General features: G+C 39.2%; 52 protein-coding genes (1 of these 52 cut by a window edge). 27 read left to right on the top strand and 25 right to left on the bottom strand.

Annotated features, from left to right (window positions below; all coding sequences use genetic code 11):
• Positions 1-202 precede the first annotated feature (202 nt).
• Complete coding sequence (locus ACT53H_RS15780; RefSeq protein ID WP_174758565.1) at positions 203-844, bottom strand: peroxiredoxin; 642 nt, start codon at positions 842-844, stop codon at positions 203-205.
• Positions 845-1,249: 405 nt separating this feature from the next.
• Between ACT53H_RS15780 and secA the strand changes: the two genes are divergently transcribed.
• Positions 1,250-3,967 (top strand): preprotein translocase subunit SecA, encoded by a 2,718-nt coding sequence (gene secA / locus ACT53H_RS15785; protein ID WP_174732471.1) that lies wholly within the window; start codon positions 1,250-1,252, stop codon positions 3,965-3,967.
• A 132-nt stretch (positions 3,968-4,099) separates the two neighbouring features.
• The gene (locus ACT53H_RS15790) at positions 4,100-4,543 is read left to right on the top strand and encodes a hypothetical protein (RefSeq protein ID WP_004789183.1); all 444 of its coding nucleotides are present in this window, start codon (positions 4,100-4,102) and stop codon (positions 4,541-4,543) included.
• 67 nt (positions 4,544-4,610) lie between these two features.
• On the opposite strand, the gene ACT53H_RS15795 is transcribed toward ACT53H_RS15790, so the two are convergent.
• Together ACT53H_RS15795 and trhA are read right to left on the bottom strand one after the other, a co-directional pair.
• On the bottom strand, positions 4,611-5,921 hold the full coding sequence (locus ACT53H_RS15795) for an MFS transporter (RefSeq protein ID WP_004789185.1): 1,311 nt from the start codon (positions 5,919-5,921) through the stop codon (positions 4,611-4,613).
• A 134-nt stretch (positions 5,922-6,055) separates the two neighbouring features.
• Positions 6,056-6,697 (bottom strand): PAQR family membrane homeostasis protein TrhA, encoded by a 642-nt coding sequence (gene trhA, locus ACT53H_RS15800; RefSeq protein ID WP_151964317.1) that lies wholly within the window; start codon positions 6,695-6,697, stop codon positions 6,056-6,058.
• Positions 6,698-6,824: 127 nt separating this feature from the next.
• Here trhA and ACT53H_RS15805 point away from each other — a divergent pair, with 127 nt between their 5' ends.
• On the top strand, positions 6,825-8,036 hold the full coding sequence (locus ACT53H_RS15805) for a class I SAM-dependent methyltransferase (protein WP_174759284.1): 1,212 nt from the start codon (positions 6,825-6,827) through the stop codon (positions 8,034-8,036).
• A 12-nt stretch (positions 8,037-8,048) separates the two neighbouring features.
• Positions 8,049-8,468: a GNAT family N-acetyltransferase gene (locus ACT53H_RS15810; protein ID WP_174759283.1), complete on the top strand. Its 420-nt coding sequence runs from the start codon at positions 8,049-8,051 to the stop codon at positions 8,466-8,468.
• Positions 8,469-8,497: 29 nt separating this feature from the next.
• On the opposite strand, the gene ACT53H_RS15815 is transcribed toward ACT53H_RS15810, so the two are convergent.
• From ACT53H_RS15815 to ACT53H_RS15835, 5 genes are all read right to left on the bottom strand, one after another.
• On the bottom strand, positions 8,498-9,358 hold the full coding sequence (locus tag ACT53H_RS15815; RefSeq protein WP_174759282.1) for a patatin-like phospholipase family protein: 861 nt from the start codon (positions 9,356-9,358) through the stop codon (positions 8,498-8,500).
• A 15-nt stretch (positions 9,359-9,373) separates the two neighbouring features.
• Positions 9,374-9,628 (bottom strand): hypothetical protein, encoded by a 255-nt coding sequence (locus ACT53H_RS15820; protein ID WP_004789195.1) that lies wholly within the window; start codon positions 9,626-9,628, stop codon positions 9,374-9,376.
• Positions 9,629-9,792: 164 nt separating this feature from the next.
• Positions 9,793-11,928, bottom strand: coding sequence for a 3-hydroxyacyl-CoA dehydrogenase NAD-binding domain-containing protein (locus ACT53H_RS15825; RefSeq protein ID WP_476009633.1), 2,136 nt, complete (start codon positions 11,926-11,928; stop codon positions 9,793-9,795).
• A gap of 18 nt (positions 11,929-11,946) precedes the next feature.
• Positions 11,947-13,152, bottom strand: a complete 1,206-nt coding sequence (locus ACT53H_RS15830; protein WP_476009634.1) for an acetyl-CoA C-acetyltransferase — start codon at positions 13,150-13,152, stop codon at positions 11,947-11,949.
• Positions 13,153-13,323: 171 nt separating this feature from the next.
• Complete coding sequence (locus ACT53H_RS15835) at positions 13,324-14,334, bottom strand: AraC family transcriptional regulator (protein ID WP_004789200.1); 1,011 nt, start codon at positions 14,332-14,334, stop codon at positions 13,324-13,326.
• Positions 14,335-14,544: 210 nt separating this feature from the next.
• Between ACT53H_RS15835 and ACT53H_RS15840 the strand changes: the two genes are divergently transcribed.
• The 6 genes from ACT53H_RS15840 (at position 14,545) to ACT53H_RS15865 (ending at position 22,353) form a co-directional block, all read left to right on the top strand.
• Positions 14,545-15,663, top strand: a complete 1,119-nt coding sequence (locus tag ACT53H_RS15840; protein WP_004789201.1) for a CaiB/BaiF CoA transferase family protein — start codon at positions 14,545-14,547, stop codon at positions 15,661-15,663.
• 155 nt (positions 15,664-15,818) lie between these two features.
• Positions 15,819-17,051: a carbohydrate porin gene (locus ACT53H_RS15845; protein ID WP_476009695.1), complete on the top strand. Its 1,233-nt coding sequence runs from the start codon at positions 15,819-15,821 to the stop codon at positions 17,049-17,051.
• 174 nt (positions 17,052-17,225) lie between these two features.
• Complete coding sequence (locus tag ACT53H_RS15850; protein ID WP_476009635.1) at positions 17,226-19,631, top strand: glucose/quinate/shikimate family membrane-bound PQQ-dependent dehydrogenase; 2,406 nt, start codon at positions 17,226-17,228, stop codon at positions 19,629-19,631.
• Positions 19,632-19,796: 165 nt separating this feature from the next.
• Complete coding sequence (locus ACT53H_RS15855; RefSeq protein WP_476009636.1) at positions 19,797-21,440, top strand: nitrite/sulfite reductase; 1,644 nt, start codon at positions 19,797-19,799, stop codon at positions 21,438-21,440.
• On the top strand, positions 21,433-21,918 hold the full coding sequence (locus tag ACT53H_RS15860; RefSeq protein WP_476009637.1) for a DUF934 domain-containing protein: 486 nt from the start codon (positions 21,433-21,435) through the stop codon (positions 21,916-21,918). The genes ACT53H_RS15855 and ACT53H_RS15860 overlap by 8 nt, the downstream gene beginning before the upstream one ends.
• An 81-nt stretch (positions 21,919-21,999) precedes the next feature.
• On the top strand, positions 22,000-22,353 hold the full coding sequence (locus ACT53H_RS15865; protein ID WP_002116446.1) for a DMT family transporter: 354 nt from the start codon (positions 22,000-22,002) through the stop codon (positions 22,351-22,353).
• Between the two features lie 49 nt (positions 22,354-22,402).
• Here the strand turns inward: ACT53H_RS15865 and ACT53H_RS15870 are convergent, their stop codons facing one another.
• The 3 genes from ACT53H_RS15870 to ACT53H_RS15880 form a co-directional block, all read right to left on the bottom strand.
• Entirely contained in the window at positions 22,403-22,846 is a 444-nt protein-coding gene (locus tag ACT53H_RS15870) for a VOC family protein (protein ID WP_476009638.1), read from the bottom strand.
• Between the two features lie 130 nt (positions 22,847-22,976).
• Positions 22,977-24,152, bottom strand: coding sequence for a thiolase family protein (locus tag ACT53H_RS15875; RefSeq protein ID WP_476009639.1), 1,176 nt, complete (start codon positions 24,150-24,152; stop codon positions 22,977-22,979).
• 108 nt (positions 24,153-24,260) lie between these two features.
• On the bottom strand, positions 24,261-24,776 hold the full coding sequence (locus ACT53H_RS15880; RefSeq protein WP_476009640.1) for a GspH/FimT family pseudopilin: 516 nt from the start codon (positions 24,774-24,776) through the stop codon (positions 24,261-24,263).
• A gap of 379 nt (positions 24,777-25,155) precedes the next feature.
• On the opposite strand from ACT53H_RS15880, the gene omp38 reads away from it, so the two are divergent.
• Positions 25,156-26,214 carry an outer membrane protein Omp38 gene (gene omp38 / locus ACT53H_RS15885; RefSeq protein ID WP_238612556.1) on the top strand — a complete coding sequence of 353 codons (1,059 nt, stop codon included), beginning with the start codon at positions 25,156-25,158 and terminating at the stop codon, positions 26,212-26,214.
• Positions 26,215-26,339: 125 nt separating this feature from the next.
• Here the strand turns inward: omp38 and ACT53H_RS15890 are convergent, their stop codons facing one another.
• From ACT53H_RS15890 to ACT53H_RS15910, 5 genes are all read right to left on the bottom strand, one after another.
• Complete coding sequence (locus tag ACT53H_RS15890) at positions 26,340-26,498, bottom strand: hypothetical protein (protein ID WP_174758661.1); 159 nt, start codon at positions 26,496-26,498, stop codon at positions 26,340-26,342.
• A gap of 3 nt (positions 26,499-26,501) precedes the next feature.
• The gene (locus ACT53H_RS15895; RefSeq protein ID WP_476009641.1) at positions 26,502-27,707 is read right to left on the bottom strand and encodes an RtcB family protein; all 1,206 of its coding nucleotides are present in this window, start codon (positions 27,705-27,707) and stop codon (positions 26,502-26,504) included.
• Between the two features lie 266 nt (positions 27,708-27,973).
• Entirely contained in the window at positions 27,974-29,434 is a 1,461-nt protein-coding gene (locus ACT53H_RS15900) for an amino acid permease (RefSeq protein ID WP_004789223.1), read from the bottom strand.
• 21 nt (positions 29,435-29,455) lie between these two features.
• A complete protein-coding gene (locus ACT53H_RS15905; protein ID WP_476009642.1) occupies positions 29,456-30,469 on the bottom strand; it encodes a methyltransferase in 1,014 nt (337 codons plus the stop codon).
• Positions 30,470-30,532: 63 nt separating this feature from the next.
• Entirely contained in the window at positions 30,533-31,891 is a 1,359-nt protein-coding gene (locus ACT53H_RS15910; protein WP_049838089.1) for a uracil-xanthine permease family protein, read from the bottom strand.
• 176 nt (positions 31,892-32,067) lie between these two features.
• On the opposite strand from ACT53H_RS15910, the gene typA reads away from it, so the two are divergent.
• The 3 genes from typA (at position 32,068) to ACT53H_RS15925 (ending at position 35,082) form a co-directional block, all read left to right on the top strand.
• Positions 32,068-33,897: a translational GTPase TypA gene (typA, locus tag ACT53H_RS15915; protein WP_004789229.1), complete on the top strand. Its 1,830-nt coding sequence runs from the start codon at positions 32,068-32,070 to the stop codon at positions 33,895-33,897.
• Between the two features lie 258 nt (positions 33,898-34,155).
• Positions 34,156-34,587: a large conductance mechanosensitive channel protein MscL gene (gene mscL / locus ACT53H_RS15920; protein ID WP_107881246.1), complete on the top strand. Its 432-nt coding sequence runs from the start codon at positions 34,156-34,158 to the stop codon at positions 34,585-34,587.
• A gap of 141 nt (positions 34,588-34,728) precedes the next feature.
• A complete protein-coding gene (locus tag ACT53H_RS15925; protein WP_107881245.1) occupies positions 34,729-35,082 on the top strand; it encodes a gamma-glutamylcyclotransferase family protein in 354 nt (117 codons plus the stop codon).
• Between the two features lie 10 nt (positions 35,083-35,092).
• Here ACT53H_RS15925 and ACT53H_RS15930 read toward each other — a convergent pair whose 3' ends face one another.
• Positions 35,093-35,383, bottom strand: coding sequence for a peptidylprolyl isomerase (locus tag ACT53H_RS15930; protein ID WP_107881244.1), 291 nt, complete (start codon positions 35,381-35,383; stop codon positions 35,093-35,095).
• A 19-nt stretch (positions 35,384-35,402) separates the two neighbouring features.
• Positions 35,403-36,227, bottom strand: coding sequence for a bifunctional DNA-formamidopyrimidine glycosylase/DNA-(apurinic or apyrimidinic site) lyase (gene mutM, locus ACT53H_RS15935; protein ID WP_032056688.1), 825 nt, complete (start codon positions 36,225-36,227; stop codon positions 35,403-35,405).
• Between the two features lie 75 nt (positions 36,228-36,302).
• Between mutM and ACT53H_RS15940 the strand changes: the two genes are divergently transcribed.
• From ACT53H_RS15940 to ACT53H_RS15955, 4 genes are all read left to right on the top strand, one after another.
• A complete protein-coding gene (locus ACT53H_RS15940) occupies positions 36,303-36,869 on the top strand; it encodes a DNA-3-methyladenine glycosylase (protein WP_296528529.1) in 567 nt (188 codons plus the stop codon).
• A 134-nt stretch (positions 36,870-37,003) separates the two neighbouring features.
• Positions 37,004-39,175, top strand: coding sequence for a TonB-dependent receptor family protein (locus ACT53H_RS15945; RefSeq protein ID WP_476009643.1), 2,172 nt, complete (start codon positions 37,004-37,006; stop codon positions 39,173-39,175).
• A gap of 9 nt (positions 39,176-39,184) precedes the next feature.
• Complete coding sequence (locus tag ACT53H_RS15950; RefSeq protein WP_013196898.1) at positions 39,185-40,294, top strand: NADH:flavin oxidoreductase/NADH oxidase; 1,110 nt, start codon at positions 39,185-39,187, stop codon at positions 40,292-40,294.
• Positions 40,295-40,350: 56 nt separating this feature from the next.
• Positions 40,351-41,274: an AEC family transporter gene (locus tag ACT53H_RS15955; protein ID WP_476009644.1), complete on the top strand. Its 924-nt coding sequence runs from the start codon at positions 40,351-40,353 to the stop codon at positions 41,272-41,274.
• 28 nt (positions 41,275-41,302) lie between these two features.
• Here the strand turns inward: ACT53H_RS15955 and ACT53H_RS15960 are convergent, their stop codons facing one another.
• The 3 genes from ACT53H_RS15960 to ygfZ all read right to left on the bottom strand — a co-directional run bounded on the left by ACT53H_RS15960 (position 41,303) and on the right by ygfZ (position 43,891).
• Positions 41,303-42,127 carry a tetratricopeptide repeat protein gene (locus tag ACT53H_RS15960; protein WP_476009645.1) on the bottom strand — a complete coding sequence of 275 codons (825 nt, stop codon included), beginning with the start codon at positions 42,125-42,127 and terminating at the stop codon, positions 41,303-41,305.
• A 184-nt stretch (positions 42,128-42,311) separates the two neighbouring features.
• Complete coding sequence (locus tag ACT53H_RS15965) at positions 42,312-43,022, bottom strand: DsbC family protein (protein ID WP_005309781.1); 711 nt, start codon at positions 43,020-43,022, stop codon at positions 42,312-42,314.
• Between the two features lie 146 nt (positions 43,023-43,168).
• Entirely contained in the window at positions 43,169-43,891 is a 723-nt protein-coding gene (ygfZ, locus tag ACT53H_RS15970) for a CAF17-like 4Fe-4S cluster assembly/insertion protein YgfZ (RefSeq protein ID WP_476009646.1), read from the bottom strand.
• A 212-nt stretch (positions 43,892-44,103) separates the two neighbouring features.
• On the opposite strand from ygfZ, the gene ACT53H_RS15975 reads away from it, so the two are divergent.
• From ACT53H_RS15975 to ACT53H_RS15990, 4 genes are all read left to right on the top strand, one after another.
• Positions 44,104-44,556: an SRPBCC family protein gene (locus tag ACT53H_RS15975; protein WP_476009647.1), complete on the top strand. Its 453-nt coding sequence runs from the start codon at positions 44,104-44,106 to the stop codon at positions 44,554-44,556.
• Between the two features lie 107 nt (positions 44,557-44,663).
• Positions 44,664-45,020 carry a DUF488 domain-containing protein gene (locus ACT53H_RS15980; RefSeq protein ID WP_476009648.1) on the top strand — a complete coding sequence of 119 codons (357 nt, stop codon included), beginning with the start codon at positions 44,664-44,666 and terminating at the stop codon, positions 45,018-45,020.
• Positions 45,021-45,111: 91 nt separating this feature from the next.
• The gene (locus ACT53H_RS15985) at positions 45,112-45,456 is read left to right on the top strand and encodes a zinc ribbon domain-containing protein YjdM (protein WP_016137144.1); all 345 of its coding nucleotides are present in this window, start codon (positions 45,112-45,114) and stop codon (positions 45,454-45,456) included.
• Positions 45,457-45,667: 211 nt separating this feature from the next.
• Positions 45,668-46,009 carry a YegP family protein gene (locus ACT53H_RS15990; protein WP_009389333.1) on the top strand — a complete coding sequence of 114 codons (342 nt, stop codon included), beginning with the start codon at positions 45,668-45,670 and terminating at the stop codon, positions 46,007-46,009.
• Positions 46,010-46,247: 238 nt separating this feature from the next.
• On the opposite strand, the gene ACT53H_RS15995 is transcribed toward ACT53H_RS15990, so the two are convergent.
• The 4 genes from ACT53H_RS15995 to ACT53H_RS16010 form a co-directional block, all read right to left on the bottom strand.
• Entirely contained in the window at positions 46,248-47,963 is a 1,716-nt protein-coding gene (locus tag ACT53H_RS15995; protein ID WP_476009649.1) for a proline--tRNA ligase, read from the bottom strand.
• A 58-nt stretch (positions 47,964-48,021) separates the two neighbouring features.
• On the bottom strand, positions 48,022-51,120 hold the full coding sequence (locus ACT53H_RS16000; RefSeq protein ID WP_476009650.1) for an efflux RND transporter permease subunit: 3,099 nt from the start codon (positions 51,118-51,120) through the stop codon (positions 48,022-48,024).
• A gap of 15 nt (positions 51,121-51,135) precedes the next feature.
• Complete coding sequence (locus ACT53H_RS16005) at positions 51,136-52,245, bottom strand: efflux RND transporter periplasmic adaptor subunit (protein ID WP_476009696.1); 1,110 nt, start codon at positions 52,243-52,245, stop codon at positions 51,136-51,138.
• A 68-nt stretch (positions 52,246-52,313) separates the two neighbouring features.
• Complete coding sequence (locus tag ACT53H_RS16010) at positions 52,314-52,949, bottom strand: hypothetical protein (protein WP_476009651.1); 636 nt, start codon at positions 52,947-52,949, stop codon at positions 52,314-52,316.
• A gap of 285 nt (positions 52,950-53,234) precedes the next feature.
• Between ACT53H_RS16010 and pilG the strand changes: the two genes are divergently transcribed.
• From pilG to ACT53H_RS16035, 5 genes are all read left to right on the top strand, one after another.
• Positions 53,235-53,618, top strand: coding sequence for a twitching motility response regulator PilG (gene pilG / locus ACT53H_RS16015; protein ID WP_000389061.1), 384 nt, complete (start codon positions 53,235-53,237; stop codon positions 53,616-53,618).
• A 23-nt stretch (positions 53,619-53,641) separates the two neighbouring features.
• On the top strand, positions 53,642-54,004 hold the full coding sequence (locus ACT53H_RS16020; RefSeq protein ID WP_004789266.1) for a response regulator: 363 nt from the start codon (positions 53,642-53,644) through the stop codon (positions 54,002-54,004).
• A gap of 59 nt (positions 54,005-54,063) precedes the next feature.
• Complete coding sequence (locus tag ACT53H_RS16025; protein ID WP_005309806.1) at positions 54,064-54,600, top strand: chemotaxis protein CheW; 537 nt, start codon at positions 54,064-54,066, stop codon at positions 54,598-54,600.
• A gap of 43 nt (positions 54,601-54,643) precedes the next feature.
• Entirely contained in the window at positions 54,644-56,725 is a 2,082-nt protein-coding gene (locus ACT53H_RS16030; protein WP_004789270.1) for a methyl-accepting chemotaxis protein, read from the top strand.
• A gap of 148 nt (positions 56,726-56,873) precedes the next feature.
• Positions 56,874-57,671: the beginning of an Hpt domain-containing protein gene (locus ACT53H_RS16035; RefSeq protein ID WP_476009652.1), read on the top strand. Its footprint extends 3,705 nt past the window's final position; 798 of the gene's 4,503 nt are visible here — the first part of the coding sequence; it begins with the start codon at positions 56,874-56,876; its stop codon lies off the right edge, out of view.

Consider the following 57,671-nt stretch of genomic DNA (forward strand, 5'->3'; position numbering starts at 1 on the left):
GAAACCTTCTGATTCTTGCCTACGCACTTCGTTTGTCTTGTAGAGAACTTTTCAGATGTTTGCCTACGCACTTCGTTTGTCTTGTAGGGAATTTTTAAGATGTGTGCCTACGCGCTTCGCTTGTCTTGTAGGGAGTCTTTCAGATGCCTGCCTACGCGCGCTTCGCTTGTCTTGCGCTTCGATTAAAGCCTTTTAAAAGGCTTTAATCTTGCTCAGGCTGTGGTGTGAGGCGTAAATAAGGTTTAACAGTCTTATAGCCTTTAGGGAAGCGTTGCTTAATTTCCTCTTCATCTTTAAGTGAGGGGACAATAACGACATCTTCACCTTGCTGCCAATTCGCAGGCGTAGCGACTTTATGTTTATCCGTTAATTGTAATGAATCAACGACACGTAAGACTTCATTGAAATTTCGACCTGTTGAAGCAGGGTAGGTAATAATTAAGCGAACTTTTTTGTTTGGATCAATAATCACTAAAGAACGCACTGTGAGTGTTTCACTGGCATTAGGATGGATGAAATCATAAAGCTCAGAGACTTTACGATCTTTATCCGCAATGATTGGAAAATTTACAGTTGTGTTTTGTGTTTCATTAATATCGTTGATCCAGCCCTTATGAGATTCTACATCGTCTACTGACAAAGCAATGGCTTTAACATTACGCTTCGTAAATTCATCTTTTAATTTTGCTGTGTAACCTAACTCTGTTGTACATACTGGCGTATAGTCGGCTGGATGTGAAAATAAGATTCCCCAACTATCCCCTAAAAAATCATAAAAATTAATTGTGCCTTCGCTCGATTCTTGTTGAAAATCGGGGGCAGTGTCTCCTAATCGTAGTGTCATAATATTTCCTCAATTGCTCATAATTTGTTATTCGATTGAATGAATATGCAGCATTTACTTTATGATTAAAATTATTGTTTTTGTATTTTATTATGAATTTTTTGTATAAGTGTAAATATATATGACTAAAACTCATTATTTTAAGTGCTTAATCAATGTAACTTTAAGGTAAATTTGCTAAATTAGATTTCTCGGAAGTTATGCTTAATAGATGAGCGTTAATGGTGCGTTTTAAGTGCCAAATACATGAAGGGGGACTAGATGAGTGAAATACCATTCATCTAACTATCAGATTTTTTTTAGGGGTTTTGTGCAAACCCCTTGTACTTCAAATTTCTGGCACCATAATAAACGACTGAGAAAAAGTTTATTCATTTGACCAAGCAAGATTTAGAGAGTTTATCCATGTTGGCAAGTCTGATCGGAGGTATCTTCGGTACAAAAAATGAGCGCGAACTCAAGCGAATGCGCAAAATTGTTGAGCAAATCAATGCGCTCGAGCCGACGATATCAGCTTTAAGCGATGCAGACTTATCTGCAAAAACTCCAGAATTCAAACAACGTTATAATAATGGCGAAAGTTTAGATAAATTACTTCCAGAAGCATTTGCAGTTTGTCGTGAAGCGGCCAAGCGTGTAATGGGCATGCGTCACTATGACGTTCAGCTTATTGGTGGTATTACCTTACATGAAGGCAAAATTGCCGAAATGCGTACCGGTGAAGGTAAAACCCTTATGGGTACTTTGGCGTGTTATTTAAACGCATTAAGTGGTGAAGGCGTTCATGTCATTACAGTGAACGATTATTTGGCACAGCGTGACGCTGAGTTAAACCGCCCATTATTTGAGTTTTTAGGTTTATCTATTGGTACGATCTATTCAATGCAAGGTCCGTCTGAAAAAGCGGAAGCTTATCTTGCTGATATTACCTATGGTACCAATAACGAATTCGGTTTTGACTACTTACGTGACAACATGGTGTTTTCTTTAGCAGAAAAGAAACAACGTGGTTTGCACTATGCAATTATCGATGAAGTTGACTCAATCTTGATTGATGAAGCACGTACACCATTAATTATTTCTGGTCAAAGTGAAGACTCTTCGCATCTGTATTCTGCAATTAATTCGATTCCCCCTAAATTACATCCGCAAAAAGAAGAAAAAGTTGCAGATGGTGGGCATTTCTGGATTGATGAAAAGCAGCGTTCAGTTGAAATGACCGAAATTGGTTATGAAACTGTTGAGCAAGAGCTTATTCAAATGGGACTGTTGGCTGAAGGTGAAAGCCTGTATTCAGCAACGAATCTGAGCCTTGTTCATCATGTGTCTGCTGCTATTCGTGCACATTTCTTATTCCAACGTGATGTTCACTATATTATTCACGATGGTGAAGTTGTGATTGTTGACGAACATACTGGCCGTACAATGCCGGGTCGTCGTTGGTCAGAAGGTTTGCATCAAGCAGTTGAAGCGAAAGAAGGTTTGGAAATTCAGCCTGAAAACCAGACTTTAGCGACCACAACATTCCAGAACTATTTCCGTCTATATAAAAAGCTTTCAGGTATGACAGGTACTGCTGATACTGAAGCTGCGGAAATGAAAGAAATTTATGGCCTTGATGTTGTGATTATTCCAACTCATCGCCCAATGGTACGTAATGACCAAAACGATTTAATTTATTTAAACCGTAACGGTAAATACGATGCGATTATTCAGGAAATTACGAATATTCGTGAGCAGGGTGTTGCACCGATTCTGATTGGTACCGCGACCATTGAAGCCAGTGAAATTTTATCTTCTAAGTTAATGCAAGCTGGTATTCATCACGAAGTGTTAAATGCAAAACAACATGAGCGTGAAGCTGACATTATTGCTCAGGCGGGTAGCCCGAATGCAGTAACGATTGCAACCAACATGGCTGGTCGTGGTACGGACATTATCTTGGGTGGTAACTGGAAAGCGAAACTTGCCAAACTTGAAAATCCTACTGCTGAAGATGAAGCACGTCTGAAAGCACAATGGGAACAAGACCACGAAGATGTATTGCAATCAGGTGGTTTGCACATCATTGGTTCTGAACGCCATGAATCACGCCGTATTGATAACCAGTTACGTGGTCGTGCGGGTCGTCAGGGTGACCCTGGTGTTTCTCGTTTCTATTTGTCTCTTGAAGACGACCTTATGCGTATTTTCGCAGGTGACCGCGTAGTCGGAATGATGCGTGCAATGGGTCTCCAAGAAAATGAAGCGATTGAACACAAAATGGTGAGTCGTTCAATCGAGAATGCTCAGCGTAAGGTTGAAGCGCGTAACTTCGATATTCGTAAAAACTTATTGAAATACGATGATGTAAATAATGAACAACGTAAGATCATTTATTCACAACGTGATGAAGTATTAGCTGAAAATACCTTAAAAGAATACGTTGAAGAAATGCATCACGAAGTGATGAAAGGTGTGATTGCTAACTTTATTCCACCAGAGTCAATTCATGACCAGTGGGATGTTGAAGGTTTGGAAAACGCTCTACGTATTGATTTGGGTATTGAGTTACCAATTCAAGAATGGTTAGATCAAGATCGCCGTCTAGATGAAGAAGGTTTAGTTGAGCGTATTAGCGATGAAGTCATTGAACGTTATCGCCAGCGCCGCGCTCAAATGGGTGAGGAATCAGCAGCAATGCTTGAACGTCATTTCGTTTTAAACTCTCTTGATCGTCATTGGAAAGATCACTTGGCTGCAATGGATTATTTGCGTCAAGGTATTCACTTACGTGGCTATGCGCAAAAAAATCCTGAACAGGAATACAAGAAAGAAGCTTTCAACCTGTTTGTAAATATGTTAGGTGTTATTAAAACTGATGTTGTGACTGATTTGTCTCGTGTACATATCCCAACACCAGAAGAACTTGCAGAAATGGAAGCTCAACAGCAGCAGCAAGCTGAATCAATGAAGCTTTCTTTTGAACATGACGATGTGGATGGTTTAACTGGTGAAGTTACACTTTCTCAAGAAACTACAGAGTCTGCCGATCAGCAAGCTTTCCCTGTTCCAGAAAGCCGTAATGCACCATGCCCATGTGGGTCTGGACTAAAATATAAGCAATGTCACGGTAAGATCTAATCTGCCTTAAAGAAAAAAAGCAGAACTATTGTTCTGCTTTTTTTATGTTTGTAGTAAGCCTGTGAATAATGTTTGCAGTTTTAAGCATTAAATGCTATTTACTTCTCATCCAGAGTGTATGTTGGAAAGACAATGAAAAAAGTATTACAACCTTTATTTTTAACTGTTCTTGCTGTGCCTAGTTTTGTTTTCGCAGCAGAAGCAGCTTCAGCCCCTCAAACGACAACGGTTGATAAAGTACTTGCAGCAAAAGGCCCAACTTCGGCTCAAGCTGTAGTGAAGCAAGAAAATACTACAGTGATTAGCCCGCGTACAGGCATTCGCTATACGTTGGGTAACACAGGTAATCGCCCAATTATTTTACAAACGACGGCGATTGCTCCGGCAAACTCAGCAAACATTAATCGTATTGTAGCAACTAACCCTGCTTTATCTGTGAAGAGCCAAGAAAAAGCAAAAGTTGCACTCATTGGTGAAGCTGCTGTTGCTGGACCAGCTGCTGTTGCGGCGAGTAATGTAACAGCTCCTGCTGTATCAAATAGCATTGCGCCTTCGAATCCAGCATCAATAAATTAAGATCATATATTTATAAAAAAAGCCGGTTCAATTTTGAACCGGCTTTTTTATATAAGAATTTCTAATTTTAAATCTGATTATTCACATCATCATTTTTCGTTTCACGAATGAGTAAGAATGCGATGAGTGATAAAAGTGATGCCGCAGTAAGATAATAACCAACTGCATATAAACCATAAGTTTCAGCAAGCTTAGTTGCAATAAGTGGCGCAAATGATGCACCAAAAATGCCTGCTAAGTTAAACGTTAATGCCGAACCTGTGTAACGAACTGAGGTTGGGAAAAGTTCAGATAAAACTGTACCAATCGGACCATAGGTCAATCCCATAATCGCCAAGCCAGTACATAAGAAAAGGAAGACGATTAAGGTATTTCCAGACTCTAACATGCTAGAGAAGAACAAGCCGAAAATCGCAGCAGCAATACAGACACCAATGGAGGTTGTTTTACGACCAAATTTTTCTGCAAAAATAGCTGATAAAGGAATGAATGCAGCAAAGCAAAGGGTGGCAAAGAGCTGAAGTTCCAAAAACTCACCACGTGCATAACCAAGCTTTGTGGTTCCCCAGTTTAAGGCAAAGACAGTAGTAAGATAGAACACGACAAACGTACAGATTGCTGCAATCGTACCAAGAATAAGCTTACCCGTATGTTTAGTGATAACTTCTTTAAATGGAATATTAACTTCTTTTTGCTTATCTAAAACTTTTTGGAATGCTGGAGTTTCATGTAGTTTTAAACGGATATATAAACCCACAATCACTAATACAGCACTTGCAATAAATGGAATACGCCAACCCCATTGCATAAATGCTTGCTCAGGAATAGTTGCGCTCAATAATAAAAATGAACCAGTTGCCAAAATAAAACCAATTGGAGCACCAAGCTGTGGGAACATGCCATACCATGCTCTTTTACCTTCTGGGGCATTTTCAGTTGCGAGTAATACTGCACCGCTCCATTCACCACCTAAACCCAAGCCTTGTCCTAAACGGCATACAGCCAATAGTAAGGGTGCGAAGATTCCGATATGTGCATAGGTAGGAAGTAAACCAATACATACGGTTGAAATACCCATGGTTAGTAAAGCTGCAACCAATGTGGCTTTCCGACCAATACGGTCTCCTAAATGACCAAATATTGCTGCACCGATGGGGCGGGCAATGAAGGCAATTGCGAAGGTTGCTAAAGATTGTAAGACTGCGGCACTGCCACTACTAGCAGGGAAAAACAAGTGAGGAAAAATAATAACGGCAGCAGTTGCATAGATATAGAAGTCGAAGAACTCAATGGTTGTACCGACTAAGCTTGCAAACAAAACCCGTGTTTTTGAATTAGTGGCTACTGCTGGAGCAGCAGTCGCAGAAGTTGACTCCATATAAGACCTTATATCAGCTAAAATTTATTTTTAATTTACTATTCCTTTTAAAGACGTATTTTTTCTAAAAGAATAGCGTGAAAGAACATCATCCATGACTCTTTCAGGATCACTGAATAAGAGTGAAAAATGAACTAAACTATGTACCAATAGATAGCAAGAAAATGTGCTCCTGCACCTAAAAGCACAAAAATGTGCCAGATCGCATGGGTATATCTTACCTTTTTTAACGCGTAAAACAATGCTCCAACCGTATAAGCTAAGCCGCCAATGATCAAGAAAATCAATGCGTCTTTACTTAAATACGTGCGCATGTCATCCATTACAAACACAGCAAGCCATCCCATTAAAATATAAGCGAGCAAAGAAATTTTTTGAAAACGATGTATAAAAACTAACTTGAAAAGTGTACCAATTGCAGCGATGCTCCAAAGTGCAACCAACAGATAGTGAGCTTTTGTAGTAGGAATTGCGATGCTTAAGAAGGGTGTATACGTTCCAGCAATTAAATAATAAATAGCTGTATGGTCAAGCTTCTTATACCAGTAGCGTAGATTTTGTGTTTGAGCAAAGTGATAAAGTGTAGAACTAGTGAAAACCAAAATGAGACTAAATGAGTATACCCACAAACCTACCCACTGAGCAGTTGAAAGATAAGATCCCTTTATAATTAAAAAGATAGAAGCTATAACTGCCATAATAATACCAGCCCCATGGCTGTAGGCATTAAATAGTTCTTCTTTTGGATCGTAAGTTTCCAACACAGATTTACTCATAAGTTTAATTTTTTTGATTAAAAATACGAATGTATAGAAATACAAAACAGTCGTAAAGTTATTTTATTTTTAATCCTAGACCCTTTAAACTTCTATTTTATATGAGTCTTCATTTTTAGGTATATCCGTGTCGGTTTTCTCCTTTGAGCAAGAACAGCAATTCTTTCATGAAATCAAGCAAATGCTTGATCAACAAGCTTTTGAGCGATTGATCTTGAGCCAATATAAAGGAGAGTTGGCTCAGCTGGAAAAAATTACTTTCCGCGTTGTAGAACTACATGGTCAAAAACAGCTTTCAGCCTTATATCACCATACTACCCAAGATGTGACTAAAAATTATTCATTTGAACAAGGCTTGCAGCAAATTGAGCAATTGATCATTCAGTGTAAACAAGCAAACTTATTTTCGACTACTCAAGAAATTCAACTTAAAAAAAATAAGAAAAAAGCCATGCTTAATATGGGTAAAAAACAGGCAGTAAATGCGACTCAAACGATTCAGGCCCATGATCGTGAAAAGCAACGTTATGTACAGCAGGGCAATGCATTTTTAAAAGAGCTTGGTATTACCGATGAAAAAGGCCAAATCATTCCAAGCATGGCACGTAAATGGAAACAGATTAATAAATTTATTGAAATCTTTGCCAGTGCTTATGAGCAAATTGATGCATCTCAACAAGAGTTACGCATTGTCGATTTTGGTTCGGGCAAAGGTTATTTAACTTTTGCGTTATATGATTATTTGCAAGAACAACATAAAACACCATTAATCACTGGTGTTGAATTACGCCCGAATCTGGTTGAGTTTTGCCAGAATGTTGCAGATAAAGTGCATTTTAACCACTTAGACTTTTTTGAAGGTGACGTCCGTAGTTATCAGCCAGAAAAACTGGATGTTATGATTGCCTTACACGCGTGTGATATTGCAACTGACTTTGCCATTCATACTGGAATTCGTTTAAACGCTTCAATGATTATGTGCGCGCCGTGTTGTCACAAAGAGTTACGTCCACAATTACATAGCCCAGAAGTTTTACAACCAATGCTACAGTTTGGTATTCATGCTGGACAACAAGCTGAAATGCTGACTGACACTTTACGTGCGTTACTTTTAAAAGCGTATGGCTATGAAACTAAAGTTTTTGAGTTTGTATCGCTTGAACATACCAGTAAAAACAAAATGATTTTGGCGACGAAACGCAAAAATGTTTCTGAACCTGATGCCAAAATTATGGCTCAAATCCAAGCATTGAAAGAAATGTACGGTATTAAAAAACAAACGTTGGAATTGTTGTTACAAGATCAATTGCCGATCGAAAATATTGGCTGCAAGTGCTAGAACGGTGAGCAGATGTATAAAATTATAGAGGGTGGTTGGGAACAGCTCGAGAAAGATGCGAAATACATCCGTGAACAAGTCTTTATTCAAGAACAGGGAATTGCGCCTGAAGATGAATGGGATGATTTGGATGCCACAGTTCTCCATTTTATTGTTTATGACAAAGAACAGCCTATCGCTACAGCACGTCTGTTGCCACAGCATAGCGTAGGGCGTGTTGCTGTTTTAGTGCCTTATCGAAAGCAGGGTATTGGTAAAATTTTAATGCAGCATATTATTGACTATGCACATCGTCATAAACTGCCTTATTTAAAGCTTTCTGCGCAAACTTATGTGACAGCTTTTTACGAAGCTTTAGGTTTTTATGTGCAAGGTGAGGTTTACGAAGACTGTGGCATTCCACATATTGATATGATTTTAGAATTAACTTGAGACTTCTTTTTAGAAATCTCAAGTTGGATTTATTTCATTGTATTCCAGCTTTCAATTGCCTGTAGCCCTGTTTCTAAGCCGACTTCATAGCTATAACGAAGCTTTTTCGGGTTAGTAGTTAAACGGCCAGCCATATTTTTAAGAGGTGGTGGGCAAACTTCTAAAATTTGCTGTTCTGGATTTTCACCACGAACAAAATCGACCGAAGCGTTATAACGAGCACAACGGCTACGTAAGCTGTTTGCAAAACCATAATGATGTTTAAACGCATATTTTGCGAGGAATTGATCACCTCGACTACTCGCCTTAAAGTAATTTTTCGGGCGTGTGCGTAAAACCAATAGTTTCTTTACGTCACTTTGCTGAGCCGTCCAGCGAACGGGTAGGGCATCTGCAACGCCACCATCAAAATAAGGTTCACCCATAATATCGACGGGATGACGCGTTAACACTGGAATTGAACTAGAAGCACGTAGTGCGTTTAGTAAATTATCTTTACCAGCACGGAGATATTCCGCATGACCTGTTTTCGCATGCGTCAACACCATATAAAAATCTGGGTTTTTGGCAAAAAGGCTCTGTTGATCAAGTGGGTGCTCTTGCTCACCAATTTCCCACATCCATTTTAAATCAAGTAAATCGCCGCCTTTAAAAAAGCGTTTGTAATCGATGAATTCAGGACGAAGTGAGTGATCAACATAAAACGTTAGAGTGCGGCCTTGCTGGCCTGCCAAGTAGTTAGCCACATTAGTCGAACCAGACGATACACCAACGTATAAGTCAAAAGGATTGAACTGTTGTTGTAAAAACGCGTCAAGTACACCACTGGTAAAGGCACCACGCATGCCTCCACCTTCTACAACCAATGCGTTGCGGGAAAAATCTGTCATTTGAAAAATATCTGATTACTGAGTTGAGTGCTTATGTTCTTGCATATCCATTTCAGGCATATCGTCATGTTGAGCGTGTTGCTCTGTAGAGTGTTCAGCTTTTTGCTGCATTTGCTCTTGTTGTGCTTTGCGCTGTGCTCCTGGCATATAGTCAGGTTCATTACTCATTGCTAAATAGAAAAAGCCAAGGAAAATCGCACTTAAAACACCAACGATCAGAACAAATTTCCAGCCTAGAACTGCTGACTCGGAAGAATTTTTATCGGACATAAGGATTTCTCGAATGTGCTGTAGAAGCACAAAAATGAAGTCTATTTATAGCATATTTAGGCCTAGGGCTGAAATCTTAAAGGTCATAAAGAAAAACCCATATAAATAAAATATATTTATATGGGTAAGGTTTATGCAGTTTTTAAATATTCAGTAAGTCTAAGTTATTGAATATTTTGTTTCTGCTCTGCTTTGTTTTTTAGTAAAGCTGGCGGTGTAAAACGTTCACCATATTTGGCAGCTAACTCTTCAGCTCGTTTTTGTGCTTTATCAGTGCCGTATTGATTTAGGAATTGAATTGCTCCACCCGTCCAAGGCGCATAACCAATCCCAAAGATAGAACCGACATTGGCATCAATCACAGACTCCAACACACCTTCTTCATAACAACGTAAGGTATCTAACGCCTGTACAAACAGAATGCGATCAATCATGTCTTGTTCAGAAATATCATGATCTTTTTCCCAGCGGTTCAAGCCTTCCCAAAGGTGCTTTTTACCATTTTCTGGATATTCATAGAAACCAGCGCCAGCCGCCTTACCTTTACGGTTTAGCTCATGAATCATAGTGTGAACGACTTCGTCTACAGAGGTTTTAGGTAAATCTTTTCCTTCGGCTTGCAGAGCTTTACGTGCCTCACCAGCAACATGTTCGGTTAATGTTAAAGACACTTCATCTTGAATAGCGAGTGGTCCAACTGGCATGCCAGCTTTAAGAGCAGCCATTTCAATACGTGCTGGGTGGACGCCTTCTGCAAGCAAACGCATACCTTCTTGAATGAACGTACCAAACACGCGACTGGTAAAGAAACCGCGGCTGTCATTAACGACAATTGGTGTTTTTCCAATTTGTTGTACAAAGTCATAGGCTTTAGCAAGAGTTTCACTTGAGGTATTTTTACCTTTAATAATCTCGACCAACTGCATTTTGTCGACAGGGCTAAAGAAGTGTAGACCGATAAACGCTTTATCATCCTTACTTGCTTGAGCTAAACCCGTAATTGGTAGGGTTGAGGTGTTGGAAGCCATCACGCCATTAGGCGCTAAATATTGTTCGGCTTCTTGAGTGACTTTAGCTTTGAGCTCTTGGTTTTCAAATACCGCTTCAATAATTAAATCACAGCCTTGTAGATCTGCTGCTGAAGCTGTAGCAGTAATGAGCGATAAAACCTGATCACGTTTTTCTGCCGTCATGCGGCCTTGTGAAACACGTTTATCAAGAAGCTTCTGTGAGTAAGCTTTGCCTTTCTCAGCATTTTCAATAGATACGTCTTTGAGTACAACTGGAATGCCTTTAATGGCTGTTGAATAAGCAATGCCCGCACCCATCATGCCTGCACCTAATACACCAACTTTGGTTGCTTGCCATTTTGCAACGTCGGCAGGGCGGCTAGCACCAGACTTAATCGCATTTAGACCATGCCAGAAAGTACCGATCATATTTTTGGAAATTTGGCCTGTTGTAAGCTGGGTAAAGTAGCGAGATTCAATACGCAGTGCAGTATCTACATCGACTTGAGCGCCTTCAACTGCGGCAGCCATAATCGCTTCAGGAGCAGGGTAGCAACCTTTGGTTTTGTCTCTTAACATGGCTGGTGCAATTGCAAGAACTTGTGCAACTGCTGGAGTTTTTGGATCACCGCCCGGAATTTTATAACCCTTCACATCAAAAGGCTGCTGAGACTTTGGATTGGCCTTTATCCAAGCAATTGCTTTATCTAAAAGCTCTTGTTCATTTTCAGCAGTATCGTGAATTAAACCTAAAGATTTTGCTTTATCAACACCGAACTGTTTGCCTTCCATTAAAAATGGGAATGCATTTTGAAGCCCAAGCAGACGTACCATGCGTACAATACCGCCGCCACCCGGTAACAAACCTAAAGTAACTTCTGGTAGGCCAAATTTGCTTTTCAGGTCATTGATTGCAATACGGTGATGGCAACTTAATGCGATTTCCCAACCGCCGCCAAGTGCTGTGCCATTTAATGCAGCAACAACTGGAATCCCTAGCGTTTCAATTGTACGTAAATGACCTTTTAGCTTTTCAACCATATTAAAAAAGTCAGTCGCATGTTCCGGCTGAACTTGAATCAGCTCATCTAGGTCACCGCCTGCAAAGAAAGTTTTCTTAGCTGAGCGGAAAATAACACCTGAAAGTTCTGTTTCTGCTTTAAGTTTCTGAGTTGCTTCATCGAGCGAGTCACGAAACTCAGCATTCATGGTGTTCGCAGATTGACCTGTTGAATCAAGCGTTAAAATGACAATATTGTCGGCATTTTTTTCGTATTGAATTGCACTCATCTTTTATATCCCTAATTTTTATACGCGTTCAATAATGGTGGCAATACCCATCCCACCACCAACACAGAGCGTCGCTAAACCGCGCTTTTTATCTTGTCGTTCAAGCTCATCAAGTAGTGTGCCTAAAATCATGGCACCTGTTGCGCCTAAAGGATGGCCTAAAGCAATCGCACCGCCATTTACGTTGACTTTTTCAACAGGAACGTTGAGCTCATTAATAAAACGCATAACAACAGCTGCAAAGGCTTCATTGACTTCAAAGAGGTCAATATCATCAATAGTAAGACCAGCTTTTTCTAAAGCTTTACGTGCAGCAGGAGCAGGGCCTGTCAGCATGATGGTTGGGTCAGTACCGACTAGTGCAGTCGCCAAAACTTTAGCGCGTGGTTTTAAATTTTGTTCTTTTACCGCTTTTTCAGAAGCCAATAAAACTACAGCTGCTCCATCAACAATACCTGATGAGTTACCTGCGTGATGAACATGATTAATTTTCTGTGCTTCTGGATATTTTTGCAAAGCGATTGCATCAAAGCCCATTTGCCCCATCATTTCAAAACTTGGGTTGAGCTTCGTTAGACCTTCGAGTGTGGTATTGCCTTTAATAAACTCATCTTTATCTAAAATCACCACGCCTGCGTGATCTTTTACTGGTACGACAGAGTGATTGAAATAACCATTTGATTGAGCTGCTGCTGCTTTTTGTTGTGACTTCACAGCAAAATTATCAACATCTTCACGGCTATAGCCATCTAAGGTTGCAATAAGATCGGCGCCAATACCTTGCGGAACAAATGATGATTTAAGGTTTGTTTCAGGATCTAACGCCCATGGTCCTCCATCGGAACCCATTGGGATACGTGACATTGATTCAACGCCACCAGCAACCACTAAATCTTCCCAACCAGAACGAACTTTCATGGCTGCCATGTTGACGGCTTCCAAGCCTGAAGCACAAAAACGATTGATTTGAACCCCAGCAACGTCATCATTCCAACCAGCTGCAATGGCTGCAGTTTTGGCAATGTCACCACCTTGATCACCAATAGGAGTTACGCAGCCTAAAACAATGTCGTCGACTTTAGATGTATCGAGTTGATGGCGCTGCTGTAATTCATTTAATAAAGTGGTGAGTAAGGTAATTGGTTTTACTTCATAAAGAGAGCCGTCTTTTTTTCCTTTTCCGCGTGGGGTGCGAATGGCATCAATAATATAAGCCTCGCTCATAGCAGTTCCTTTTTTATTGCTTAAAATTTATTTGTGTTTTGAGTGTACTGGTTTTAATAGCGAGTGCAATGACGATAAGCGCACCAGTCAGGTGATGATTTTTGCCAATAGAAATACAAAAAAGCCCAAGTTGAACTTGGGCTAAATGTGAAACTTAAATAGATTGAAGAATTAGTGATAACCGTGTAGCTGGCGATATAGGCCAGGGGTTACACCCGTCCATTTTTTAAATGCGCGGTGGAACGTACTGGTTTCACTAAAACCAACTTGTTGAGCAACGTCTTCAAGTGTTAATTCAGGGTTGAGTAATAAGTGAATTGCAGCATCTCGACGTAAGGCATCTTTTACACCTTGATAGCTTTTACCTTCGGCAGCCAAGCGGCGACGTAAGGTTTGAGGAGATAAATACAACATTGATGCAACGTCATTAAGCGTTGGCATTTCTTCACCAATCTGGCTTTTGAGTACTTCACGAATACGAGAAGTTAGCGAGTTGGTATTTTTGAATTTTACTAAAAGCTGAGCAGGCGCTGCTTTTAAGAATTCTTCTAGCGTTTTTTCATCTTGACGGATTGGCAAATCAAGATAATCAGCCGCAAAGGTTATTTCAGTACGCGGTGCATCAAACTGCATGACTGGTGCAAAAAATAATGCATCATATTCATCTGCATGTGCTGGACGTGGGTAGCTAAAATGAACACGCTCTAATGGCAAACGGCGTTCAATGAGCCATGATGCTAGACCATGCCAAATCATAAGCATACTTTCGGTAATGAAATGATCTGGATCTAAAGTTTTTGGAATGAGCGGAACTAGACGTGCTTCATGCTTGTCACGCTCTAAGCTGACAGACCATTCATCGCCAAATAATTTGTAAAATTGAGATGACAGTTCAAGGGCTTGGCCCAATGTTTTTGCGTGAATAATCAACTGACACATAATGGCAAAAGTGCCCAGACGACGTGGTTGTACGTCAAATCCAACGTGTTCATCCTGTGTGACCATCCACAACATTTTTATAAAACGAGTGTATTGTTCTGGTGAGATTCGAGCTTTAGGTTGACGTAATAATTCCGCTTCAATGCCCACATGTGAAAGGAGCATTTCAACATCCATGCCAAGGCGCTTTACGCCTGTCAAAGCCGCATTCACGAAGTGGATGCTAATCGTATCGCGACTCATATTGAATCCTTCAGTCTCTTTGATGTTCACTTTAAATTGACCTAAATGACCGTCTAAAAAAATAAATTGGCGATTTACAACAGAGTAAAAGCACTTTTTACATGTTAAATTGCCGAAATGATCAAGGTAAATGGCTGAACATGACATTGTTTTAGAATATTTGCTTAACTAATATAAAAGAAAATATGAATAATAGTGGTTAAAAAAACGATGACGACAGCATTAAATGGACTTAAAGTTCTCGATTTCTCGACACTCTTACCCGGACCTTTTGCCACAATGTACTTAGCCGATATGGGAGCAGAAGTCATCCATATCGAATCTCCATCGCGTCCAGATTTAATTCGGATCATGCCACCCTATGCAAATGGGCAAGCAACGGCACATAGTTATTTAAACCGAAATAAACAGTCAATTGTTCTTGATTTAAAAGATCCTGCAAGTATCGAATTAATTAAAGCCAAAATTTCCGAGTTTGATATTGTCATAGAGCAGTTTCGACCTGATGTTATGCGCCGTCTAGGATTAGATTATTCAACACTTGCCGAAATTAATCCTCGCTTAATTTACTGCTCAATTACAGGTTATGGACAAACAGGAAGCTATAAAGATAGAGCAGGGCATGACATTAACTATTTAGCTTTAGCTGGTATTGCTGGATATAGTGGCCGACAAGACAATGGTCCGCCACCACTTGGTATTCAAGTTGCAGACATTGCAGGTGGTTCACTTCATGCAGTGATTGCTATTTTAGCGGCGGTGGTTGAACGCGGGCGTAGTGGACAAGGGCAATATATTGATATTTCTATGACTGATTGTGTTGCTAGCCTCAATAGTATGGCCGCATCCGCTACACTTGCCGCGCAGGTTGAACAGGCTCCTGAGCATGGCATGCTCAATGGTGGCATTTTCTATGACTATTATATGACTCAAGATGGTCGTTATCTTTCAATAGGTAGTCTTGAGCCACAGTTTATGTCTGGTTTGTCCGTAGCTCTTGATTTGCCTTTATTATTACAAAAAGGCGCTTCTTTGGATGTTGAAGATAGAAAGGAAGTTAAACAAGCGATTCAAGAAAAAATTAAAAGCAAAACATTTAAAGAGTGGCATGAAATTTTTGCAAACCTTGATGTGTGTGTAGAACCTGTTTTAAGTCTCACTGAGTCATTAAACTCGCCCTTAGCACAACAACGTGGATGGATTGTGGATGTTCCTTTGCAGAATAATACAGCAGATACAGAACCACAGTTGGCTTGCCCAATTAAGTTTTCAAGATCAAAAATGAGATATTCCTTTATAGGTCAAAAACTTGGTGAAGGACAATGGTAAAGAGCTGAGGTTATTTCTTAGACACTGTGTATTAAGATTATTATTAGATTAATCAATTGATTAACATTTTGAATAATTTCTTTACATAAAATTAGCGTACCCTTTATAAACAAAGACATAAAAGGTATGTAAACATGAAAACACATAAATCCTTGATGGCTTCCTGTTTATCCGTTTTATCAATTACTCTTTTCATACAGCACGCACAAGCTGCTGCTGCATTCGACCCAAATAGTCCGTGGATGTTGGGTGATTGGAACGGTCAACGCACCGCGTTACAAGCACAAGGTTATGATTTTTCTTTTGGATATACCGGCGAATACGCCGGTATTTTAGATTCAAAAAATACATCAACGCATGGTAGTGCTTATACGGGGCAACTTGCTTTAGGAACTCATTTTGATCTAAACAAAATTTTAGGGTGGCAAGATACAGAAGCTCAAATCACATTAACTTATCGTGATGGGCAATCACTTTCTGAACATTCACCAGCTTTAGCGGGGCATTTAAGCTCGGTACAAGAAGTGTGGGGGCGTGAGCAAACTTGGCGTTTAACCGATTTGTGGATCAAGAAAAAATTTCTTGACCAGAAGTTAGACGTGAAAGTTGGTCGTTTTGGTGAAGGTGAAGACTTTAATAGTTTTGACTGTGATTTCCAGAACTTGGCGCTTTGTGGTTCACAAGTCGGTAACTGGGTGGGCGAACAGTGGTATAACTGGCCAGTCAGCCAATGGGCAATGCGCGTTAAATATAACTTGCAACCCGATTTATATACGCAAGTAGGTGTATATGAATATAATCCAGAAAATCTGGACCGAGGCAAAGGCTTTAACCTAAGTACCGATGGCTCTCACGGTGCAATTATTCCAGCAGAAGTAGTGTGGTCACCTAAATTAGGCGCTCAAAGTATGGCTGGTGAATACCGTTTAGGGTATTACTACAGCACTGCTGATGCCGAAGAAATTACAAATAAGGCTCAAACATCTCATAAGCAAGGGGTGTGGGTAACTGCAAAACAAAAATTATTCCAGCCGGTTGATCAAACAGATCGTGGTTTGACTGGGTTTGTGAACCTAACGTTCCACGACTCTGATACCAACAAAATTGATAACATGCAAAATGTAGGCTTAGTCTATAAAGGTTTGCTCAATCAACGTCCTCAAGATGAATTGGCATTAGGTGTTGCACGTATCCATATCAACGATGATTGGAACGATGTCCAAAATAAAGAATACGACACTGAATACAATACCGAGCTTTACTACGGTATTCATGCGACAAACTGGCTAACTATCCGTCCAAATGTGCAATATGTTCGTCATGTTGGTGCATTAAAAAATGGTGATAACACTTGGGTAGGCGGTATTAAATTCTCAACTGCATTCTAAGCGTAATTACTCCGAAAAACGGATTGTCGAGGGCTAAATCATTGATTGAATAATCCTGACCTTCCGTTTTTTCTTTATGCCTGAGTTTTGTTTTAGATGTATTGATAGGCCGATTTTTGATGAAAAGCTTGGCCTATCTTTCCGATAAAAATGATGATTGATAAGAGGTGGTTTATGACTCAACCTACTTCAAGATCAGGTTTAACGACTTTTACCGTAATTATTATTGGGTTATTAGCGTTATTCCTGTTAATTGGAGGTATTTGGCTCGCTACATTAGGCGGTTCAATTTACTATATTATTACTGGTGTATTACTCCTAATTGTTGCATGGCAACTCTATAAGCGCGCATCTACCGCATTGTGGGTGTACGCTGCTTTAATGCTAGGTACCATTATTTGGGGTGTCTGGGAAGTTGGAACAGACTTCTGGGCGCTTGCACCTCGTTTAGATATTTTAGGTATTCTTGGTTTATGGTTATTGGTTCCAGCCGTAACTCGTGGAATCAGCAACCTTGGATCAAGTAAAGTTGCCTTATCTTCAACTCTAGCAATTGCAATCTTATTGATGGTTTATTCTATCTTCAACGATCCGCAAGAAATTAATGGTGAAATTAAGACACCTCAACCAGAAACTGCTCAAGCGGTGCCAGGTGTAGCAGAGAGTGACTGGCCAGCGTATGGTCGTACTCAGGCAGGTGTACGTTATTCTCCGTTAAAACAGATTAATGATCAAAACGTAAAAGATTTGAAAGTTGCTTGGACTTTACGTACTGGCGATCTTAAAACGGATAATGACTCTGGCGAAACGACCAATCAGGTTACACCGATTAAAATCGGTAATAACATGTTTATCTGTACAGCTCACCAGCAATTAATTTCAATTGATCCTGCGACAGGTAAAGAAAAATGGCGTTTTGATCCGAAGCTTAAAACGGATAAATCGTTCCAGCATTTAACTTGCCGTGGTGTGATGTACTACGATGCAAACAACACAACTGAGTTTGCAACGAGTCTTCAAAGCAAGAAATCTGACTCTACACAATGTCCGCGTAAAGTCTTTGTTCCTGTGAATGATGGCCGTTTAGTTGCGGTGAATGCTGACACTGGTAAAGCATGTACTGACTTTGGTAAAAATGGTGAAGTGAACTTGCAAGAGTTTATGCCATATGCTTACCCAGGTGGTTACAACCCAACATCTCCTGGTATCGTGACTGGTTCAACAGTTGTTATTGCTGGTTCGGTAACCGATAACTACTCAAATAAAGAACCATCTGGTGTAATTCGTGGATACGACGTTAACACTGGTAAACTCCTTTGGGTATTTGATACAGGTGCAGCAGATCCAAATGCAATGCCGGGCGAAGGTACGAATTTCGTTCATAACTCACCAAATGCGTGGGCTCCTTTAGCATACGATGCTAAACTTGATATCGTTTATGTTCCAACAGGTGTAGGTACTCCAGATATCTGGGGTGGTGACCGTACCGAATTGAAAGAGCGTTATGCGAACTCGATGTTAGCGATTAATGCCTCAACTGGTAAACTGGTATGGAACTTCCAAACAACCCATCACGATCTATGGGATATGGACGTACCATCACAACCATCTTTAGCTGATATCAAAAACAAAGCTGGCCAAACTGTTCCTGCAATCTATGTATTGACTAAAACAGGTAATGCCTTTGTTCTTGATCGTCGTAATGGTCAACCAATTGTTCCTGTAACTGAGAAACCAGTTCCGCAAACAGTTAAACGTGGACCACAAACTAAAGGCGAGCATTATTCAAAAACTCAACCATTCTCTGACTTGAACTTGGCACCACAAGACAAATTGACAGATAAAGATATGTGGGGTGCCACTATGCTTGATCAGCTTATGTGTCGTGTATCTTTCAAACGTCTAAATTACGATGGTATTTATACTCCACCATCTGAAAACGGTACTTTAGTTTTCCCTGGTAACCTAGGTGTATTTGAATGGGGCGGTATGTCAGTTAACCCTGACCGTCAACTTGCTGTGATGAACCCGATTGGTTTGCCATTCGTAAGTCGTTTAATTCCTGCCGATCCAAACCGTGCACAAACTGCAAAAGGTGCAGGAACTGAGCAGGGCGTACAACCGATGTACGGAGTACCTTATGGTGTTGAAATTAGCGCATTCTTATCTCCACTTGGTTTACCTTGTAAACAACCAGCTTGGGGCTATGTAGCTGGCGTTGATTTGAAAACTCATGAAGTGGTATGGAAAAAACGTATTGGTACAATTCGTGACAGCTTACCGAACTTGTTCCAGTTACCAGCTGTGAAAATTGGTGTGCCTGGCTTAGGTGGTTCAATTTCTACTGCCGGTAATGTCATGTTTGTTGGTGCAACTCAAGATAACTACTTACGTGCGTTTAACGTTACTAACGGTAAGAAACTTTGGGAAGCTCGTTTACCAGCAGGTGGACAAGCGACACCAATGACTTATGAAATCAATGGTAAGCAATATGTTGTGATCATGGCTGGTGGTCATGGTTCATTTGGTACAAAAATGGGCGACTATTTAGTGGCCTATGCCTTACCAGATAACAAATAAAAAGCTTTTATAGAAAGGGCCTGGATTTATCCGGGCTTTTTTATGTCGATTTATATTAAAGCTTATCAATAAAACCGTTATTAAATATGCAAAAAAAGCATTTTATTGATGAATGAAAGCTCGTTATGCTATCCGCCTTAATAATGAATCTACTAGCCATACGCCATGTATTTATATACCGATTTCGACCAGCAACTGGTTAATGAACGAGTTGCTCAGTTCCGTGATCAGACTGAACGCTATTTAGCTGGCAAACTTTCTGAAGATGAATATCGTCCGTTACGTTTGCAAAATGGTTTATATGTGCAACGCTATGCGCCTATGCTGCGTATTGCTGTGCCGTATGGCTTAATGAATTCTAAGCAATTACGTAAAGTTGCTGAAGTTTCAACTGCTTATGACCGTGGATATGCACACGTATCTACCCGTCAAAATATCCAGTTGAACTGGCCTGCACTTGAAGATGTGCCAGATATTTTAGCTGAACTTGCAACTGTACAAATGCATGCCATTCAAACCAGTGGTAACTGTATTCGTAACACCACAACTGACCAATATGCAGGTGTGGTTGCTGGTGAAATTGCAGACCCACGTCCAACATGTGAATTGATTCGTCAGTGGAGTACATTCCACCCAGAATTTGCATTCTTGCCACGTAAATTCAAAATTGCTGTTTCTGCACTTGAAGAAAAAGATCGTGCGGCAACTGCATTTCACGATATTGGTGTTTACATCGTGCGCAATGAAGCGGGTGAAATCGGCTATAAAATTATGGCTGGTGGTGGTTTAGGCCGTACTCCAATCATTGGTAGCGTTATTCGTGAGTTTTTACCACGTGAAGATTTAATTGCTTACTTAGAAGCGGTTCTACGTGTTTATAACTTGCATGGCCGTCGTGATAACAAATATAAAGCACGTATTAAAATTCTAGTTAAAGCATTAACGCCTGAAGTATTTGCACAGAAAGTTGAAGCTGAATTTGAACATACACGTGAAGCATTAAAAATTCAGCCAGAAATCTTGAAAAAACTGGATGAAGAATTCACTCCTTTTGATTATCAAGATTTGGCAGATGAAGACTTTACAGCTTTATTTGCTGAGCATCCAAAATTCAAACAGTGGTTCAACATCAACACGCATGCGCATAAAGTGAAGGGCTATCGTATTGTTACGATTTCTCTAAAACGTGCAGGTATCGCACCGGGCGATATGACCACTGAAGAAATGAACTTTATTGCAGATCTTGCTGATAAATATACTTTCGGCGAACTTCGCACGACTCACGAACAAAATATTGCTTTGGCAGATGTGCCTCAAAAAGATTTGTTCGATGTATGGCAAGCGCTTGAACAGCAAAATATGGCACGTGCACATATTGGTTTTATTACCGATATTATTAGTTGCCCGGGCGGTGATTTCTGTTCACTTGCAAATGCGAAATCAATTCCAATTGCTGAAGCAATTACACGTCGTTTTGATGACTTAGATAAAGTTTATGATCTTGGTTATTTAGATCTAAATATCTCTGGTTGTATGAATGCTTGTGGTCATCACCACGTAGGTAACATTGGTATTTTAGGTGTAGATAAGAAAGGCGCTGAATTCTACCAAATTACATTAGGTGGTAATTCTGACCATGATGCATCAATCGGTGACATCTTAGGGCCATCATTTGCAGCAGATGCTGTGCCAGATGTAATTGAGGAAGTATTAAATACTTATCTTGATTTGCGTACGGAAGGTGAGCGTTTTGTTGATACATATCGCCGTGTAGGAATTCAACCATTTAAGGAGCGTGCATATGCTTAATACAGCTCTACCAGTGCTTTATAAAGATGGCACGATTGCAGATAATACTTATCAAATCATTGCGGAAGACGGTGTAGTTCCTCAAGGTGACGTTGTGGTAACGACAGCTCAACTTGACCAATTAGCTAACGTTCAAGGCAAAAAAGCTTTGTATGTGACGGTAAATGATTCACCTGAAGAGCACACATTTCCATTAAGTGAACTTGATGCAATCTTCATTGAGTTTGCAGGTTTTGGTGATGGTCGTGGTTATTCATTTGCTGCACTATTGCGCCGTCAAGGTTTCCAAGGCGAATTGCGTGCAACTGGTGATGTGTTTAAGGATGTCTTAAACTACTTAAAACGTTCAGGTTTTGATAGTTTTGTGATTAAAGAAGGTAAAGATGTGCAAGAAGCGGCAGCTGGTTTGCAAGACTTTATCAACCCATACCAAGCTTCAACAGCCGTACCACAAGCAAGTTATCAAACTGGTGCTTAAATAGTTTTTAAATATAAAGGCTGAACTCAGGTTCAGCTTTTTTTATGAATAATTTTTAAATGACTCAACTGAAGAACAACAATGTTAGGTTTAATTTCAAAAATAAATCCTGGTGCTTGGTGGCTACTTTTTGCTATTGCGACAGATGTACTCTCAACATTTTATTCTGCTAAGGGGAATGGCTTAGTCAATAAAACAGCTCAGGGTATTGCTCTGGTCTTGTATATTATTTCTTTTGCATGCGCTGCTATTGCTTTGAAATATATGCAAGCTGGAATCTTATATGTGCTTTGGTCTGGGATAGGTGTATTAGCAACAGCTTTTTTGGCAAAGATTTTTCTTGGTCAGAATATTGATGTGGCAGGATGGGTGGGAATTGGTTTTATTACTGTAGGTTTAATGATTATTGCACAATATTCCAATATCGATGTTTAAAGCCCTTATAGAAATAATAGGCATTTCTATAAGGGCTAAATTGAAAATATTAACTATCAAGTTGGCAGTTAACCATCCACTTTATACCGAACTGATCGGTAAAAGCGCCGTACAATGCGCCCCAGAACGTTTTTTCTAAAGGCATTTCAATTTGACCATTAACACATAAAGCATCAAAAAGTTGTTTTGCTTTTTCTTGCTCATCTTTTTCAAGATTGATCGAGATATAGTGATTATTTCCTTGGGTAAAAACGCTGTTAGGAGCACAGAACTGATCATTTGTATCTGAGGCCATAAGCACAGTGTATTCATTAATTGGCAGTGAAACATGTAGAACCAGATTTTTGTCGGCTTCCGATAACGTCACACCTTCAGGCGCTGGCATATCACCATAACGGCTTAACATACCGAATTCACCACCAAATACTGATTTATAAAAGTTAAAGGCTTGTTCTGCTTGACCTTGGAAATTGAGATAGTGATTGAGTTGCATTGTTATTGTCCATTGTTGTTTTCGTTTAAAAGAATAAGTTAAAACTTAAAAGTGATTTTGTGGGTCTTTTTTTGTAGTTTTTTCATAAAAAAATCCCACCGAAGTGGGATTTTAAAATAATGAATTTGGATTAAATGAGTTCAATTGCAACTGCTGTTGCTTCACCACCACCAATACAAAGTGCTGCAATACCTTTTTTACCACCGGTGCGTTTCAGTGCATGAATCAACGTAAGAATAATACGAGAACCCGTAGAACCTACAGGGTGACCTAGGGCACAAGCACCACCATTGATATTCACTTTTTCAGCATCAAGTTTGAAATCATCAATTGGACACATGGTAACCATCGCAAATGCTTCGTTAATTTCCCAAAGGTCAACGTCTTGAGCATTCCACCCCGCTTTTTTAAGCACTTTTTCGATAGCACCCACAGGAGCGATCGTAAATTCTGAAGGATGCTGAGAGTTTGAAGCTGTCGCGATAATTTTTGCAAGCGGTTGTAAACCACGTTGCGTAGCAACATCACTTGAAGTCAATACTAATGCAGACGCACCATCCGAAATAGAACTCGCATTTGCCGCGGTAATTGTACCGTCTTTTGCAAAAGCTGGTTTGAGTGAAGGAATTTTGTCAATCTTTGCATTTAAAGGTTGTTCATCCTGATCAACAACGACATCACCTTTGCGACTAGGTACGGTAACTGGAACGATTTCATCTTTGAAATAGCCTTCAGTAATTGCTGTTTGAGCACGTTTCAAAGAGCGAATCGCAAAGTCATCCATTTGCTCGCGTGTATAGCCACGACTATTTGCCATATCTTGAGCAAAAGATCCCATTAAACGCCCGGTTTCAGCATCTTCGAGTCCATCAAGAAACATATGATCTTTAATTTCACCATGGCCCATACGATAGCCAGCACGTGCTTTTGGTAAAACATAAGGTGCATTTGTCATAGACTCCATGCCGCCAGCAACAACAATGTCAGCACTGCCTGCTTTAATCATGTCGGTTGCTTGCATCACGGCTTTCATACCAGAGCCACAAAGCTTATTAATCGTCACAGCACCCGTAGAGTCTGGTAAGCCTGCTTTGCGCATTGCTTGACGAGCAGGACCTTGCTTTAAGCCAGCAGGAAGAACACAACCCATAATGACCTCTTCGACATCAGTAGGTTGTAAACCTGCTCGTGCGATTGCTTCTTTAATCGTTACAGCACCTAATTCAGGCGCTGTAAGTCCTGATAGTGATCCTTGAAAACCACCCATGGCAGTACGAGCACCATTAACAATTACGATATCAGTCATTGTTGTAATCTCCGATTGTTCTTTATCTCAAATTAAGAAAACATTAAAACTTAAGCAGTATATTGCAAAATGAGGGATGGCTTGGATTCTGTATTAGACTGTAGAGTTCTAACAATTTTGAAGTTCTTCTAAGCGTACATGCCCCATTTTGCTAAGAACTAATTTAAAATTTTTAAGCTGATTATAAGAACAATAAGTAAAACTGCCGTTAGACTCACGTGGAAGTCCAGTATCTCCCTGAAATACGATACTATTTAATTTTTTGCCGAATTTTTGAAATTTCAAAGAGCCATAACGATGTTTAAGCTCAATATTGGTTAATATTTCTTCGTCGCTTTCTCTTTGTAGATTATGATTTGTGTCTACAAAGCTTATAAGCCTTGTATCCCAATTACTATTACATATAGACAAATCAACACTTGGGCAAAGTACGACACGCTTATGTCGTAGAATTGCGTCGTATTTGGCTTTTTGTATATGAATTGTGAGTAGTTGAGGTGTGCTTTTTAATTCCATTGAAGCCATAAATTGGTGGTATAAAGGAAGGGCTAGGGTGAACGTAATCATAAGAATTGCGAGCGTTATAATGAGTTCCATCAATGTGAAACCGGGAGATTTAAACATTAAAATTCCTTAATATATAAAGAAATATTTTGATTTTATGCGTTCTATCAATGATTTATATGACTTTTTATAATGAGGAAACACAAAATTAAATAAAGGTTATCAGGACGCTAGAATACTGGTAAAATCACCCTAAGCGAAACAAAGAAGTTGTTCATATTTGCTAGTTGAGTAAAAAATTACCGAATTACAACGGAAATTGTAAGTAATTTTGTCAATAATTTACTTGATTAAAATTATCAAGCACTTGGAAAGTCTATCAAGTGTTTGTATGATTCAAATGTGAATAGCTTAAAAATAATACTGGGGTGAAAATATCTCAGGGGCCAATAAATTTAGGCTGAGCTTGAACAACAATTGTTATCTCTGGAGGATATCCATGAAATTGAGTCGTATTGCACTTGCTATGCTTGTTGCTGCTCCATTAGCTGCTGCTAATGCTGGCGTAACTGTTACACCATTATTGCTTGGTTACACTTTCCAAGACAGCCAACACAACAATGGCGGTGACAAAGGTGAGTTAACTAACGGACCTGAACTACAAGACGATCTATTCGTTGGTGCAGCTCTTGGTATTGAGTTAACTCCATGGTTAGGTTTCGAAGCTGAATATAACCAAGTTAAAGGTGATGTAGACGGTCTTGCTGCTGGCGCTGAATACAAACAAAAACAAATCAACGGTAATTTCTATGTTACTTCTGATTTAATCACTAAAAACTATGACAGCAAAATCAAGCCATACGTATTGTTAGGTGCTGGTCACTACAAATACGAAATTCCTGATCTTGCATACCATAACGATGAAGAAGGTACTTTAGGTAATGCTGGTTTTGGTGCTTTCTGGCGCTTAAACGATGCTTTATCTCTTCGTACAGAAGCTCGTGGTACTTATAACTTCGACGAAAAATTCTGGAACTACACAGCTCTTGCTGGTTTAAACGTAGTTCTTGGTGGTCACTTGAAGCCTGCTGCTCCTGTAGTAGAAGTTGCTCCAGTTGAACCAACTCCAGTTGCTCCACAACCACAAGAGTTAACTGAAGACCTTAACATGGAACTTCGTGTTTTCTTTGATACTAACAAATCAAACATCAAAGACCAATACAAGCCAGAAATCGCTAAAGTTGCTGAGAAGTTAACTGAATACCCTAACGCTACTGCACGTATCGAAGGTCACACAGATAACACTGGTCCACGTAAGTTAAACGAACGTTTATCTTTAGCTCGTGCTAACTCTGTTAAATCAGCTCTTGTAAACGAATACAACGTTGATGCATCTCGTTTGTCTACTCAAGGTTTCGCTTGGGATCAACCGATTGCTGACAACAAAACTAAAGAAGGTCGTGCTATGAACCGTCGTGTATTCGCGACAATCACTGGTAGCCGTACTGTAGTTGTTCAACCTGGTCAAGAAGCGGCAGCTCCTGCAGCAGCTCAATAATTTGAGTTCTTGAACAGTAAAAAAGCGACTCGTTAGAGTCGCTTTTTTTATTGCGATTTTTAAAATATTTAGTCATTTCTATGTCTCCTTAATAAATAATTACTTTCGATCTTGGTTTAAATTATTTACCATTCACCTTTTCTCAATTGCTGTTTAGCATCTTGTCTATCTCTACGATGTTGAGCACGAGGTTTCTCTGTTTCATGAATTCCACCTTTGTGAAGTAAAGGGGAAAGAGCCACTTGATTACGGACTTTGATTTTTGGCATTTCTTTAATTTTCATGTTCTAACCTTTAATACATAAAACTTGTTTAAGTGTGTGAACAACTTCAATGAGGTCAGTCTGATTTGCCATGACTTCATCAATATCTTTATAAGCACTTGGGATTTCATCAACAACACCACTGTCTTTGCGGCATTCAATACCTTGGGTTTGTTCAATAAGATCTTGCTGGTTAAAAAGAGTTTTTGCCTTGCTTCGACTCATTTTACGACCTGCTCCGTGAGAACAAGAACAAAATGACTCAGGGTTTGCTTTACCTCTGACGATATAAGAGCGTGCTCCCATTGAACCTGGAATAATGCCTAATTCATCTAAGCCTGCTCGAATTGCACCTTTTCGGGTGATCAATAAACTTTCACCGAAATGTGTTTCACGGCTTACATAGTTATGGTGACAATTAATTGCTTCTTTTGTCATTTGAAAAGAGGGTAGAAGAGGGCGAATTGCTTCTAATATTAATCGCATCATTTCTTTGCGATTTTCAAAAGCATATTCTTGAGCCCACTCTACAGCTTCTACATAATCATCAAAACTGGTTGATCCTTCGGCAAAATAGCTTAAGTCTTTATCAGGTACGTGGCCAAAGCGATGCTGAGCTTCTTTCTTGGCTAACTCAATAAAATAAGTACCAATGACATTACCCAGCCCTCTGCTACCTGAATGTAGCATCACCCATACGTCTTGATTTTCATCAATACATAATTCTATAAAGTGATTGCCACCGCCTAAAGTACCAAGTTGCTTTTGCCATGTTGCATCAAACTGTCGAAGCATTCGAACAAGTCCAGGATGCTTTTTGATAATGGGTTCTAAGCGTTTTTCAAGTGGAATAATGCTAGAAGCTTTTGCTTTAACTTGTTTATGCAAAGCAAAGCCAACTGGTACTTTACGTTCGATCGCATCACGCAAACGACTTAAGTTATCAGGTAATTGTGAAGCCTTTAAACTCAAGCGAATTGCATTCATTCCACAGCCAATGTCAACTCCTACAGCAGCTGGAATAATGGCATGTTTGGTTGGAATAACACTGCCTACAGTCGCGCCTTTTCCTACGTGAACATCTGGCATAACAGCAATATGTGAGTATATAAATTGCAGTTGAGCCATTTTCTTGAGTTGTTCGATACTTTCACTATCTATATCTTGAGTGAAAATTTTAACGGGAACACCGTAAAGTGCTTCCTCATTTAATATTTTTTGTATGCCCATAATTTTTCTCTTATTTTTGTCCGAGCAGGCATAAAAAAACCTAGCGAATGCTAGGTCTTAAATTTGAGCATTCGGACAAGTGAAGTGAATTTGTACACTTGTCCGTGAGCTGACATCGTGCCAAATTATTTAATCTGTTTTACCTTGTAGTGTTGGCATGATGTCCTCCTTATTTAAAAGCGCCGTTGAAAATCTGAACGGCATTTTACGCTTTTTTAATCAAAGATCAAGCTTTTGATCTTTGATTTACTTTTAATTACCGATTCTTAGTCTTGCTCTGGCTTCACATTCATTTGATCATAAGCGATCAGTTTAGTTTTATTTTTCCACTTATAACCTAACCAAATAATTAAGAATAATGGCAAACTAATATAAGTTGAAAGTAGGCCTAACCAGTCAATTTTTCCACCTAAAATGGCTTGATAGTTCTGCCCTAAGATGATGATTGAACAGAGAATAAAGGCAAACCAAGGGGCAAATGGGAAAAATTTGGCACGGTAAGCTAAATCTTCTAATTTATACCCTTGAGCAATATAGCCTTTACGGAAACGATAGTGTGAAATCGCAATGCCCAGCCAGACAATAAAACCACACATCCCTGACATATTCAGTAGCCAGTTAAAGACTTGTTTTTCACCAATAAACGTTGTCAAGAAACAAAAAGCGGCGATAAATGTGGTGGCATATAGTGCATTCATTGGAACGCCACGACCATCAAGTTTTGCAAACCACTTTGGTGCGCGACCTTCCTGAGCCATTTTAAATAACATACGAGTTGATGAATACATGCCTGAGTTACCTGCTGATAAAATAGCGGTAAGAATGACAGCATTCATTAAACCAGCTGCAAAAGCAAAGCCAACTCTTTCATAGAGCAATGTAAACGGAGAAAGTGCAACATTTTCAGTGGTAGCAGCTTGTAATAAATTTGGGTCATCATAGGCAATTAGCGTGCCGATAATGAATATACATAAGATATAAAATAATAAGATTCGCCAGAAAATCTGCTTGATTGCAAGTGGAATCGTTTTCTTTGGATCTTTAGATTCACCAGCAGCAACCCCTACCATTTCAGTCCCTTGGAAAGAGAATCCGGCAATCATTGCTACACCGATCATGGCCTGTAAACCACCAACAAAAGGTGCTTCTTTATAGGTCCAGTTTCCAAAAGCTGCGACACCTGGAGTCAGCATGATCTTAATGATCATGGCTAAGCCAATGATAATAAACGCTACAATCGCAATCACTTTTACCATTGAGAACCAGAATTCGCTTTCGCCGAATCCTTTTACTGTCATGGCATTGATTGCAAAAATTACGATAAGGAACAGGGCACTCCAATAGAACCCTGGAATATCAGGGAACCAGAACTTCATAATAAACTGAACTGCTACAAGTTCGAATGCAACTGTGATTGCCCAGTTATACCAATAGTTCCAACCTAAAGCGAAACCAAAGCCTTCTTCGACATAACGACTACCATATGTAAAAAAAGCCCCAGAAGTTGGATTATGGGTTGCAAGTTCACCTAAACTGGTCATTAAGAAGTAAATCATAATACCAATAAGCGAATAGGCGAGTAGCGCTCCACCTGGGCCAGCATTTGCAATGGTCGATCCAGAAGCAAGGAAGAGGCCTGTACCAATGGAACCACCAATGGCGATCATATTCAGATGACGAGCCCCAAGCTTACGCTGGAGTTTTTCAGGAGCATGTGTTTCGCTCATGGAGATTCCTTACATAGTTTGTTATGCACAGGCATATAACACCTTAAAGCCTTGAAGATCAGTTTTAATCTGGCACTGACCAAAGTGCTTCTCAATTAAGATCGGATAGTTTAAAAAACGGTTTGCTACAATCCATAGCTCACCTGATGCCTTTAAATGTTTTTTAGCGTTTTGGCAGAGTCCTTCACTTGCATCATAGTTGGTATGAATACCTTGATGGAAAGGGGGATTACTGACAATGGCATCGAGTTCTGTTGGAGCGTCTGCAATACCTATGACAGGCTGCAATCTCAACTGGTCTGAACCTATTCCATTTCGACTAAAAGTCATTTCCGTTGACCGTAAAGCGAAAGCATCAATATCTAGGGCGTGAATAATATTACTTGAATTTATTTTTGCCAAATAGCAACTGATAATTCCAGCACCACACCCGAAGTCGGCAATTCTACCTGATTTCACCTGATTAAGATAAGGGAGTAAAACAGCAGTTCCGACATCTAGATGATTTTGGCTAAAAACACCGGGAAGGGCACAAATCGTAAGCTCTTGTTCATTAACCTGAACAGTATAGGTTTTAAGCCATTTTTCTAGAGGTTTAATTTGTTCCTTTTTCTCAATCTTTAAGTGCCATAGCTGACAGTGACGTGCACTATCAAGTTTTAGTACTTTGCCAAAGCTTTGTAATTGTTTGGCGGCTCTTTCTACGCCACCTTTTTTTTCACCGACTAAAAAAACAGATTGATTGGTTTTAAGATGGCTCATCACTACATGTAATATGTAATTTAAGAGTTCTTTAGATTTTGGAACAAAAATAATTGCTTGGTCGAATTCTTGTGAGGGAAATTCAACTGAGAAGTGAGCTTTTGTTCCACTATTTATAAATCCTTGATAGTCGGCATGGTTCCATGTCCAGACTGACGCATCAGTCCCAGCTGGTAATTGACTGACTAAGGCATCATTCGGTGCATTAATTAACAAGATACTACCTTTTAAATAGTCTTGCTGTCTTAATACCACTTCACTTCTAGGATCCATGTACATCTCTCATGAAGAAGAATGCCCAGTGGGAGCTGGGCAGTAATCAAAATTAAAAGTTAGTTATTTATGCGTTTCAGGAAGCACAACATTTAAAATTAATGCTGCTATACCACCTGTTGCCACGCCAGAGCTAAAAATATTTTTAAATAATTCTGGAAGATGCTCTAAAATTTGAGGAACTTGAGCAACACCCAAACCTAGTGCAAGTGAGATGGCAATAATTAATAATGCTCGGCGATCAAGGTGAATAGATGAAAGAATATTAATGCCTGATGCAGCCACGGCACCGAACATCACCATAACAGCGCCACCTAAAACTGCTTGAGGAACTGCTTGTATAACACCAGCTACCGCAGGAAATAGACCTAATAAAATAAGTAATCCGGCAATCCAGATACCTACATAGCGACTAGCCACGCCAGTGAGTTGAATTACACCATTGTTTTGAGCGAAAACAGAACTTGGGAAAGTATTAAATAATCCAGCGAGTAAAGAGTTTGCACCATTTACTAATACACCACCTTTAATGCGTTTCATCCATTCAGGACCATTAACAGGTTGGTTAGAAAGTTTACTGGTTGCTGTCACATCACCAATGGCTTCTAAAGAGGTCACCAAATAAATGAATGCCATTGGAATGAATAAGCCCCATGAGAAGCTCAAGCCAAAGTGCATTGGTGTTGGAATTTGTACGAGGGGCGCATCTTTAATACTAGAGAAATCTAGATGTCCCATAAATCCAGCAAGAATGTAGCCAATCACTAGCGCGATTAAAATAGCTGAGCTTTTAATCCAAACCACTCGAATACGATTGAGTACAATAATAATCGCAAGTACGGTACATGACATAATAAGGTTGTCTGCACTTGCAAAAGTGTGGTCTTGCATGGCTTGGTAACCACCACCCATACTAATCAAGCCCTCTTTAATAAGCGTTAAGCCAATTAATAAAACAACAATACCTGTCACCAAAGGAGTAATTAGTCTTTTTACCCATGGAAGAATTTGCGAAACACCCATTTCAATAAAGGAGCCAGCAATTACTACACCGAAAATTGCAGCCATAACTTGGTTGACTGGTGTTCCTGCAGCCACCATTGCACTACCAATGCCAATAATAGGACCAATAAAGTTAAAACTTGTGCCTTGAACAATAAGAAGACCTGCACCAAACGGACCAACTTTTTTACATTGTAGAAATGTAGCAATACCTGAAATTACCAAAGACATCGATAAAATCATGTTGGTTTCGGTGCGTGAAACGCCTAAAGCTAAGCAAATTAAAAGGCCAGGTGTAACAATTGGTACAATAATCGCAAGCAAATGCTGGAAAGCTGCTAAAAAAGCGATCAAAGGTTTTGGTCGATCATTTAAACCATAAACAAGGTCTAAATGGTCTTGAGAGTGTTGATTGGACATGGGTGTAGGTCTGCCGCAATTTTGCAAATTGGCGCTATTCTAATCGAGATAACTATCTTTACAAAACGAAATACAGGGTATTGGAAATTTTTTTGTCAATGTCAATAAACTGTCACTACTAAAATCTATAATTTTTCTGTATAATTTGCCCTCAAGTTTCAGGCTTATCGAATTCTATGTCAGATATCAAAAATCTCCGCAATATTGCAATTATTGCCCACGTCGACCACGGGAAAACCACACTTGTCGATAAATTACTTCAACAATCAGGTGCTCTTGGTGATCGCGCTGGTGAGATTGAGCGTGTCATGGATTCGGGCGCTATTGAAAGTGAACGTGGTATTACCATTCTTGCAAAGAACACTGCAATTAAATGGACCGATGCTCGTACGAATACAGAATACCGTATTAATATCGTCGACACCCCGGGACACGCCGACTTCGGTGGTGAAGTTGAACGTGTAATGTCGATGGTTGACTGTGTATTGTTATTGGTTGACTCTCAAGAAGGTCCAATGCCACAAACTCGCTTTGTAACTCAAAAAGCGTTTGCTCGTGGTTTAAAACCAATCGTAATTATCAACAAAGTTGACAAGCCAAGTGCGCGTCCAGACTGGGTTATTGACCAAGTATTTGACTTGTTCGACAACCTTGGCGGTTCTGACGAACAGCTAGACTTCCCAGTTGTTTATGCATCTGGCTTACGTGGTGTTGCTGGTCCTTCTCCAGAAGAATTGGCTGATGACATGACGCCATTATTCCAAACAATCGTTGACATTGTTGAACCACCAGCAGTTGATGCAGATGGTCCATTCCAAATGCAGATCTCTTCACTTGACTATAACAGCTTCGTAGGTGTTATCGGTGTTGGTCGTATTCAACGTGGTTCAATTGGTTTAAATACACCTGTAACTGTTATTGATAAAGACGGTAAGACACGTAACGGCCGTATCTTAAAAATTATGGGTTACCACGGTCTAGAGCGTGTTGATGTTGATTCTGCTCAAGCAGGCGATATCGTATGTATTACAGGTATTGATGAACTTCATATTTCTGACACGATTTGTGATCCGAAAAATGTTGAAGCTTTACCACCATTGTCTGTAGATGAACCTACAGTAACAATGACTTTCCAAGTAAACAACTCGCCGTTTGCAGGAAAAGAAGGTAAATTCGTTACTTCACGTAACATCCGTGAACGTTTAGACCGCGAATTAATTCACAACGTAGCATTACGTGTTGAAGATACTGACAGTCCAGACCGTTTTAAAGTATCTGGTCGTGGTGAACTTCACCTTTCAGTTTTAATTGAAAACATGCGTCGCGAAGGTTTCGAAATGGGCGTATCTCGTCCACAAGTAATCTTGAAAGAAGTTGACGGTGAAAAACAAGAACCTTATGAAAACGTTACATTTGACGTTGAAGAACAGCACCAAGGTTCTGTAATGGAACAAATGGGTAACCGTAAAGGTGAAATGACAAATATGGAAGTTGACGGTAAAGGCCGTATCCGTATTGAAGCAACTGTACCTTCACGTGGCTTAATTGGTTTCCGTTCTGAATTCTTGACCATGACTTCTGGTACAGGAATCATGACTTCAAGCTTCTCTCACTACGGTCCGATGAAACAAGGTACTGTTGCGAAGCGTCAAAACGGTGTGTTGATTTCTATGGTTCAAGGTACTTGCTTGGGCTATGCATTGTTCAGCTTACAAGACCGTGGTCGTCTATTCGCTAAACCACAGTTAGAAGTTTACGAAGGTATGATCGTAGGGATTAACTCACGTTCAGACGATATGGTGGTTAACCCAACTAAAGCTAAACAGTTAACTAACGTACGTGCTTCTGGTACAGATGATGCTTTAACTTTAGTACCTGCAATTGAATATACGCTTGAACAAGCGCTTGAGTTCATTGAAGATGATGAATTAGTTGAAGTAACACCTAAGTCAATCCGTATCCGTAAGCGCTGGTTGACTGAAAACGAACGTAAGCGTAACAAATAAGTTATTCTTATCTTCGGATGATAAAAACCGCTGATTTCGATCAGCGGTTTTTTTAATCGTTCTATTTAAAATTAAACTAAGCTTAAAATCATATTTTTCTTATCAGAGAATATGTTGTTAAAGTGTGAGATAGTTTTCTTTTTTTTGATAAAAATATTAAATTATCAATATCATGGCGAGTACTATCTAAATTGATAAGATGCCATTGAAAAAGAAAAATATGACGTGTTTCGGCCCCCGACATCTGGAGATGTTTAGATGAGTATTATTCAAGAATTTAAAGAATTTGCCATTAAAGGCAATATGATGGATTTAGCCATTGGTGTGATTATTGGTGGTGCTTTTGGCAAAATCGTGGACTCTTTAGTAAAAGATATTATCATGCCAATTATCAGTGTGATTACTGGCGGTGGTGTTGATTTTTCGCAGAAATTTATTGTTCTAGGATCCAACCCTACCAATCTGCAATCTTTAGATGCTTTGCAAAAAGCAGGTATCAATGTTTTAACTTATGGTAATTTCCTCACCATTTTAATTAACTTCCTAATTTTGGCTTGGGTCGTTTTCTTAATGGTGAAATTATTAAATAGACTTCGCCGTGATAAGAATGAGCCAGAAGCTCCAGCTGCAACTCCTGAAGATATTCAGTTATTGCGTGAAATTCGTGATGAGTTGAAAAAGCAAGCTTAACAATATTCTGAATTAATAAGAAACGGTACCGAGAGTACCGTTTTTTATTACTTAGTATTTTATACTGGGCTAAAGATATTGATAAAATAGACAGGCTACCGATCGGCTCAACTACGTACATTGTAAAAAGGATATAAATAAATGAATCAGCTTTTTGTGTATGGCACTTTATGTCCGAATAAAGCAAATGCTCATATTTTAGAGCAGATTGGTGGAAGCTGGACAAAAGCTAGTGTGCAGGGTGTGATTCATATTTTAGATTGGGGACCAGATAAAGGCTTAAAAGCGCTTGAGTTAGATTCGCAAGCGGATTGGGTAGAGGGTTATTTGTTTAGTACAGAAAAACTTGCTGAAAACTGGCAAATGCTTGATGACTTTGAGGGCTTTCAATACCAGCGTGTCATTGCAGATGTGAAATTAGAGTCGGGTGAGTGTGTTAAAGCCTGGACATATCAACTGAATGCACAGGCTCAAACTTCTGAAAAAAATAATTAAAGTAATGGAATCAACGTAAGTTGCCCATTCGGAATTTAACTTCTAAAAGATGATAGCCAAACTGGCTTTTGATTGGACCTTGTAACACACGTTCAGCAGCTGTAAAAACAACTTTATCGATGACTGGCACAAGTTGTCCTTTTTTGACTTCGCCAAGTTCACCGCCACGTTTTGCCGAATTACAGGTGGAGTATTGCTTGGCAATTTTTGCGAAGTCGGCACCATTTTGTAACTTCTTTTTTAGCTGCTCAGCTAAGTCTTTATCTTTGACTAAAATATGTCGGACAATTGCTGTCTGCATGTTGTCTTTCTCCAAAAAATTAAGGCTTTCTCAACTTTTTAAGTGGTTGGCACTGTGGGCAAAATACGCTGGCACGCTGACCAAGTTTTAAGTTTTCTAATGTGGTTTCACAGTTAACGCACATTTCTCCAGCACGACCATAAGCAAGTAATGTTTGCTGGAAATAACCATTTTCACCCATGGCATTGCTGTAGTCGCGTAAAGTCGAACCACCTAAATCAATTGCTGACTTTAGAATTCGTTTAATTTCGACAACCAATTTCTCAATCTGTTGCATGCTTAAATCACCAGCAGGTTGTGCTGGGTGAATGCCAACATTAAATAAGCTTTCAGTTGCATAGATATTGCCTACACCAACCACTACATGATTATCCATAAGTGCAATTTTTATGCCGACAGATTTATTCTTGAGCTTAGAAGCTAAATATTCTGCATGAAAGTCAGTACTTAGAGGTTCAGGTCCCAAAGTATCTATGAGTTTGCCTTGAGTTTCAGGGTTAAGCCAAAGAATACAACCGAAACGACGTGGGTCATGGTAGCGTAATTGCTGATCTTCAAATTGAATAATCAGATGATCATGCTTTCTTAGTTCATCATTTGGCTCGGTCAGACGAAAACTTCCTGACATGCCTAAATGCCAGAGCATTTGATCTTGTTCAAACTCTGCCAAAATATATTTTGAACGTCGATTTAACCCAATGAGGCGTTGCCCAACGAGTTTTTGAACATCATCGGGGATAGGCCAACGTAAGCTCGGATTACGTACTTCAACACTTAGAACTTTTTGATTCAATAGAGGAAATAAACTGGTTTTGGTTGTTTCGACTTCGGGTAACTCAGGCATGCCAACTCGCAGAATTAACAGATATACTGGATTAATCAAGTATAACGTGTGGTATGTAATATTTCAGAGATTACTATGTCAGATATTTTACCATTAAGCTGGTTTCAACGTGAAACCTCAGAAGTAGCTTATGACTTAATTGGCTGCGTATTATGTAAGCGACAACCTGATGGTCAAGTCATCCGTTGCACAATTAGTGAAACAGAAGCTTATTTGGGTGTTCGTGATAAAGCTTGCCACAGCTACAATGACAAGCGCACAGCACGAACAGATGTAATGTATCGCTCTGGCGGTACGATTTATGTCTACTTAATTTATGGCATGTATGAAATGCTCAATCTGATTACTCAGACAGAAGGTATTCCTGAAGGGGTAATGATTCGTTCTGCATTTTTAAGTGGTGCTTCAACAAAAAAAGAATATAAGCTTCTAGCTGGACCCGGCAAATTGACACGTTATTTAGGTATTGATCGATCTTTAAAAGGCCAGACTTTAGGTGAAGAAACGGGACTGTGGATTGAAGCAGCTTCAATACAGCCAGAAGTGGTATTAACGCCACGGATTGGAATTGATTATGCCGAAGAAGCAAAAGATTGGCCTGAACGATATTGCTGGAAAGACCATCCATCTTTGAGTCGATAATTCTAATCTGGAAATCAATTTTTAGATATCGATGAAGAGTGTTCTAGGTTTACAACAATACAGACCGAATTCTATATCCAGACAAGACACCGCTTTTTGTTATGATAACTACAATATAAATAAAGGAAATAAGCATGTCCTTATTACGCTTAGACCGACTTCATTACTGTATTTTGATGAGTATGGGCTGCATTTCTAGCCCACTTGTTTGGGCAGAAGACTTAACCCAAGACATGACTGTATTGCCAACGTTACATGTGGAAGCAACGCGTACTGATACCACCTATTTGCAGACGCCGGCTTCGGTTTTTCGAATAGATGCACCTCAAGTCGATACTTCTTCACAAGTAAATTTAACCGAAGTTGTAAAGGGTATACCGAGTTTACAGCTTCGCAATCGTGAAAATTATGCACAAGATTTACAGTTATCTATGCGTGGTTTTGGTGCACGTTCAACTTTTGGTGTTCGAGGCATTCGCCTGTATGTGGACGGTATTCCTGCTACGATGCCAGATGGACAGGGTCAAACGTCTAATATCGATTTAAGTAGTTTGGATCATGTTGAAGTTCTAACGGGACCTTTTTCATCGCTATATGGAAACTCATCGGGCGGGACAATTTTAACGTCTACTAAAGAAGGGCAAGGAAAAGACTCAATTGAGCTGAGCTATTCGGGAGGCAGCCACGATAAAAGCCGAGCAGGACTCGTGCTACAAGGTGGGGCGAAGGGTGCGAATGAACCGAGTTATGTTATTAGTTCATCGTACTTCGACACAGATGGTTACCGAGAACATAGCGGTGCAGAAAAAGTATTAAATAATGCAAAGCTCAGTTGGAACCTTGATGATGGTAGCAAAATCAACTGGGTGACTAACTATGTAAAAATTCATGCCGATGACCCTCAAGGTCTAACAAGAGATTTATGGCAACAAAATCCAAAACAAATTGATCCTGATATTCGTGATAAAAACTTTAATGTCCGTAAAGATATTGAGCAAACTCAAACAGGTGTGACGTGGTCTAAACCGATTAATGATAAAAATGAACTCTATGCCATGGCATATTTAGGTAATCGTCAAGTTACTCAATATCAATCTATTCCTAGATGCGCATTTAAGAAAGATACACAAATATGTATCCCTAAGAGTGCACAGTTAAATCCCAATCATGCTGGTGGCGTGATTGATTTTGATCGTAATTATTATGGTGCTGATTTCCGTTGGACGGGTAAAGAGTTACTTCCAAATACCACTGTAAGCCTCGGTGTTGCACTTGATGCGATGGATGAAGATCGTAAAGGGTATGAAAATTTTAACTTGGTAAACGGACAGCCTTCTTATGGCGTCAAAGGTAATTTGCGCCGTGATGAAGATAATACTTTGTGGAATATCGACCCATATTTACAAGCGTCATGGCAGTTCTTACCAACGTGGCGTTTAGATACGGGCGTACGCTATAGCAATGTCCACTATAAGTCGGAAGATCGCTACTTAAGCAATGGCGACGATAGTGGTAAGACTGATTACAGTAAAGTTTTGCCTTCGGCTGCTTTAAGCTGGCAAATTTTACCTGAACTCATGGCCTATGTGAGTTATGCCAAAGGATTTGAAACTCCAACTTTTACTGAAATGGCATATCGTCCAGATGGAGAAAGCGGTTTTAATTTTGATTTAACCGCATCCACAAGCGATACCTATGAAACAGGCTTAAAATCACAAAACCAATTTGGTGACTTTACTTTGGCAGTTTTTCAAACTAAAACCAAAGATGACATCGTTTCTGCTGGCAACTCCAATGGCCGATCAACGTTTCGTAATGCAGATAAAACCTTACGTGAAGGCGTAGAGTTTGCATGGAATAAAAAGTTGTGGCGAGATTTAACTGCGACTGCTAGCTATACATATTTAGATGCAACTTTTGATGCTGATATTCCAGCTTTAGGGAATATTGCTCAAATTCCATCAGGCAATGCCATTCCGGGAATTGCTAAAAACCAGGCTTATGCCTCTTTAGCTTGGCAGCCATCGCACGGTCTATATGGCGGGGTAGATGTACAGTATATGGATAAAGTATACGTGAATGATACCAACAGTGACGCAGCGCCAAGCTACAGTGTAACCTCAGCTAATGTGGGTTATGCATGGGTAATGGGCGACTGGAAAGTGAATAGTTTTGCCCGTGTTGATAACCTATTTGATAAAAACTATGCAGGTTCAGTGATCGTAAATGATGGAAATGGACGCTACTTTGAACCAGCGGATGGACGTAACTGGAGTGCAGGTTTACGTGTAATTAAGCAATTCTAGGAATTAAAAATGGCAAAATTATTTGAAACGGTTAACTTTGGTTCACTACAACTGGTCAATAGAATTGTAATTGCTCCAATGTGCCAATATTCGGCAACAGATGATGGTGAAATTACCTATTGGCATGAACAGCAATGGGCGAATTATGCATTGTCTGGCGCTGGGCTTTGTATTGTAGAGGCGACTGCTGTACAGCCTGAAGGTCGTATTAGCTATGCTGACCTTGGGCTCTGGAATGATCAGCAACGTGACCAAATCAAAACGTTGTTAGCTAAGGTTCATACACTTTCACCGATGCCATTTGGAATTCAGTTAGCACATGCAGGCCGTAAAGCATCTACTGAAAAACCGTGGTTAGGTAAAGGTCAGATTGCAAAAGATCAGCCTCATGGTTGGCAAACGGTTGCTCCCAGTGAAAGTACCTTTTCAGTGCATGATGCAGCGCCCCATGCTTTGACCATTGCTGAGATTAAACAAGTTCAACAAGACTTTGCAGCAGCTGCAAAACGTGCTGTAGAAGCTGGGTTTGAGTTGATTGAAGTTCATGCTGCGCATGGTTATTTACTACATCAATTCTTATCGCCAATTGCTAATCAGCGTACTGATGAATATGGTGGCTCTTTAGAAAACCGTATGCGTATGACTCTTGAGGTTCTTCAAGCAATTAAATTGGCTGTACCAGAAGGTTATCCTGTAGGTGTTAGACTCTCTGCGACTGATTGGTTAGAGAGCATTGAGCATTGGGATGTTGAGTCTACAGTGGGTTTATCAAAAGCTTTAGAGCAATTGGGCGCAGCATACGTGCATGTGTCTAGTGGTGGTTTGCACGAGCATCAATCAATTACGATTGGAGCTGGCTACCAAGTTCCTTTTGCTGAACAAGTCAAAAAGCATGTATCTATTCCAGTGATTGCTGTAGGGTTAATTACTGAGCCAGAACACGCTGAACAAATTTTGGAAAACCAGCAAGCCGATGCTATTGGTCTTGCTCGTGCAATGTTATATGACCCAAGATGGCCTTGGCATGCAGCAGCAGCTTTAGGTGCAGAGGTTAAAATTGCACCTCAGTATTTGCGCTGCCAACCTCATGGATTAAAACAGCTTTTTAACTCTTTTTAATTGTATTGGGCAAAGTCATCTTTGCCCATTTTTCTTTCGCTAAGTGAGGACGGTCAGTGGTTTTTCAGGTTATTTTACCTATCTTGATATTGCTATTGATGGGCTATGTTTGTGTTCTCATCAAATTGGTAACACCTGAACAAATCAGGGCACTTAGCGCATTCGTAATTAAAATCTCCTTACCCGCATTTTTAATTCACTCATTGGCGAATAAAAATTTACAAGATATTTGGTACCCCGCTTATTTTATTGCTTATGGCGGAGGGTCCTTAATTTTATTTTTCTTGGCTTTTGTTCTCTATCGAAAATATTTTAAAAATAGCTTAACCCACAGCGCCGTCATCTCGATGGGCGCATCTATGTCTAATACTGGATTTATGGGAACAGCTATTTTAACCATGTTGATAGGTAATCACGCAGCGATCTATATTTCTTTAACACTTATTATTGAAAATTTATTGATTGTGGCGCTCATGCTGATTTTGGCCGAAGCTGGTTTACATCAACAACAAAATCTTTTACCGCTTTTAAAACAGACTTTTTTAAATTTACTCAAGAATCCTGTAATTATCGCTATTTTGGTTGGGATGGGATGCATTCTTTTAGATGTTAACCTTCCTACAACGCTTGATCAGTCTTTAGAGTTACTTGGGCGTACAGCTTCGCCCTTAGCTTTGTTTGCCATTGGTGGAAGTCTAGTCGGTATCGGAATCACAACAGTAAATACAGAAAGTGTTTTTTTGGCGATATTGAAAGTTATCCTCATGCCATCCGTGATTTTTTCACTCTTTTTGATCACTCCCAATGTAAGTCGTGAAATGCTTTATGCAGGAACATTAATTGCTGCTCTACCAATGCCGATTGCTTTTGGAATTTTTGGACAAGCCTATGGTCTAAATGAAAAAGCATTAACACCGCTTATGATTAGTACGATTGTTGGTTTTATTGGTGTTAGTGGGCTGATTGCTTTGTGGTGGTAAAAAAGCCCCATGAGGGGCTCATCATTCATTATTTTTTCGGTGCTGGCTGTGTTGGAGCATTGGCAGCCTGTTTGCTCTTTTCTGCAATGATTTTATCAACTGAAGCTAACGATTCTTTAGCGTTAGGAACATTTTGATTGGCAAGTTCAGTAAAAATCTTTTTTGCTTGTGGTAGATTTTGCGGAATGATATTGCCATTCGCCATCATGGTTGCTAAAGCCATAGAAGCAGGGGCATAGCCTTTTTGAGCAATCGATTGCAAAGCTTCGATACCTTGGCGTTTCATTAACGGATTTTTATTTTCCACACCTTGGCTAATATCATAAAGTGCTTTTACCTGAATAGCCGGGTAGTTACCTTTTCTAATTAAAGGCGCCAATTTTTGTAGGGCAATTTGATGTGACTGCGGTTTTTTCTGTGCAAATAAAATCGTCGCAATTTTCACAGTTGCATCATCAGAACCTTGAGCCGATGCCTTTTGAACATATTGACTGAATTTGTTGCTGTCTTTGGCAACTCCTAATTCACCAGTCTCATAAATTTGTGCAAGCGTGTAACTTGCTTGAGCATAGCCTTTATTTGAAGCATCTTCATAATATTTAAGGGCTTTAGAAGAGTCTTTTGCTGTACCTTGGCCCATTTGAGTCATATAGCCTAAGTTATAGATGGCTTGGGCATTACCTGTTTGGGCGAGGCGTTGCATTTCTTGAAATGCAGCAGAGTAATTTTTTGCTGCGTAGAGTTGTTCAGCTTGTTTGAAAACATCTGTTTTCGCAGCAGTCGCTGTGTTATCAGCTGCATAAATTGATGCACTTGAAAGGGTGATTAGGCTTGCAATTAGTAATTTCTTCATTTCTTTTTAACCTTTTACTTCGTAGCTACATCATTCCATTGATGCATTAAATAGTTTCAATTTCTCATCATAAATATTGATTGCTGAAAGTAAACAGCCGATTTGTATATAAAGCGCTGCACTTTGGGCAAATTGTGGAGAAAAAAGACCCACTCACATTCATATAACGGAGTGGGTAATATTATTATTTTGCTGACTGAAGTAATGCTTCAATTTGTTTGGCATCACTTGGAACACCAGAGAGTCTTTGTCCATCTTGCAAGAACAGGGTAGGTGTTCCATCAATATTTAATTTTTGACCTAAAGCAATATTTTTCTGAATTGGGCTTGAGCAACTTTTGCTATTAGTCGGTAATTTGCGATTAAGCATATAGTTTGTCCAAGCCTCTGCCGGATTTTTTGAACACCAGATTTGATTTGAAACTTTTTCAGCATTTGGATGCAAACTAGTGAGAGGATAAAGGAACACATATACCGTTACGTTATCAACCCCAACCATATTTTGTTCTAGGCGCTGGCAATATGGGCAATCTGGGTCACTAAAGACATAGATCGTACGTTCACCTTTACCTTTTACATATTTAATGGCCTGATTTAATGGCAAACTTTTAACGTCAATTTTACCCAGTTCGGCAATACGTTCTTCAGTCATATTTTTTTGTTGTTTGATGTCGACTAAGTTACCAACAAAAAAGTACTTGGCATCTTGGTTTGTATAAACAATGCGGCCGCTTGTATACACTTCATAAATGCCTTGAACTGGCGACTGATAAACACCTTTTACAGGCAAATCTGGATAATTCGTTTTAAGATTTTGTTCAAGTGCTTTAACGTCAGCATGAGCAGAACCGAAAATAGCCAGACTCAACATGAGTGTAGCAAGTTTAGTTTTCATCTTTTTTCTCTTTAATTTCAACAGGGCTAATGATTGCATATAAAACTTAAAAATTTGATATTCTAATCTAATGAAATCATTAGTGTTTTGTATCTATAAAAAAGCCCACTAACTTAGAAGTGGGCAGTTCGAGCTAATAAAAATTGTTATTGTGGTCTTGCAACATCGCCACTTAAAGCTTCAGGTAACTCAAGAACTTGAAGCCCCAACTCTTGTAGAGCAGCAGGTTTAGCAACAACTAAAGCCAGATAGTCAGCATCATTTGCAATACTATTAACGACTTCGACATCGTTATTTAATTGAGTTGCTGAAGCAGGCGCCTCGCCTGTACCTTGGACCAGATGTAACCAGTGTTTTGGTTTTGCTTTAAACCAAAGACGCGCCACAATTTCCTGACCTAGGTAACAACCTTTATCGTAATTAACGCCTTCACGTTGATGTAAACGTAATTCCTGTGGTTGGAATACATGTTCAGTAGTCTGAGTAATCCACGCTTGACCAGTCATAATAGCTTGTTTTTGCCATTCAGAAATATCAGTTTCTAGTGCTGAAAATTCAGTTTGATGACCTGAAATCGTTGGAAAAGCAGGGCCTTGTTCACTCAAGGTCATTTTCGAAAAAGCACCAAATTTTTTAATATGTTTGGCAAACTCTTCAGCTTGATCTTGAACAACTACAATTTCAAAACTTTCAGGATTAATCTTCTTTAGCCACAAGCCAAAGTGAATACGACCTTTAAGATCACAAATGGCTGTATAGCGAGTTTCATTTTCAGCTAAACGTTCAGTATCTACAGTAACTTGACCTTGTAAAAACTTTTGTGCATCTACACCGTTTAAAGCATATGAGGAGAAAGCGAGCAGACTCATGATTAATCTCAAATTCAATATGTTTCTTTATGATTGCTGACTATTTTGCTCCATTTTTGCTAAAAAATCAGCCCTAGTTTTCGTAATTTGATTTCGCCTGAAAAAAGTATTTTGTTTGAAAAAACACCAAAAATATACGTTCGGATAAAGCGGAAGGTTTAACCTAATAAGCATAATTTCGATAATCTAAAAGAAGTTAAAATAAGGAGAATATGATGACAACAGGAACAGTAAAATTTCATCGCGTATTTAAGGCTCCAGCCGAGCGAGTGTACCGTGCATTTTTAGATCCAGATGCTTTAGTAAAGTGGTTACCACCGCACGGCTTTACTGCCAAGGTCCATAATTTTGATGCAAATGTTGGTGGCTCATACAAAATGAGTTTTACCAATTTTTCGACAGGTTCAACACACGCTTTTGGTGGAACATATGTTGAATTAGTTCCAAATGAATTAATTCGCTATAACGATCAATTTGATGATCCAAATTTACCGGGCACGATGCAAGTCACTATTACATTGAAAACTGTAATGGTGGGTACTGAAGTACACATCACGCAAGAAGGTATACCAGAAGTTATTCCCGAAGAGGCGTGCTATTTGGGATGGCAAGAATCACTATCTTTACTCACATTATTAGTTGAAGCAGATATACCTGACCAATAAACCTGCTAAAGCTTTAATGAACTATTTAAAAAGTGAGTGGAGCTAAATCTGCTCACTTTTCTTTTATAAGATCTATCTAAAATGTAAAACTTACACAGAGAAAGATTATGGATATACACATTAAAAGAATTTATGAAAATGCTGAGCCTAGTGATGGGAAGCGAATTTTGGTTGACCGCCTATGGAGTAGGGGGATTAGTAAGAAAAATGCTCATTTAGATTTGTGGTTAAAAGAAGTGGCGCCTTCAACAGAACTGCGCAAGTGGTTCCATGCAGCAACGCCAGATCATTGGGAAGAATTTAAGCAGCGTTATTTAAAAGAGCTTGAAACCAACTCCGCAGTTGAAGAGCTACAACACATCGCAGTAGAGCATACAGTTACGCTTTTATATTCAGCAAAAGATGTTGAAAATAACCATGCAATTATTTTGAAAGAATATTTATTAAGTAAAAACTCAAAATGAATGTATAAATTTTTTTTTGGTAAAAGTCTTTTATTTAAAACTTTAAAAAATGAGTCATATCTCGCATAATATACTTTTTGAGATTTTTTTCATGTCTTTGCCAAACTGCCCAAAATGCCAATCAGAATATACTTACCAAGATGGCGACTTATTGATTTGTCCTGAATGCTCAAATGAGTGGAAAGAAGGGGATGCATCGCTTACTGAAGAACAAGAAATTATTAAAGATGCTAATGGAAATGTATTAGCTGATGGCGACAGTGTAACTGTCATTAAAGACTTAAAAATTAAAGGTTCATCTTCAGTTGTAAAAGTAGGCACGAAAGTAAAAACGATTCGTTTAGTTCCAGATGCAAGTGATGGCCACAATATTGATTGCAAAATTGATGGTATTGGTCAGATGAAGTTAAAATCTGAATTTGTAAAAAAAGCTTAAATTGTTAATTTTAATTACATTTCAGTAGAGATATGCACTTATATCTCTACTTTTTAAATTTCTAACATCATTATAATTTTATTACGAAAAAGTATAAAAAATGGGCTATTCAAGGAATGATTGCCCATTTATATTGTCATAAATAACAAATAACTTTCGTCCAGAATAATAACGAAAGTCATACCCACACCAACAAAAAAATGAGGTTTTTATGGCAGGATGGTACGAAATTTCACTAGCGAGTGATGGACAATACCGCTTTATTTTAAAGGCAGGAAATGGTGAACCTATTCTAAATAGTGAGCTATATAAGGCTAAAGCTTCTGCGGTAAATGGTATTGAATCAATTCAGAAAAATAGTGGTGATGACGCACGATATGAGCGTTTAACTGCAAAGAATGGGAAACCTTATTTCAATTTAAAAGCTGCAAATCATCAAATTATTGGCACAAGTCAATTCTATGCGAGCGAAGCTTCACGAGATAAAGGAATTGAGTCTGTTAAAACCAATGGTTCATCAACCAATATCAAAGACTTAACGGTTCAGGCATAAATTTTATAAGGTAATAAAAAACTGCTTCATTTAAGAGGCAGTTTTTTATTTGGGGACGATAGTACAAAATTTAATATTGTGGCGGCGGCATGGATGCCGTCCGTATGGCTGCGGTAACATGGACGTACCGTCAGTCATACAAATGGTTTTGTTACTTTTGCCGAAACAAAAGTAAGGTATTGCCTATATAAATAACATTTGTATGCCACTACCATTGGAGGCAATGACATAAATGTAATTAACGTACTAACTTAGCTAAAAGCTCTTCTTTCGTTAAATTGCTCGCTTCAGCATCGCGACGGCCTTTATATTCAAAAGTACCCGCATCAAGACCTTTTTCACCAATCACAATACGGTGTGGAATACCCATCAACTCAAGATCAGAGAACTTAACGCCCGGACGTTCGTTACGATCATCAAGTAATACATCAAAACCTTGAGCTTGAAGTTCTGCATAAAGTGCTTCTGCTGCTTCAAGAGTGCGTGGTGATTTGTGTGCATTCATTGGAACAATTGCAATTTCAAAAGGTGCGATGGCTTGTGGCCACATAATACCTTTGTCATCGTAGTTTTGTTCAATTGCAGCTGCAACAACACGTGTTACGCCAATACCGTAGCATCCCATGGTTACTGTAAATGGTTTGCCATCTTCACCTAGAACTTTACAGCCTAACGCTTCAGAGTATTTAGTACCAAGCTGGAAAATATGACCTACTTCAATACCGCGTTTAATTTGTAGTGTGCCTTTACCATCTGGAGATGGGTCACCTTCAACTACATTACGTAAATCAAAAACTTCGGTAATTTGCGCATCACGTTCCCAGTTTACGCCAACAGCATGTTTATCAGCTTCATTTGCACCAGCAACGAAGTCAGAAAGAACAGATGCAGCACGGTCAACAATTACAGTTAAGCCTTTTTCGACTAAACCTTGTGGACCTGTAAATCCAGCAGTTAAACCAAATGCTTGAAGTTGCGCTTCAGTTGCAAAAGTAAGAGGAGCTGCAACTAAAGGATGTTTCTCAGCTTTAATCTCATTAAGTTCGTGGTCACCACGTACAAATAGAGCAACAACAGGGACATTACCTTTTTCGTCAGCAACACCTTGAACTAATAAAGCTTTAACAGATTGCTTAGGGTCAGCATTTAAGAACTGACATACATCATCAATCGTTTTCTGGTTTGGTGTTTCAACCAATTTGAATTCTTGTGTCGGAGCTGCACGTTCACCCACTAAAATAGCCTCAGCCATTTCAACATTTGCTGCATAATCAGATTCAGTTGAAAATGCGATGTTATCTTCACCACTAGCAGCCAATACGTGGAATTCGTGTGAAGCTGAGCCACCAATAGAACCTGTGTCGGCTTGTACTGGGCGGAAATCTAAACCTAAACGAGTGAAAATACGGCTATAAGTGTCGTACATCACGTCATAAGTTTCTTGTAATGACTCTTGAGTTGCATGGAAAGAATAAGCATCTTTCATGATGAACTCACGTGAACGCATTACACCAAAACGTGGACGAATTTCATCACGGAATTTGGTTTGAATTTGATAGAAATTTACAGGAAGCTGCTTATAACTTTTGAGTTCGTTACGCGCCATGTCTGTAATAACTTCTTCATGCGTTGGCCCAAGTACAAATGGGTTCATATGACGATCTTTAAAACGTAATAATTCAGGACCATATTGTTCATATCGACCCGATTCTTCCCAAAGACTCGCGGGTTGAGTCACGGGCATGAATACTTCCATCGCGCCTGAGCGGTTCATTTCTTCACGAACAATCGCATCTACTTTTTTAAGCACACGTGTTCCCATCGGCAGCCATGTATATAAACCAGATGCCAATTTACGAATCATCCCCGCACGTAACATGAGCTGGTGTGAAATCACCTCAGCATCATTTGGGGTTTCTCTCAACGTTGCAAATAAAAAGCGGCTTGCGCGCATGGAAAAAGTCCTAAAAGTTAAGCGTTATAAAAACGCAGATTATACGATAATCGCTGCATTATGACATGAATCGTCGAGTTTGACGCAGCATAAAGTTTTTCAAGTCATCTAGATAAGTGAAAATGACGGGTACAACCACAAGAGTCAATAGGGTAGAGGTAATTACTCCCCCAATCACAGCGTGAGCCATTGGTGCGCTTTGCTCACCGCCTTCGCCAAGACCCAAAGCTAGAGGAACCATCCCCATCACCATGGCACTTGTCGTCATTAAAATTGGACGTAAACGGGTTTTCCCCGCTTGTAAAATAGCATCATAACGGCTCGTCCCCTGATCCATTGCTTTCTTAATAAAGTCGATAAGCAAAATCGCATTTTTGGTAACGAGCCCCATCAACATGATAATACCGATAATCGAAAATAGGTTTAGGGTACTTTTGAACAAGAATAGGGCAAGAAAAACACCAATGAGTGACAATGGTAAAGAGGTCATAATTGCGGCAGGATGAATAAAGCTATTGAACTGAGAACCTAACACAATATAGATAAATACAATCGATAGGGTAATGGCAGTTAATGCGTATCCCGCAGATTCAGCCATGTCGGCATTTGCCCCTTGAGTATCAAATGTATATCCAGCAGGTAGTTTAAATGCCTTTTGCATTTTATCGATGTCTTGACCAATGTCGCCGCTAGGTCGTCCTGAGGTATTTGCCTCAATCAGTACTTCACGCTCAAGATCACGTCGGTTAATTTGTGAAGCACCGAGTTTTTCTTCGGTCGTTGCAACTGCGCTAAGCGGAACTAATATATTTTGCCCAGTCGCATTGGTCTTATTGGAATTGAGATATAGATTCTGCACATCTTGCGGAAGCATACGTTTATTTTCATTTAAACGTACATTCACATCATAATTTTCGCCATCGCGATCTTCCCAAGTTGTGACATTATCACCCGCAATTAATGGGCGAATAGCGTTGGCAATCTGAGAAACGGATAAACCTAAGTCACTTGCCAATACACGGTTAATATGGACACCCAGAGTCGGCTTTGGTTCTTTCAATGAGCTTTCTAAATCTACTACACCTTTAATTTTTTCCATTTCAGCAATAAAACGATCTGAAATTTTCTGTAGCTCATTTAGGTCAGATCCTTTAATAGAGATCATGATTGGCTTTTGTCCGCCAGAGACAGAATCTTGCGCTGCTGCAACAGAAGTGACTCGAATACCCGCTACACTTTGCAAACGATCACGGAACTCATTGTTGAGTGTATTCAAATCTGAGCTACGTTCTTGTTTTGGCTTTAAGGTCACGCCTAAACCTGCATGGTTTTTACCAGAGTCTACTTCACTGTTGACCACGCCATAAGTAGAAACCACATCGGGGAACTGTCTAATAATTTGATCGACTTGATGTAATTTCGCTTGGGTATATTCCAAAGAAGCATCTACAGGAGTTTCGAACTGAATACGAACTTCACCTTTATCTGGGGTAGGTACAAACTCAGTTCCAATTAGTTTAGACAGTCCTAGTGCAGCAAATAATGAAACAATTGCAATAATGACTGTGATGAAACTGAAACGTAAAGCCAGCTTTAAGAGCTTTTCATAAACATGAGTAAGTCGATCTAACACATTAGAAATATGGTTAAAAAAGCGTTGTAGCCAATTATCTTTTTTCTTAACCGGATCTTTCCAGTGAGCAGAGAGCATTGGATCGAGCGTAAAACTAATAAACATTGAAATTAAAACGGCTGTACTCACCGTTACGCCAAACTGATAAAAGAAACGTCCAATCAACCCACCCATGAAGGCGACAGGTAAAAATACGGCTACAATAGTAAGAGTGGTTGCGAGTACAGCTAAACCAATTTCTTTTGTGCCTTCTAGGGCAGCAGTCACATGATCTTTGCCAAGTTCAGTATGTCTTACAATGTTTTCCCGAACCACAATCGCATCATCAATTAAGAGCCCAATACTGAGTGATAGGGCTAATAGGGTCATCATATTAATGCTGAAACCAAAAGCCCAAATGAAAGTTAAGGTTCCTAGCAAAGTAATCGGTAAGGTTAAGCCTGTAATAACGGTAGAGCGGAAAGAGCCTAAAAATAATAGAACAATTAAAACTGCTAAGGCAGCACCTTCAATAATGGTACGGGTCACATCTTTAATTGAAGCACGAATTCCTTTGGAGCTATCGGCCACAACTTTGTAGTTTAAGCCCGCAGGCATTTGTGTTTTTAATTTCTCTAAAGTTTGGTAGGTTTTATCAACAACCTGAATTACATTGGCATCGGAACTCTTTAAAATATCGACAGAGACCGCTGTTCTTCCATTATAAAATGCACTTGATTGTAGTTCGGCTTGAGTATCTTCAATCGTTGCAACTTGCTTTAGAAAAATTGGTGAACCATTTTTATTGGCAATCACCAAATCACCAAAAGCAAGTGGATGAATAACCTTTGATTGAATCTGTACAACCAGTTCAGAATTCTTTTGTTGTAAGGTTCCTGCGGGAATTTCAATATTTTCATTTTTTAGCGTATTGATGACCTGATCAATGCCAATGCCGTAACTTTGCAATTGCTCAGGAAGAATTTTTATTCGTATTTGCCGTTTAGCATCCCCCAATAAATTCACATTACCGACACCAGATACGGTTTTAAGCTGCGGCACGATACGTTTATCTACATATGAACTTAATTGAGCCAAACTCATGCTATTTGATTCAAATACAACTGACATGATCGGACTGGAAGAGGGATCGTAGCGTTGTACAATCGGTGTATCAATTTCATCACGAAATTGGGCTGTGACAGGAGCAATTTTGTCACGAACATCTTGTGCTGCAAGGGCCGATGAAGTATCTAGATTAAACTCAGCCACAATCATCGAAAAGCCTTCACTTGAGCGTGAAGTGATTTGTTTAATCCCTGAAATGGTATTGATCTGATCTTCGAGTTTTTTTGTAATATCTGATTCTACAGCTTCAGGTGAAGCACCAGCATATTGCGTAGTCACTACTACGAATGGGAAATCGACGTTCGGAAACTCTTCAACCGTCATACGTTTCCAAGAAGCTAACCCGAGTACCATTAAGCTGAGCATCATCATAATAGTAAAAACGGGATATTTCACACTGATTCGAGTAAACCACATATGCTATTTGCTACCTTATTTATTTTTTTCGGTTGTAACCGTCACTTTTTTATTAATGTCGGAATCTTCAAATTGAATACGGCTCACTAGATCTGTGCGTTGTAGGCCATCAACTAAAGCAATATTGTCGTTATAGCGCTGTTCAATCACACGAATTTTAACTTTTTGAATGGTGTGATTACGTACCACCCATACAAAAGGATCATGTTGCATATTTTGAATGCTATCTAAAGGAATCGTTTGGCCTTGCTGAGTGTCATTACGGAGAATATTTCCATTAATGAAAGCCCCAATGCTTAACGAATCAATTTTTTCTTTAGGAACGGCAAAAAATTCGATTTGTCGGCTGTCTTGATCTGCAACAGGGGAAATACGTGTAAGCGTCGCATTTAACTGTTTAGAATTTCCCTGAATCTGATATTGAATGCTGCTACCGACTTTAAGAGCAGACTGCTGTTCAATTGGTAGCTTGGCTTGTATTTCAAGTTGGTCTGGATTTACGATTTCAAATAATGTTTGACCAACAGAAACAGTTTGACCAGGTTCGACTTGTCGTTTAGTAATGACGCCTGAAATTGGGCTGGTAATAATGCCGTCTTGATCAGCCTTACGAGCAATATCAACATTCGCTTGTTGAGCCTTTACACTTTCAAGTTGTCCTTTATAGTCAACCTGACTCTGTTCAAACTCGACACGAGCAATAAACCCTTGATTAAAAAGTCTTTGCTTTCGGCTCATTAAATTGCGTGCAAGTTCAGCTTGTGACTGAGCTGATGCTAGGTTAGCGCGCGCTTGTGCTAATCGTGCAACATTGTCCTGATTATTCAATCTTACTAAAACTTGGCCTTTTTGCACCTGTTGACCAACATTTGTAGTTACAGTAGTCGCCGTGGCGCTCACTTGAGCCTGAATTGAACTTTGCTGAACCGCACGAATGGTTCCCGTAAATACAGTTTGAGAGTCAAGTGCTCCTTCTTTAACTGCAATCAGGTCTTGAGGAATGAGTTCAATTTTTGCTGGGGCTGATGCCGTTGTTTTAGTTGTTTCTTGCTGATTACATGCAGCTAAAATCAAACATAAACTAATAATACTCAGTTTAAAAATAGTGGAAGGGGTGAGATGCATCTTGTGCATACAGCATCATCCTATAATTCAAATTTTATTTTGCCCCTATTCTTGATAAACCTTTACAGTTATTCAAGCTTTTTTAAACGTTCGATAATGTTTTCATACTCGCTATTGGTACGTTTGTAAGTCTTGGAAAGTGTTTCAAGTGTCTGTTTGACTCTGTAAATATTATTTAGATTGTTTTCAATCAAAGTCTTATGTCGCTCAGGAATGACCTCTCGCTTTCTGAAATATTCCATTTCTTGACGCTTAAATAAAATTTTGTCTTGTTGTAACTGGTCGAGTTGTTCCTCTTGATAGTTAATTTGCTTCTTTATAGCAAGTAATGCTTGATCTCTTTTAAGCATGGCTGTCTTACTATTGCTATATGCATTTTTTAATTTGATATCTAGTTCTCTATGCCGTGCCGACAGTGCTCGTTGTCCTGATTGATTTAAATCAGCCTCGGCACTATAAGAGTGGTTTCTTTTAATCACTTGCATATTTTGATCTAGAACTTCATAACCATAACGAATGTGAGCAGGAGTGACAGATGTACTGATATTGGCCGTACCGTGTTGATCATAATAACGATACCAGACCACTTTAGAATTATCCGCTAGAGCTAAGGTCGTTGAAAAACAGAGTGAACCGAAGGAAATAATGCCTATAGATACAGACAAGCAGTTCCTATAAAAGGCATATTTCATCCGATTATTCATTGAATATCCCCAAAAAAAGAAAGCTAAATTGCTTATTTTTAAATAATTAATCTTTAATATATTAGTTATTATTTAGCTGAATAAAAATATAGTCATTATAAAAAAAATGATAATTTTAATTAAAGTGTGATGAGGTTAAAAGTTATTGTTTATAAATGAGAAAGTAGACAAAAATGCCTCATTGAAAATAGACTGTGAGATATGTTAAAAATGCGTATAAATGCGTAAAAACAAATTTAAGTTAAATTGCATTTATATTTTATATTTATGGGGATGGAAGATTAAATGGAAGATGCATTCCAAAATCTGAAAGTAATGGTAATTGATGACTCAAAAACCATTCGCCGAACAGCCGAAACTTTATTACAGCGAGAAGGCTGTGAAGTGATTACTGCGGTGGATGGATTTGAAGCTTTGTCCAAAATTGCAGAAGCAAATCCAGATATTGTTTTTGTCGATATCATGATGCCTCGTTTAGACGGTTATCAAACTTGCGCTTTGATTAAAAACTCTCAAAATTATCAGAACATTCCCGTTATCATGCTCTCTAGTAAAGATGGTTTATTTGATCAGGCAAAAGGGCGTGTGGTAGGTTCAGATGAATACTTGACGAAACCTTTTAGCAAAGACGAATTGTTAAACGCGATTCGTAATCATGTAAGTTCATAATTAAGTAATTTAAGGGCAAAGAAATGGCACGTATTCTTATTGTTGATGATTCACCAACAGAAACTTATCGTTTTAGAGAAATTCTAACCAAGCACGGCTATGACGTACTTGAAGCATCTAATGGCGCAGATGGTGTAACTTTAGCAAAAGCTGAACAGCCTGACCTAGTGTTAATGGATGTTGTTATGCCTGGTGTAAATGGTTTTCAGGCAACACGCCAGATTACCCGCGATGAAGACACTAAGCATATTCCTGTTGTTATTGTGAGTACTAAAGATCAGGCAACTGACCGAGTATGGGGTAAGCGTCAAGGTGCAATCGATTATTTGATTAAACCTATCGAAGAAAAGCAATTGATTGATGTAATTAAACAATTTCTAAATTAACTCATCCATCCATAAAAACATAAATAACGGGATTGTGTGCCCGTTTTATAGGATCGAGTATGGCAGCGAATGGATTTATCGAGTTACTTCGTTTGTCTAAACGGGGTAATAAGAATTACGCTTCAGTTCAAAATGAAGCACAGCGATGGTCAGGGATTGCTTTTGAAATGAGAGGGCAATACTTCGTCGCACCACTTGGGGAAGTGTCAGAAGTTATCTATCCACCGAAATATACGCCAGTTCCAAATGCTCAAAGTTGGGTAAAAGGTTTAGCGAACATTCGGGGAAGGTTGCTTTCAGTTTCTGATTTGGCTCATTTTATTTCAGGGCAACGAAGTACATTTTCGTCTGCCCAAAAAGTGTTATGTATTAGCCATCACGACCAGTATGTGGGGTTGGTTGTGGATCAGGTCTTGGGGATTCAGCACTTTAATAAAAAAAGTTTTTTTTCTCAAAGCTTAGACTTAGAGGAAAACCTAAAAGATTATTGCCAAGGTTATTTTCATCAACATAACCAGCATTGGCATGTCTTTTTATTTAGTCGTTTATTGCAAAACCCACATTACATGAATGCATCGACAAAATTTATAAACTAATTTTTTACGCTGTGAAAAACAGAGTATTTTCTGGGGAGAAGCTATGGGCTTTAAGCTTAAAAAGAAAGGCGGCAATCGTGTTGCGTCCGAAAAATCGGGTCTCAATTTTATTGCAAAAATCCAGTCAGGAATTGAGCAATACGCCAGTTTATTTGGGGAAAGTGAAAAGTCCAAGCCTATCCTTTATGTAGCGTTGTTATGTTTGGTATTTGCTTTAACTTCGCTCGTTTATTTATTTTATAGCGTACCTCGACATAACGAATTAACACGTAGTTTAGGTGAGTTGCGTTTATTGTCACAAACAATTTCTAGACAGGCTACTGAGGCAACGGCTTCTGGTTCACCTAAAGCTATGAAAGAGTTAGCGGAATCAAATAAACTTTTTGCAGAAAATATCAAAGATGTTGAAAATATTCATGGTACATCTTCAAAAGAATACAAAAAGGTTGCAGTTCTGTGGAAAGCTTTGTCGTATGACATTAACTTGATCTCGTCACATCAAGACGTAATTAATCAGTTATATAACATGAATATCTCGATTAGTGATTCTATTCCAGAGATTCAGGCCGAATATAACTTGATGGTTGATAAGATGGTTCGCGAAAAAGCCCCAAGTAGTCAGGTGATTATTGCTAAGAACCAAGTATTTATTGCAGAACGTATTTTACGCTCTATTAACACTGTTTTGGTTGGTACTGAAAACTCTCAGACCTCAGCACATGACTTTGGTGTGGATATTGAGACGTTTGGTGTGTATTTAAATGCACAGTTAAACGGAAATGCTGAATTGGGTGTTGCTAGGGTTGAGTCTCCAGAAGTACGTGAGTCTTTGGAAGGTATTAAATCTGAATATGATAAAGTTTTAAAATCTGCAGCGGCATCAGTTCTTAAACATACAGATCAGATTGTAAACGTACGTCAGTCATCAGGTGAGATTTTGTCGGAATCTGATGAAATGTTATCTGTATTGGGTGATCTTTCTGAGAAAACACAATATGGTTGGAAGGCCTTTGCTTTAGTTGCTCTTCTCACATTATCACTTCTTGGTTTAATTAGTTCAGTCTTAAAGCTTTTATCACTTCGTAGTAAAGCAGATAAACAACGTGTAGCTACCTTGCAAGAAGAATATGACCGTAACCAAAACGCGATTTTACGTTTACTAGATGAAATCGCTGACTTGGCAGACGGTGACTTGCGTTCATATGCAACGGTATCTGAAGACTTTACGGGAGCGATTGCCGACTCGATTAACTTTGCGATTGACCAATTACGTGATCTTGTATCCCGAATTCATGAAACTTCTCAGGAAGTTGCCCGCTATACGCATGATACACAGAATATTACTAACCAGTTGGCAGAAGCATCAGAGCATCAGGCACAAGAGATTGCTGGCGCATCAACTGCAATGAATGAAATGGCACAATCAATTGACCAAGTATCTTCAAATGCATCGGAATCTACCGAAGTAGCAGAACGTTCGGTACAAATTGCTTCTAATGGCGCACAAGTGGTAAACCGTTCAATTGAAGGTATGGACACGATTCGTGAACAGATTCAAGAAACCTCTAAACGTATTAAACGTTTGGGTGAGTCTTCACAAGAAATTGGTAACATCGTATCGTTAATTAACGACATTGCGGACCAAACAAACATTCTTGCATTAAATGCAGCAATTCAAGCATCTATGGCAGGTGAGGCAGGACGTGGTTTTGCCGTGGTTGCAGATGAAGTACAGCGTCTTGCTGAACGTTCAGCATCGGCAACTAAACAGATCGAAACTCTGGTTAAAACAATTCAGACCGATACTAACGAAGCTGTTATTTCAATGGAACAAACAACAACTGAGGTTGTACGCGGAGCTAACTTGGCAAAAGATGCGGGTATTGCCTTGGACGAGATTCAAAAAGTATCTGGTGACTTGGCAAACTTAATGGCCAGCATTTCTGATGCAGCAAAACTTCAGTCTGCATCTGCGAGTCATATTGCGACAACCATGACCGTCGTACAAGAAATTACTTCGCAAACGACAACTGCAACATTCGATACAGCACGTTCGGTTTCTGAATTAGCAAATATGGCAGAGTCATTACGTGAATCGGTAACGGACTTTAAATTACCTGATTAAATTGGGGACGAGGATAGCTGTTTCTATAATAGCTATCCTTTTAAAAAGTATTAAGAACGCTAGGTAAATATTGGGGACACAGCTATTTATCTGGTGTTGACTCTGTCGTTTTTCTCCATTTAGGAGACAAGCAAAAGAAGCCTTTGCTATGAAAGAAATATTAAAAACTTTAACTGAAGCAATGATGCTACCGGAAGATAGCTATTCTCAACAAGATGCTGAATTTATTGATATCTTCGTTGAAGAAATTGAAGAAATTTTTGTTGAATTGCAATCTTTGATTCATGAATGGATGCAATCTAAAAATGTTGCTACGCTGACTGAGATCCGTCGCCATTTTCATACCTTGAAAGGTTCAGGGCGAATGATTGCAGCGAAATCCTCTGCTGAGCTTGCTTGGACTGTAGAAGATACGCTTAATCGGATCATCAATGAGAGTCTCACATTAACTCCCAACATCCAACAATATGTTCAGTTGGTATTTAAGTTCTATTTCTTTAAATTAGTAGATGACTTTAAGTCTAAAAAGGAACATGCAGTAGATTTTAGACCTCTTATTTTATTGGGACAACAATTACAACAACAGCAAAGTTTAGAGCCTGCTTTAGAAGAACTTTTATTATTGTCTGATACTCTCACTGCGGAAACTAAGACTGGTTTAGAGGTGAATGATTTAGAGCAGGCGTCAGATAATTTAACCCTAGAAACTACTATAGAGAGTGAACATAATCTTGCTGAAACCTTAATTTTATTTATGGAAGAAGCGGAAGAGCACTTAGCGACCATTGATCAATTTTTAGAACAAGAAATACATCAGCACGAAAGTTATAATGCGCTCATCCGTGCGTTACATACATTGCGCGGTAGCTCGGCAATGGCTCAAGTAGAAGCAATTTTTGATGCTAGTACGAAGGTTGAGCATTTATTCAAAGTCTTATTACAAGAA

The sequence above is a fragment of the Acinetobacter sp. DMC2 genome, from assembly GCF_056314305.1.

What these genes read in the sequence shown, in the direction of transcription:
- ACT53H_RS16010 (WP_476009651.1), bottom strand. Translation starts at nt 52,949, where the DNA reads ATGAATAATCGGATGAAATATGCCTTTTATAGGAACTGCTTGTCTGTA.
- mutM (WP_032056688.1), bottom strand. Translation starts at nt 36,227, where the DNA reads ATGCCTGAGTTACCCGAAGTCGAAACAACCAAAACCAGTTTATTTCCT.
- mscL (WP_107881246.1), top strand. Translation starts at nt 34,156, where the DNA reads ATGAGTATTATTCAAGAATTTAAAGAATTTGCCATTAAAGGCAATATG.
- ACT53H_RS15860 (WP_476009637.1), top strand. Translation starts at nt 21,433, where the DNA reads ATGCTTAATACAGCTCTACCAGTGCTTTATAAAGATGGCACGATTGCA.
- ACT53H_RS15905 (WP_476009642.1), bottom strand. Translation starts at nt 30,469, where the DNA reads ATGGATCCTAGAAGTGAAGTGGTATTAAGACAGCAAGACTATTTAAAA.
- ACT53H_RS15835 (WP_004789200.1), bottom strand. Translation starts at nt 14,334, where the DNA reads ATGAGTCGCGATACGATTAGCATCCACTTCGTGAATGCGGCTTTGACA.
- ACT53H_RS15965 (WP_005309781.1), bottom strand. Translation starts at nt 43,022, where the DNA reads ATGAAAACTAAACTTGCTACACTCATGTTGAGTCTGGCTATTTTCGGT.
- secA (WP_174732471.1), top strand. Translation starts at nt 1,250, where the DNA reads ATGTTGGCAAGTCTGATCGGAGGTATCTTCGGTACAAAAAATGAGCGC.
- ACT53H_RS15780 (WP_174758565.1), bottom strand. Translation starts at nt 844, where the DNA reads ATGACACTACGATTAGGAGACACTGCCCCCGATTTTCAACAAGAATCG.
- ACT53H_RS15830 (WP_476009634.1), bottom strand. Translation starts at nt 13,152, where the DNA reads ATGAGCGAGGCTTATATTATTGATGCCATTCGCACCCCACGCGGAAAA.
- ACT53H_RS15795 (WP_004789185.1), bottom strand. Translation starts at nt 5,921, where the DNA reads ATGGAGTCAACTTCTGCGACTGCTGCTCCAGCAGTAGCCACTAATTCA.
- ACT53H_RS15960 (WP_476009645.1), bottom strand. Translation starts at nt 42,127, where the DNA reads ATGAAGAAATTACTAATTGCAAGCCTAATCACCCTTTCAAGTGCATCA.
- ACT53H_RS15950 (WP_013196898.1), top strand. Translation starts at nt 39,185, where the DNA reads ATGGCAAAATTATTTGAAACGGTTAACTTTGGTTCACTACAACTGGTC.
- ACT53H_RS15980 (WP_476009648.1), top strand. Translation starts at nt 44,664, where the DNA reads ATGGATATACACATTAAAAGAATTTATGAAAATGCTGAGCCTAGTGAT.
- ACT53H_RS16025 (WP_005309806.1), top strand. Translation starts at nt 54,064, where the DNA reads ATGGCAGCGAATGGATTTATCGAGTTACTTCGTTTGTCTAAACGGGGT.
- ACT53H_RS15850 (WP_476009635.1), top strand. Translation starts at nt 17,226, where the DNA reads ATGACTCAACCTACTTCAAGATCAGGTTTAACGACTTTTACCGTAATT.
- ACT53H_RS16000 (WP_476009650.1), bottom strand. Translation starts at nt 51,120, where the DNA reads ATGTGGTTTACTCGAATCAGTGTGAAATATCCCGTTTTTACTATTATG.
- ACT53H_RS16005 (WP_476009696.1), bottom strand. Translation starts at nt 52,245, where the DNA reads ATGCATCTCACCCCTTCCACTATTTTTAAACTGAGTATTATTAGTTTA.
- ACT53H_RS15875 (WP_476009639.1), bottom strand. Translation starts at nt 24,152, where the DNA reads ATGACTGATATCGTAATTGTTAATGGTGCTCGTACTGCCATGGGTGGT.
- pilG (WP_000389061.1), top strand. Translation starts at nt 53,235, where the DNA reads ATGGAAGATGCATTCCAAAATCTGAAAGTAATGGTAATTGATGACTCA.
- ACT53H_RS15815 (WP_174759282.1), bottom strand. Translation starts at nt 9,358, where the DNA reads ATGACAGATTTTTCCCGCAACGCATTGGTTGTAGAAGGTGGAGGCATG.
- ACT53H_RS15985 (WP_016137144.1), top strand. Translation starts at nt 45,112, where the DNA reads ATGTCTTTGCCAAACTGCCCAAAATGCCAATCAGAATATACTTACCAA.
- ACT53H_RS15825 (WP_476009633.1), bottom strand. Translation starts at nt 11,928, where the DNA reads ATGAGTGCAATTCAATACGAAAAAAATGCCGACAATATTGTCATTTTA.
- ACT53H_RS15790 (WP_004789183.1), top strand. Translation starts at nt 4,100, where the DNA reads ATGAAAAAAGTATTACAACCTTTATTTTTAACTGTTCTTGCTGTGCCT.
- ACT53H_RS15925 (WP_107881245.1), top strand. Translation starts at nt 34,729, where the DNA reads ATGAATCAGCTTTTTGTGTATGGCACTTTATGTCCGAATAAAGCAAAT.
- ACT53H_RS16020 (WP_004789266.1), top strand. Translation starts at nt 53,642, where the DNA reads ATGGCACGTATTCTTATTGTTGATGATTCACCAACAGAAACTTATCGT.
- ACT53H_RS15855 (WP_476009636.1), top strand. Translation starts at nt 19,797, where the DNA reads ATGTATTTATATACCGATTTCGACCAGCAACTGGTTAATGAACGAGTT.
- ACT53H_RS15945 (WP_476009643.1), top strand. Translation starts at nt 37,004, where the DNA reads ATGTCCTTATTACGCTTAGACCGACTTCATTACTGTATTTTGATGAGT.
- ACT53H_RS15895 (WP_476009641.1), bottom strand. Translation starts at nt 27,707, where the DNA reads ATGGGCATACAAAAAATATTAAATGAGGAAGCACTTTACGGTGTTCCC.
- ACT53H_RS15995 (WP_476009649.1), bottom strand. Translation starts at nt 47,963, where the DNA reads ATGCGCGCAAGCCGCTTTTTATTTGCAACGTTGAGAGAAACCCCAAAT.
- ACT53H_RS15975 (WP_476009647.1), top strand. Translation starts at nt 44,104, where the DNA reads ATGATGACAACAGGAACAGTAAAATTTCATCGCGTATTTAAGGCTCCA.
- omp38 (WP_238612556.1), top strand. Translation starts at nt 25,156, where the DNA reads ATGAAATTGAGTCGTATTGCACTTGCTATGCTTGTTGCTGCTCCATTA.
- ACT53H_RS15820 (WP_004789195.1), bottom strand. Translation starts at nt 9,628, where the DNA reads ATGTCCGATAAAAATTCTTCCGAGTCAGCAGTTCTAGGCTGGAAATTT.
- ACT53H_RS15890 (WP_174758661.1), bottom strand. Translation starts at nt 26,498, where the DNA reads ATGAAAATTAAAGAAATGCCAAAAATCAAAGTCCGTAATCAAGTGGCT.
- ACT53H_RS15865 (WP_002116446.1), top strand. Translation starts at nt 22,000, where the DNA reads ATGTTAGGTTTAATTTCAAAAATAAATCCTGGTGCTTGGTGGCTACTT.
- ACT53H_RS15840 (WP_004789201.1), top strand. Translation starts at nt 14,545, where the DNA reads ATGACGACAGCATTAAATGGACTTAAAGTTCTCGATTTCTCGACACTC.
- ACT53H_RS15810 (WP_174759283.1), top strand. Translation starts at nt 8,049, where the DNA reads ATGTATAAAATTATAGAGGGTGGTTGGGAACAGCTCGAGAAAGATGCG.
- ACT53H_RS15845 (WP_476009695.1), top strand. Translation starts at nt 15,819, where the DNA reads ATGGCTTCCTGTTTATCCGTTTTATCAATTACTCTTTTCATACAGCAC.
- ACT53H_RS15940 (WP_296528529.1), top strand. Translation starts at nt 36,303, where the DNA reads ATGTCAGATATTTTACCATTAAGCTGGTTTCAACGTGAAACCTCAGAA.
- ACT53H_RS15900 (WP_004789223.1), bottom strand. Translation starts at nt 29,434, where the DNA reads ATGAGCGAAACACATGCTCCTGAAAAACTCCAGCGTAAGCTTGGGGCT.
- ACT53H_RS15930 (WP_107881244.1), bottom strand. Translation starts at nt 35,383, where the DNA reads ATGCAGACAGCAATTGTCCGACATATTTTAGTCAAAGATAAAGACTTA.
- ACT53H_RS15870 (WP_476009638.1), bottom strand. Translation starts at nt 22,846, where the DNA reads ATGCAACTCAATCACTATCTCAATTTCCAAGGTCAAGCAGAACAAGCC.
- ACT53H_RS15910 (WP_049838089.1), bottom strand. Translation starts at nt 31,891, where the DNA reads ATGTCCAATCAACACTCTCAAGACCATTTAGACCTTGTTTATGGTTTA.
- trhA (WP_151964317.1), bottom strand. Translation starts at nt 6,697, where the DNA reads ATGAGTAAATCTGTGTTGGAAACTTACGATCCAAAAGAAGAACTATTT.
- typA (WP_004789229.1), top strand. Translation starts at nt 32,068, where the DNA reads ATGTCAGATATCAAAAATCTCCGCAATATTGCAATTATTGCCCACGTC.
- ygfZ (WP_476009646.1), bottom strand. Translation starts at nt 43,891, where the DNA reads ATGAGTCTGCTCGCTTTCTCCTCATATGCTTTAAACGGTGTAGATGCA.
- ACT53H_RS15990 (WP_009389333.1), top strand. Translation starts at nt 45,668, where the DNA reads ATGGCAGGATGGTACGAAATTTCACTAGCGAGTGATGGACAATACCGC.
- ACT53H_RS16030 (WP_004789270.1), top strand. Translation starts at nt 54,644, where the DNA reads ATGGGCTTTAAGCTTAAAAAGAAAGGCGGCAATCGTGTTGCGTCCGAA.
- ACT53H_RS15880 (WP_476009640.1), bottom strand. Translation starts at nt 24,776, where the DNA reads ATGTTTAAATCTCCCGGTTTCACATTGATGGAACTCATTATAACGCTC.